The organism is Actinoallomurus soli, assembly GCF_024055715.1.
GTDB lineage: Bacteria > Actinomycetota > Actinomycetes > Streptosporangiales > Streptosporangiaceae > Actinoallomurus > Actinoallomurus soli.
Genome location: NZ_JAMXMV010000010.1, coordinates 1 through 54,447, shown reverse-complemented (window position 1 = coordinate 54,447; position 54,447 = coordinate 1). Strand labels below are relative to the sequence as shown.

Below are 54,447 nucleotides of genomic sequence, written 5' to 3'. Positions count from 1 at the left end.
CGGGCGGGGTGGTGATCTCCGCGGCGGCGAAGTGCCCGACGAGGGCCCCGCGCAGCGCCCGGTGCAGGCCGAACAGCGACATGAGGTTCACGGTGGCCAGCGTCTGGGCGGGCGCGTGGTCGAGGTAGTGGCCGTAGCGGGAGTCCAACCCGGCGCCGTCCAGGAGGTCCGCGAACAGTTTCGCGTGCATCCGCTCGCCACGCCCGCCGCCGAACTCGTCGAACTCGACGGCGACCAGCGCCGCCTTGCTCTCGCCCTGCAGGCGCGGAATCACCCACGCGTGCGGGTCGGCCTCTTTCAGGTGGTAGATCGAGCGATGCGCCAGGTACTCGCGCATCTCCCACCACTGTCCCGTGTCGAGCAGGTGGTGCGAGACGCCGTACGCGCCGGGATCCTCGACGAGGAGCTCTCCCAGCGCGGCCGCCGTGTCGGTGCCACCGGGCGACTCCGCGCGCAGCGCCGGCAGGAAGCGGTCCTCCAGCCGCCCGCGCAGCCGCAGCAGGTCCGGATCCCACTCCCAGCACGGGTCCACCCCGTCGAACCCGCGATAGTGCAGCTCGTAGCAGACGTACAGGGCCAGATGCAGGTCCTCGCCGAGAGCCGCCGCGTCGCGGACCTCCCGCGGAGCCGACTCGGGCGGCGAGCCGCGGGCGAGCGCCGTGATCACGGCCTCCGACAAGGGGCCCCGAGGCTCGGGCAGCGTGGGATTCGCGATCATGACGACTCCGTCAGGTCTTCGTCCTGCCGGTGGCGGCCGGACCGGCCGGACCGGTTGGAAAGGCCGGCGGGGGCCTCGGTGGCGGCGATCGTCTGCTCGGCGAGCAGGTCCACCACGGCCTCCGGACCGTGCGCGGCGGCGGCGCGCTGGCGGGAGGCACCGCCGCCGTGACGCGACAGCCAGGCCAGGACGGCGTGTACGCGGGCCAGGTCTCCCGACGCCTCCAGCGCCGGGCGGATGCGGTCGAGCATCTCCCGCAGCAACCGTGCCGCCGGCACCGCGCGCTCCTCGATCGGATGCACCCCGGGGCCGTCCAGGCCGTAGCGTGCCGCCGACCACGTCGCGGCCGCGCAGAGCTGGGAACCGACGGCGGGCGCCTCCCGGCCCCGCGCGAGGTCGGTCAGGGCCGTACGGACCAGGGCACGGACGAGGGCCGCCTGCAGGATCGCCTCGTCCACGGTGGCGGCGGCGTCCCCCGCCCGTACCTCGACGGTCGGCAGCCGGGGCGACGGCCGGGCGAGCCAGAAGGACATGCGCTCGTCGATGAGAGCGCCGGCCTCGACCAGCAGGGCGACCTGGTGGTCGTAGGCCGAGGCCGAGGGGAACGACGGCGGCACCCCGGATCCGGGGAAGCGCGCCTGCTCCAGCATCCGCCAGCTCGCGTACCCCGAGTCCCGGCCGTGATCGAACGGCGAGTTCGCCGCCAACGCGACCAGCGTCGGCAGCCAGGGGCGCAGGTGGTTCACCACCGCGACCGCCGTCTCCCGGTCGGCGACGCCGGTGTGGACGTGACAGCCGCACGTCTGGTAGTCGGCCACCACGCCGGCGTACCGGTCGGCGATCTGCGCGAACCGTTCTCCCGGAGTGACCGGGACGGAGGGGCCGGGCAGCACCGCGGTTCCCGAGGAGATCAGGCGCGCGTCCTCGCCGCTCGCGGCGGCGGCGAGCCGGCGCCGTCCGTCGCACAGGTGATCGCGCAGGGCGTCCAGCGTGGTGCAGATTCCGGTCGCGGCCTCCACCTGCGCGGTGAGCAGCTCCTCGTACAGCCCCCCGCCGGGAGTGGGCGCGACCCGGGGCTTCGGGACCCGCGCGAGCACGGCCGCCGCCCGTGGCACGGTCCGCCGCGTCTCCGCGTCCACGAGGAGGAACTCCTCCTCCACGCCCACGGTCACCCCGTCGTCGAGGCCGTGAACCGGCCCGTCCCCCATGCCGAAGCCATTCCCGGCGGGGCGCCGGCCTAACGGCTCGGGCTCAGTCCGTGGCGGCGGCCAGGGCGGCGCGGAGGTCGGCCGCCGCCGCGCGGTCGCCGCGCACGCGGATCGCGTCGTCGCCCCGGCGTCCCCACAGCCAGAGGTAGACGGGGACCGGGTCGCCGATCACCACGGCGTCCGCGTCGTCCGGGAGCTCGGAGATCACCTCGGCAGAGGTGGGGGAGATCGTCACCCGCCACACCCGCGATCCGGCGGCGACCCCGACGGTACGGACGGAGGCGGGCCGCCCTCGGTCACGGCGGCCGAACCGCCGGACGAGGTAGAGCGACAGGACCTCGTCGGCGCCGTCGGCGGCGAACTCCGCGTCGACCGGGCCGATCGGGCCGTACGCCGCCTCGACGTCGACCCGGTGCACGGTCGTCTCGTGGGCCATCCGCCGCCACCAGAACCCGATGGTCCGGTCGCCGGGGGACCACGTGTCGCAGGGCTCGTCCACGGGCCGGCGGCTCAGCTCGTCGTGCAGCTCGGCGGCGCAGGCGCGGAACCAGCGGATCACGTCGCCGTCGGACGGCCTCCGGTCCCAGTCGTCGGGCCGGCTCTGCGCGTGCACCCAGTCGATCACCGCGAGGTAGACGCTGCCGAGGTGCCGGACCAGGTCGCCGACGTTCATGCCGGGGCAGGTGGGAACGGGCGCGCCGAGGTCGCGGTCGGCGGCGAACGCGGCGATGTGCGCGCTCTCGGCCCGCAGCCGGGTGAGGAAGTCGGAGGGCTCCATCGGAACAAGCGTGGCCGGTCGCGCCGACTCAGTCAAAGACCGTGACAACCGATCGGCCCGGAGGCGGGGTTGTTGGGGGTGTACGGAAACGAAGGGATCTTCCATGACCGACCGCAGACGCCGCCGGACCACCATGACCCTCGCGGGGGCCGGCGCGGCCGTCGCCGTGCTCGCCGGTGTATGGGCGGGTGGTGCCGCCTTCGCCGGGGGTTCCGGGCACGGGGTGCGGAACGCCGCCGACTCCTCGCGGGTGCCGCCGACCGCGGCGCCGGTGCCCCGGCCGACCGCGTCGGCGACGCCCTCCGCCCGGCCGTCCGCGCCCGGCGAACCGCGGCCCGTTCCGACGGCGCCGCATCCGCGGCCGACGTGCGTGAGCAGCGCGCGGCCGGCCCCGCGCCCCGCGGAACCGTCCACGGCCCGGCCGGTGCCCCGTCCGACGACCACCGCGAAGCCCTGCGAGACGGCCCCTCCCCAGCCCTGTCCGACGGCCACCCCGAGGCCCCGCCCGACGGTCACCGCGAAGCCGCGTCCGTCGGGCAGCCCGAGGCCGCGCCCGACGGGCGCCCCGACCGCCCGGACGGCGCACCGGCCGGCGGCGACGCCCGTGCCGCTGCCCCCCTCCTGCGCCCGAGCGCAGTGAGGCAGGCGGGACACTGTCCATCCTGAGCCGAGAGGAGGCCCGCGGAGTGAGTGGGGACGAGCTCACGTTCGACGAGTTCGTCATCGCCTCCGCGGGTCGCCTGCTGCGCACCGCGGTGTTCCTCGTCTACGACCGCCATCTCGCCGAGGACCTCCTCCAGACCACGTACGAGCGGGTCGCCCGGCGATGGACGCGGATCCTGCGCGGCGGGCACCAGCCGGAGGCGTACGCGCGCAAGGTCCTCGTCAACCTGGCCATCGACCACCACAAGCGCCGCAAGAGACGACCCGACCTGCCGGTCGGCGGAACGTCCGACGTGGAGCGCCTGACCGGGGCGCGCGAGACGTACGCCGCGGCGGGAACCCCGCTCGACGACGTCCTCGCGACTCTGCCGGTCAAGCAGCGGGCGGTCGTGGTCCTGCGCTTCTGGTGCGATCTCAGCGAGCATGAGATCGCCGAGGCGCTCGGCATCTCCCGGGGAACCGTGAAGAGCCACACGTCGCGGGCGATGGCGGCGCTGCGGCGGCAGCTGGCCGAGGAAGGAGCGGCTCATGAGCGATGACCTCGACGCCCTGCTCCGCGACCACTACCGGCGCGCGGCCGAGGGAGTCCAGCCGGACCGCGAGCTGATCGACCGGCTCCGGAACACCACGCGGCCGGCGCGAGCCGTCGCCGGGTGGCCGCGGGTGCTCCTCGCGGCGGCGGCGGTCGCGGCGATCGCCCTGCTCGCCTGGGGGCTGCTCCGGCCGGATCACGCCGCCGAGCCGAGCCGGCGCAGCGTGCCGATCGCGCCCCTCCCCGCGACGACCGAGCCGCCGTCGCACCACCTGCCGACACCGACACCGACACCGACACCGACGCGGACGAAGGCGCATCCGGTATCGAGGCCTCCGAGGCGGGGACCGCGGCCCACGCCGGCCCGGCCGACGCCGAGGCCCACGCTCACCGTGAACGGGACGCCGCGACCGGCGCCGACGGCGACGCCGTCGTCGATTCCGCGGCCGTCAAGGCGGTGATCTGGCATCATCTTCAAATGATCACTGTCCTCGTGGTGACCGCCGTGGCCGTCGTCGTGGCCGCGGTGGGCGTCGCCGCGGGATCGAGAAGGGGGCGACCGATGCCGAGACAGGTGCCGCCGATCGCGCTGGCCGGTGAGCTGCAGGACCGGGTGCGGGCCCTGCTGGCCGAGAACCGGGACGTCCAGGCCGTCAAGGAGGTCCGGCAGGCGACGGGGCTCGGGCTCGTCCAGGCCAAGCAGCTCGTCGACGCGGTTCAGGACGGCCGCCTGGCCGAGCCGGGCCCGTACGCCCAGGGCGCCGAGAGCCTCGCCGACCGGGCCCGGCGGATGCGTGACGGCGGGGACGTCCCCGGGGCCGTCGCGCTGGTTCAGGCGGAGACGGGGATGACCCGGGAGGACGCGGAGCGGTTCGTCGCGGCTCTCGGCTAGGGCCGTCTCCCACCCGGGACGCGCCCTAACGGCAGGGGACGTGCAGCCGGACCGTCGTTCCGGCCGGGCCGGTGCGCAACTGGACGAGAGCGCACAGCATCCGCACACCCCACAGCCCGAAACCCGACAGTGACCCGGGATCGGGCGGGACGAAACCGGGGACGGGGTCGGGCTGCCAGTGGCCCGCGTCGGTCACCTGGACGATCAGGTCGTCGTCCTCCCGCCACATCTGGCAGCCGATCGGCGACCGGCCGTGCCGGATGGCGTTGGTGGCCACCTCCGTCGTCGCGACCAGCAGATCGTTCACCCGGGGGCGGGACATGCCGTGATGGCGGGCGTGCCCGGCGAGGAAGGAGCGCAACGCGCTCAGGTCGTCATCGTCGATCGGCAGGCGCACGGCGCCGGGCGGCGGGGGCGGCAGGGGATCGCGGTCGACGCTCGCGCAGACGGCCGCCGGGTCGAGGTAGGCGTCGTTGCAGCGCGGACAGGCGCCCTCGACGATCTCGGGATGGGTGCGCAGCGCCCCGTCCAGCAGGCCGGGGTGGGTGGTGCGCCGGTCGTACAGGCACAGCACCGAGGCGCTGATGTCGGCGAACGCCTCGTTGATGATGGACTCGTACCGCGTCCACTCGGAGATCTGCGCGGGCGTGCCGGTCTCCCAGCCCGGCTCGGCGACCACCCTGATCCGGGCGGTGGCGTTCTCGGCGATGAAGGAGCTGTAGTTGGCGATGGTGCGCGTCGGCTGGACGTACCAGGACGCCGAGTCGGCGAACTCGACGGCGTCGGAGTCGGTGCCCAGGGCCTGTCGCAGGCAGGACAGGTTCGGGGCCGTGCCGACGGTCAGCACGGCCTCACCCGCGCCCAGACCCTCCTGGAGGAAGGGCACGACCGTGTCCAGGATGTCCTTCTCGTTGTCGTACATCAGGACCTGGTGGATGAGTCGCGTCATCGGGCCTCACCGTCGCCGATCTCCAGCCAGGGCAGCAGCCGGCTGCTGACCAGCTCGACGACGTCCGCCAGTTCATTGGAGGGATTGTCGAGGACCACCCGCGCGTCGAGGTGCATCGCCGCGCCGGCCATCATGCTGAGCGCGCCGAGGTCGATGAAGCGCAGGCCGGCGAGGTCCAGGTGGACCTCGCCGCCCCGATCGACGACCTTCCGCAGCGACTCGGCGAACACGGCGTGCCGCGCGCCGTCCAGCTCGCCGCTGAGCCGGAGACCACGGGGGTGGAAGGTCGGGGTGATGCTCAGCACCCCGTCGTCGAAGTAGGGATCGGCGCCAACGAGCACCTCATGCCTCTCCTTCAGCGCGATGAGCTCCTCGGTCGTGCAGGACCGGGCGTCGACCTGGCAGATCGCCATCGCCATCGTGCTCGGAGAGATCGCCGCCTCCACCCGTGCCTCGCACTCCAGGACGCCGTCGCGCCCGCTTCCCCGCCGGAACGCCGACGTCATGTCGACGGTGACCCGGACGCCGCGGAACCGCTCCGTCTCCGCCCGGTCGAGGACCTCCCGCAGTGTCGTCGTCATGCGCGCCGGGTCGAACACCCCACGGGTCAGGCAGGTCTCCTCCTGCGGCAGGATCGCCAGCTGCCCGCTGCGCAGGTACGTCTCGGGCTCCAGCCGGTAGCGCGACCGCAGATCGGGCAGCTCGGCGCGGCCGTCGTCGGCGATGTAGATGACCTTGTCGGCGCCGGCCAGCCCGTCGCGCAGGAAGGCGCCGATGACGTGGTCGTGCTCCTCCCGGCCGTGGTAGGAGAGCCAGGCGTGGTCTCCGGGAAGCAGCTCTCCGACGGATCTTCGGGTGAACCAGGACTCCATGGGCCTCCTCCCGCATCGACGTCGGCAGGTGGCCTCTACCATACGGCGAACGACACAGCGTGACGACGGTTTCACGCCGACCGCTGTCGTTGAAACTTTCAGTGAAAGTCGCGGTCGATGCGTCCCGGCTGGTCGGGCCGCGGTCGGGATCACCGTACGGCTTCGGGGAGCCGTACGGCCCAGGCGGCCAGGACCGCGTCGAGACGTGCGATGTCGGCCTCCACCGCGGCCGGCCCCGGCGTCGGGGCGGTCGCGCCGAGGACGACGAGCATGACGAGCAGGGGCCGCAGGTGCACCTCGACCGCGAGCGCGTGCCGTGGCGAGCCCATCGCCGGCGGCGGCAGCGCCGTCACGCCGGTCAGGGGCGGCACCCGGTCGAGGAACGCCTTGAGCGGCCCGGTTAGCTCCCCTCGTCGGCCGATCATGTAGGGGGAATCCCTGGCCGGTGGCGAGGTCAGGCGGGTCGCTCCGCGCGTGTGGTGCGCTCGCGGAGCCGTACGACCCCCTCCTCGAGAAGGCCGAGGAACGCCGTCAGCGCGGGCGGGGCCGTCACGCCCGCGGGCGTCGCGGCGTACACCCGGCGCACCGGAGCGTCATCGGGATGCAGCGGCACCAGGACGATGTCCGGCCGGGCCGTGCCCGCGGCGAGCGACGGGATGAGCGTCACGCCCAGGCCCGCCGCGACGAGGCCCTGCTTGGCGATCCACTCGCCGACGACATACGTGATCCGCGGCCGGAACCCCGGCTGCGGCGCCGCGCTCATCAACGTCTCCTCGGGGCGGGAACGGCCCGCGATCCAGTCCTCGTCCGCCAACTCGGCGAGCCGTACCTCCTCGCGCCGGGCCAGGCGATGGTCCGGGTGCACGGCCACGAACATCGGATCGTCGAGCAGGTGACGCAGGCGCAGGCCCTCGAACTCCCCGGAATCGTCCGCCGCCACGATGGCCAGGTCCAGTTCCCCCGCGCCGAGCCGCGCCAGGAGCCGGCGGGTCAGGCCCTCGACCAGCGACACCGAGACCCTGGGGTGCGCGGCGCGGAACGCCGCCATCGCCTGCGGCACGAGCGCGGCGTCGGCGGTGGCGAACGCCCCCACCCGCAGCCGGCCGGCCGCCAGGTCCCGCAGGGCGCGCAGATCGCCCCGGGCGGTCCGGAGCCGGTCGGTGATCGCCGAGGCGTGCGGCAGCAGGCACCGGCCCTCCTCCGTGAGGCGGACCCCGCGGGGCAGACGATCGAACAGGGCCGCGCCGACCTGGCCCTCCAGCGTGGAGATCTGCCGGGAGACCGCCGACTGGGTATAGCCGAGCGCCTCCGCCGCGCCGGTGAACGACCCCCGGCGGGCGACCTCCTGGAAGACCTCGAGCAGAGCGGTGTCCATCCGTTCATGCTAGGTCCGCATGGGAACCATGCGAAACATTCGCTGGTGGAATGCCTGTCCGGCTCCTACCGTCTTTCCCGTGATCGCCTTCCTCGGACTCGGGCGCATGGGAGCGCCCCTCGCCCGGCGGCTGCTGGCCGCCGGGCACGACCTGACCGTCTGGAACCGCACCGCCGAACGCGCCGCGCCGCTGGGCGCGGCCGGAGCCGCCGTCGCCGCGACGCCCGCCGAGGCCGTCCGCGCCGCCGACATCGTGATCACGATGCTGGCGGACGCCTCGGCACTCGACGCGGTGGCCGCGCAGATCGCCCCGGCGATGCGGCCCGGCTCCTGCCTGATCGACATGTCCACCGTCGGGCCCGCACCGGTGCGGGCCCTGGCCGAGCGTGTGCCCGCCGTGGTCGACGCGCCGGTGATGGGCGGCGTCGACCGCGCCGCCGACGGCAGCCTGACCGTGCTCGCGGGCGGCGACGTCGACCGGGTCGCCGACGTCCTCGCCGTCTTCGGCACCGTCGTACGGTGCGGCGCGCTCGGAGCGGGCGCCGCGCGGAAGGTCCTGCTGATCAACGCCGCGGTCGGAGCCGTGACGCTGGCCGCGGACCTGACCCGGCTCGGCGTCCGGCTGGGCGTCCCCGACCCGCTCGACCTCCTCGCCGACGGACCTCTCGCCGGGGCCGTCGCCCGGCTCCGCGCCGAGGGGGCCGACTTCCCGCTGCGGCTCGCCGCCAAGGACGTCGGGCTGGCGCTGGACGTCGCGGCGTCCCCGCTGCTCGAGGCCGTACGGGACAGGCTGCTGCACGCCTCCGACCAGGAGGCCGACCTGAGAGAGGTACTGACGTGACGACCTTCGACAACCCCGCCACCGTCCCGGCGCCGCCGGCGGGGCGGTACTCCCACGTGGCCCGGATCGAGCTCGGCGACCGGACGATGCTCGTCCTGTCCGGCCAGGTGGCGATCGACGCCGAGGGCAGGCTCGTCGGTGAGAACGACATGAGAGCCCAGTCCGCGTTCGTGCTGGACACGATCGAGAAGATCCTGGCGGCGCACGGCGCGACGCTCGGCGACGTGGTGAACATCCGGACGTTCCTCACCGACCTGGACCGGATCGGCGAGTACGCGGAGGTGCGGGGGCCGCGGTTCGGCGGCGCGCCTCCGACCAGCACGACCGTCGAGGTCTCCCGGCTGTTCGTTCCCGGGGCGCTGCTCGAGGTCGAGGTGACCGCGATCGTCTGAGGCGCCGAGGCTCCGGGGCGTGGTCGTTGCGTGGATCCGCCCCGGCCTCCGTCTTTGCCAAGGCTTTACTGTCTTGTCCTTGACTGCCGCAGTCAGGGGCATCTGCCTGGCACTCGGCTGTCAGCGGACTTTACTTTTTTGGCAGTTGTTGCTGAAAATGCCACGAAATTAGGGTCTTTTGGTGTCCTTGGGGTGAATGTAAAGATTCGACCGTCGTATCCCCCCGCCGCTCCAAGGAGAGCACATGCGACGACGCGTCACCGGGACCCTCGTGGGTGGGCTGATCCTCGCCCTGGTTCCCTTCCTGTCCGGCCCCGCCTCCGCAAGCCCGACCGCCGCCACGAGCGCGGCCGCGCCCGCGGCCTCGGCGGTCCAGCACCCGTTCCACCACGCCTGCTCGACGCCGCGAGCCGGCCGCGCCAGCTGCAACGCCCTCGTCCGCGACGACGTCGCCACCAGCGAGGCCACCGTCCGCGCCGCGGCCGCGGCCCCGTCCGGCCTGTCGCCGGCCAACCTGCAGAGCGCCTACAAGCTGTCGACCAGCGGCGGCTCCGGCCAGACCGTCGCCATCGTCGACGCCTACAACGCCCCCACCGCGGAGGCCGACCTGGGCGTCTACCGCAGCCAGTACGGGCTCCCGGCCTGCACCACCGCCAACGGCTGCTTCAAGAAGGTCGACCAGAACGGCGGCACGTCCTACCCGAAGACGGACGGCGGCTGGGCGCAGGAGATCTCCCTCGACCTCGACATGGTCTCCGCGGTCTGCCCCAACTGCAAGATCGTGCTCATCGAGGCGAGCTCCGCGTCGTTCGCCAACCTCGGCACCGCCGAGAACACCGCGGCCCGCCTCGCCAACGTCATCAGCAACAGCTACGGCGGCTCCGACGCGTCGGACTCCAGCTACGGCTCCTACTACAACCACCCCGGCAAGGCGATCACCGTCAGCTCCGGTGACAGCGGCTACGGCGTCGAGTACCCGGCGTCCTCGCACTACGTCACCGCCGTCGGCGGCACCTCGCTGAGGACCGCGAGCAACAGCCGCGGCTGGACCGAGACCGCCTGGAGCGGCGCGGGCAGCGGCTGCTCGTCCTACAACACCGCCCTGTCCGGCCAGTCGAGCTTCGGAACCGGCTGCTCCCGCCGCGCCGTCGCCGACGTCTCCGCGGTCGCCGACCCGAGCACCGGCGTCGCCGTCTACGACAGCACCTCCTACCAGGGCCAGAGCGGCTGGATGGTCTTCGGCGGCACCAGCGTCGCCGCGCCGATCATCGCCGGCGTGTACGGCCTGGCCGGCAACGCCGCGAGCATCGACAACAACTACCCCTACACCCACTCCGGCTCGCTGTTCGACGTGACCTCGGGCAGCAACGGGAGCTGCAGCACGTCGCAGTGGTGCAACGCCCGCACCGGCTGGGACGGCCCCACCGGCCTGGGCACCCCGAACGGCACCGGCGCCTTCTGACGGTGAACTGAGAGACGGGCCCGGCGCGTACGGCGCCGGGCCCGTTCCGTCACGTCCGGGAGCGGACCGTACCGCCGCCACACCCGAAGCGATCCGGTGTATCGCCGTGTACGGGATGTCCGTAAGCCCGGCCCGGCAACGGATACCGGCGAGTAGGATGATCTTCGTGAGCCGACCAGAGTCGATCGGCGACCGATGAGGGGGTGGCGGCCGTGACCGACGCGGACAACACGGCGACCGATCGGGCGGACGAGGGCGACGAGCAGGCCCCACCGGGCATCGACGTACGGACGCCCAGCCCCGCCCGGATCTACGACGTCTTCCTCGGCGGCAAGGACAACTACGCCGCCGACCGGGCCGCGGCACAGATCGCCGTCGAGGCCGGACCCGACATCCCCCGCGCCGCGCGGGAGAACCGCGCGTTCCTCGGCCGAGCCGTGCGCTTCGCCGTCGAGAGCGGCATCCGGCAGTTCATCGATCTCGGCACCGGCCTGCCCACCCAGGGCAACGTCCACGAGGTCGCCCAGTCCCTCGACCCGGACGCCCGCGTCGTCTACGTGGACAACGACCCGATCGTGCTCGCCCACGCGCGGGCGCTCCTGCCGCCGTCCCGGACCACGACCGTCATCCAGGCCGACTTCCGCGAACCCGCGGCCATCCTCGACCATCCGAGGACACGGTCCCTGATCGACCTGGAGCAGCCGGTCGCCGTGCTCATGCTGGCGGTGCTGCACTTCGCCGACGACGAGCAGGTCCGCGCGAGCATCGCGGCCTTCCGCGAGGCGATGGCACCCGGCAGCCTCCTGATCGTCTCGCACAGCACCACCGAGGGGCACCCGGAGACCGGCGACGAGGCCGCCGGCGCATGGCGGAACGCCAGCGCCCGCCTGCAGAGCCGCACCCAGAAGGAGGTCGAGGCACTGTTCGACGGCTTCGACCTGCTCGACCCGGGCGTCGTCTGGGTCCCGCAGTGGCGCCCCGACCCCGGCGCCGACGAGGGCACCCGCTGGATGTACGCCGGCGTCGCCCGCCGCCCGTAGGCCCGTCACCGGGCCGGGCGCGGTCACCAGGGGACGGTCTTGCCGAAGCGGTCGAGGTACCGCAGGCCGGGAGTCCCCTGCTGGGAGAGGATGACGTCGACCAGGGGAGGGATGGCCTCCTCGATGGTGTACGGCGCGTCCGCCCCGCCCAGGTCCGTGCGGATCCATCCGGGCGCCATGACCAGCATCGTGCGGGACGGCTCGGGCTGCCGGGCCGCGAAGCTGCGCATGAACATGTTCAGCGCCGCCTTGCTGCCGCGGTAGACCTCCCGCTTCCCGGTCTCGTTGTTGGCGATGCTGCCCTGGCCGGACGACATCGCGCCGATGATGCCGGTGGCCGGGACCAGGTCCTGCAGCGACTCGATGACGCGCATCGGGCTCAGTGCGTTCGTGACCATGACGCGCGTGAACTCCTCGGTCGACACGTCACCGATCCTGACGTGCTGGTCGGCCGTGGTGGTTCCCGCGTTGACGAACAGGATGTCGAGCGTCCTGCCCGCCAGGCGGTCGCGCAGGGTCGCGATCTGCGCCGGCTCGTTGATGTCGAGGGTCTCGATCTCCACCCGGCCGCCGGCGGCCTCGGCCAGATCGTGGAGCCTGGTGCGCGGTGTGCCGGACCGGACCGTGCCGATGACGTTCCAGCCCCTCGTGAGGAACTCCTCCGCCATGGCGTGCCCCAGCCCGCGTCCGGCCCCCACGATCAGGATCGTGGGGGCGTTCTGGGATGAATCAGAAGTAGACATGGCTGCGACGTTAGGATTTAGAGCGTGCTCGAAGTCAAGCGGCAGCCGTCATCCGCGCCCGCCGGCCCGAAGCGGGGCCTCGGCCCCGTGCCCGCAGAGGGCGTGACCATCGCCGAGGCCGCCCGCCGTACCGGGGTCAGCGTGCACACCCTCCGGTACTACGAGCGCGCCGGCCTGGTCGTCGGCCCCGTCGACCGCACGAGCGGCGGCCGTCGCCGCTACCACGAGATCGACCTGAAGTGGATCGTGATCTGCACGAAGCTGCGGGCCACCGGCATGCCGATCCGGGGCATCCGCCGGTACGCCGAACTCGTCGCGGCCGGTCCGGGGAACGAGGCGGAACGGCTGGCCCTCCTGGAGGCCCATCGCGCCGATGTGCTCACCAGGCTGGCGGAGACCCAGGAGAACCTGAAGCTCATCGACCACAAGATCGACACCTACCGGGGCAGCCTCGCCGCCGGCGACGCCGACCGCCTCTGGGCCCCCATCGGCCCGCCCCCCTCAGAATCCCCGGCCACACACTGAGAACGGGCCTGCGGCTGAGAATATAAGAAATCCTCCGAATCCAAGGATTCGGAGGATTTCCCACTGTGGGGCCGGTGGGATTCGAACCCACACTGATACGGACCTAAACCGCAGGCCTCCTGCCGATTGGGCTACGGCCCCTTGGTCTTCTTGTTCTTCATTCTACCGGCAAACGTCGGTGTCTGTGTATGGCAGTTCGGACAGAGGAAACGGAGGTTCTCCTTGCGGTTGTCAGAGTAGTCCCCGTTGATGTGGTCGACATGAAGGATCAGTGGCTTGCCGTTCCATGTCGCTGGCAAGTCGCACTCGCCGCAGCGATAGGCGACGCCGCTCTCGATTAAGGTCCGCCGCAGTATTTCTGGTCGCTGTCGCCGCGCCTCGCTCGAACGGATGACAAAGACCTGGTCGGGTGTCAGTCGTTTTCCTGACGGCTTGCCTCTGTTGGAGGCCCGCCCGAGAAAATGCGATGTATCGATGTTGGACTGCTTGAGTCTGCGGCTGATGTGGGAGTGCGATCCTCCAGAGAATGGGATTCCGAGGTAGCGCAGGACCCCGGCGATGCTGTCGGAGGCGGCGACGGCTTCGGCGAGCAGCTCCGGAGTGTACTTGTAGCTGTACTTTCTGTTGACCATGGCGTGACCGTAGCGCCAGGGTCGGACAGTCCCGGGGCTGGTGGGTCAGACGCCGAGTTCCTTCAGTAGGCGTTCGACGTGGCCGGTGGCCTTCACGTTGTAGAAGGCCTTTTCGATCTTGCCGTCGGCGTCGACGATGAAGGTCGAGCGGATGACGCCGACCATGGTCTTGCCGTACAGCTTCTTCTCGCCGTACGCGCCGTACGCCTGGAGGACCTTGGTGTCGGGGTCGGACAGCAGCGGGAAGGTCAGCTCGTCCCGGTCGCGGAACTTCGCGAGCTTGCCGGGCTCGTCGGGGGAGATGCCGAGCACGTCGACGCCCGCCTCCTCCAGCGCCGGGAGCGCGTCGCGGAAGCCGACCGCCTCCTTGGTGCAGCCGGGCGTCATGGCCGCGGGGTAGAAGTAGACGATCACGCGGCGGCCGCGGTGGGACGACAGCGACACCGGCGTGCCGTCGGCGTCGGGAAGCGTGAACTCCGGGGCCACGTCTCCGGGCTGCAGTCGCTGCTCCGTCACTTGATCACCTTTCCCGTCAGGCTGAGTCCCACCGTACCCGTGTCGCAGCATACGACGCCGGATCGGGGTACAGATCGCCCAGGGAGCGATGTCGGGCGGTGTCACCTGACAGACTTGTCCAGGGATCATGCCGCCGATTCCGATCACCACCGCAGGAAGGAAACCTCATGGCCGACAGAGCCCGCGATCCAGCGGCGATTGAGCGGGACATCGAGCAGACGCGCGAGGAGCTGGCGCGCAGCATCGACGAGCTCGCCGACCGGCTGAGCCCGAAGCACGCCGCGCAGCGTGGCATGGAGAAGGTCAAGGAGGAGGCCGGGCTCGTCGCCGAGGACCTCGGCGCCCTCATGCGGCGGGAGAAGCAGGACCGGCCGCGGAGCCCGCTGACCGGGCCGGTGCTGATCGGGGCCGGTCTCGTGGTGACCACGCTCGCGCTCCGGATGATGCTGCGCCGGCGCCGCCGCTGACCGCGCGGGCGAAGCGTCCAGGCTCCCGAACGGGGGAACCTGGACGCTTCGTCGTTCTCAGCGAAGGGGGACGGCGGTGCTCGCGGTGCCGCCCGTCTGGGCGTCGAAGGCGACGGCGAGGGTGCCCGCGGCGCCGGGGACGGTCACGGTACGGGTCCCCGCGCCGGTGAAGGCGACCTTGGCCTGGCCGAGGATCCTTCCGTTCCAGACGTAGGCGTACGCGGTGCCGGGGCCGGTGGCGCGGAGCCGTACGGTGACGGATCCGCCGCCGACGGCGGGCCGCCCGACGACGCGGGCGCTGTCGGAGCGGGGTGCGGCGGTCCCGGCCGCGAGGGGGACGCCGGTCCTGGCGGCCTGCAGGATCGATTGCGGGGAGTTGACGGACAGCGCCGCGGTCTTGGAGATCACCGGGGGCGGCGCGGTGGTGGGCCTGCCGGACGGCGGGGTGTAGCCGGGGAGGGTCGCCAGGCCCCAGCGGTAGGGATCGCCCTGGACTCCGCCCCATGTCGACCAGCCGATGCGGGTCTGGCCGGTCTTGTCGGTGGTGTCGGAGTCGTAGACGAAGATGTCGAGGCCGAGGCGGCTCGGGTCGACGGCGGCGGGCAGGTCGGCGAGCGGGATCTTCGTCTCGACGGTGTAGCCGGTGTAGGGCTTGTCGACGACCGAGGCGACCCGCATGCCGGGCGCGGTGTCCGCGCCGGGTCCCTGGTGGTTGTCGGCGTCGCGTTCGAAGCAGGGCGCGCCGCTCGTGGTGGTGGGCATGATGCCGGTCTTGAAGGTGGTCGAGGTGTTCTCGGCGTCGCCGCGCGGGTCGAGGGCGATCTCGACCGAGTCGGTGCGCCAGTGCCGCTTGCAGTCGGCGGTGTCGAGGACGCTGCCCTGCTTGTCGTCGGTGACGTGGACGAGGACGTAGAGGGCGTCGTCGTACCAGGTGACCTTTCCGGTGGCGGAGCAGTCGGCGGCCGACGCGCAGGCGGTGCCCTCCCAGAGCCGGGACAGGTTGAGAATCGGGCCGGGGTACTCGGCGGCGGACTCCTTGCCGTCGACCGTGGGCTCCTTGGCCGCGTGCGGGATCGTGGTGGCCGGGACGAGTTCGAGCGCGGCCTTGGCGACGTCGGGAGTGCCGGTGGACGTGGTGGTGATGGTGTAGTCGTAGTCGCCGCCGGTGCCGCCCTGGTCGGCGGTGGGCAGTGAGGTGTCGGTGTCGCGCACGGTGAAGGCGACCGAGCCCTTCGCGCCGGCGGCGAGGGTGTACCGCTTGGACGCGGCGTCGGCGGTGAAGCCCTGGGGGAGGTTCAGGGCGACCGTGCCGTTCTGCGCCTGCTTCGTGGTGTTGGTGAGGTCGACGCGGACCTGGCGGGACCCACCGGAGGCGAGGGTGAGGACCCGTTTGACCCGGTCGGTGAGCTGGGGGACGCCGGTGGCGGTGGCCCAGGCGTCGAAGTCGGAGACGCGGGGGAGCGGCTGCTGGCGGCCGGTGACGGCGGGTTCGACCTCGACGGCGCGGCCGGTGGTGCCGGTGCCGTGCGCGGTGGCCAGGGTGGCGCCGAGCCGTACGCGTCCCGGCTTTCCGGCGGCGGTGACGGTGAAGGTCGCGGTGCCGTGGCGCAGGGCGCCGGAGCCGGTGACGGTCCAGCCGGCGGGCGCGGTCAGGGCGACACGGCCGGGGACGGAGGCGTGCGCGGTGACGGTGAACGGCTCGCCGGGGGCGACGCCGAAGCGATTCACCGTCAGGTAGAACTCGGTGCCGAGGGGCAGGCCGCCCTTGGCGGGGTAGGTCGCGCCTTCGAGCGCGGCGAGGGGGTCGTGGTCTCCGCGGGTGAACGGCACCCGGCTGTCGACCTGGGTGAAGTAGTCACAGCCGATCTTGCTCGGGTCGCTCGGGGCGTCGGGGTTGTGCGCCCAGCCCTGGCTGGCGTAGAGACGTCCGGCCTCGGCCTCGATCTGCGCCCAGGTCTTGCCGTTCCCGGAGGCGCGGCCGCCCCAGACGCCGTAGACGTCGGCGCTGGGGTCGGTGGGCGTGAACGTCGTCTCGCAGGAGGGGCCGGTGCCGCTGGTGACGAGGTGCTCCTGGTGGAGCAGGCGGGCGGCGCGCCAGGGCCGCAGGTGCTCCTTGGTGAGCTGGTCGGGGAAGGCCTTGGGGTCGGCGGCGAGGTAGTACGCCTCGACGGCGAGGCGTCCGGCCTCCTGGTGGTTGCCGTGCTGGCTGGGGATGGGGGACGGCGTCATGGTCGTGATGACCTTGGGGCGGGTCTCCCGGACGAGGCGGACGACCTTGGCGAGCGTCGAGTCGTGGTCCCAGATCGAGCGGGTGAGCTCGTCGCTGACGGTGTAGTAGAAGTCGACCTTGTCGAGGTAGTGGACGTCGGTGATGCCGGCCTTGGCGACGGCGGCGCGTTCCTCGCCCTCGCGGAGCAGGCCGAGGGCCGGGCCGTCCTCGGGGCCGACCGCGTTGCCGCCGCCCTCGCCCCGGGTGATGGTGAGCACGCCGGTCTTCACGTGGGCCTTCTCGTTCCACTGGCCGTACGTGGAGAGGTTGGAGGACTCGTCGTCCGGGTGCGCGCCGACGAACAGGACGTCCAGCCGGCCCGGCCGGGGCGGGTCCGCCGCGGCGGTCTGGGCGGGCGGCGCGAGGCCGAGCAGGCCCGCGGCGAGCGTCACGGAAAGGGCGAGGCTCTTGCGCATGGGGGTCAACTCCTCAACGCTGTTCGGTTCGTCCGCTGTGCTCCGGTCCTCAGGCTGGAGGGTAAGCGCCATGGCATGGCGGGTCCAGATCATGTTGGCGCGCGGCGGGTGGGTCAGAATCCGATGGCCTCGCGGAGCAGCAGGACGGTGCCGCGCCCGGGGTGGGGTTCCGCGTTGAGGACGAGGAGGCGGTTGAGGGCGCTGGGCACCCCGTAGGCCTTCATGGCGCGTTCGTTCTCCAGCGGGACGCAGTGGTCCTCGAGGCGGCGCAGCGCGGTGCTCAGGTCGGGCACCACCTTCTGCGCCCCGACGATCCAGATCACGCGGGACGCGGCGCCCGAGTAGCCGGCCAGCTGGCTTCCGCTGGCCGAGGCGGCCACGAGGGAGCCGGTCTCGGTGACCGCGGCGACGCTGCCCACGATGACGTCGGGGCAGGCGATCATTCGCCAGATCTCGCCCAGTTGGGTGGCGCGGTCCATGGTCGTGCTGCGTGCCTTGACCGAGTCGTACCGCCCGCTGCGGTTGAGGTCCTCGTCGATGCCGGACAGGCGGAGGGTCTCACTGGCCCCGGTGAACACGCTGGCGCCCTCGGGAATCAGCTCTTTGACGCGGGCGCGCGCGGCGGCGGCGTCATCGAGGATCTCGACGGCGAAGTTTTTCTCCCGCAACGCTGCGGCGACCCGCTCCAGGGTCTCCGCGGGCGCGGGGTCGGTGAACGATGCTGCTGGAACCGAAGTCGTCATGGTGTCTCCCGGCTGGTCGTGTCAGTCTCACCGGTACGACGACACAGCCCCTCGGAGTGTCAGGCGACGCGGCGGACGGGCTGAGGCGGCACGCGCCCCGGTGCCCGGCGTCCGCCACCACGGGCGCGTCTCCCGCGTCAGTCCTTGAGGGCGCCGGAGAGCATTCCCGCGATGAAGTGGCGCTGGAGGAAGACGTAGACGAGGACGACGGGCGCGGCGACGATCAGCGCGGCGGCCATGAGCATCTGGTACTCGGTCTGGTGCTCGCCCTGGAAGATCGACAGGCCGAGCGGGGCGGTGCGCAGGTCCTCGTTGGAGTTCATGATCACCAGGGCGAGCAGGAACTCGTTCCAGGTCCACATCGCGATGAGCACGATCATGGTGAGGATGGCGGGGCGGCCGACCGGCAGCAGCACCCGCCACAGCGTCGTCCAGCTGGAGGCGCCGTCCATCCGGGACGCCTCGATCAGCGCGCGCGGCGCGGACCGGAAGTACGCGCGCATCCAGAAGATCCCGAACGACACCGACTGGGCGATCTGCGGCAGCATGAGGCCGGGCAGGGTGTTGTCGAGGCCGACGGAGCGCAGGTCGAAGTACAGCGGCACGACGATGGCCTCGGTCGGCACCATCAGCCCGGCGAGGAACACGTAGAACAGCACGGTGGCGCCGCGGAACTCCATCGTGCCCAGGGCGTATCCGGCCAGGACCGACAGCGCCGACGCCGCGATGACGACCACGGTGACGACGATGAGGCTGTTGGTGAGATAGCGGGCGAAGTGCCCCTTCCGCCAGGCGCCGGTGAACGCGGCGGCGGACGGGTGCGGCAGGCCGAGCGCCTGGGAGGCCACCGCCAGCAGCGGGAACACGGCGATCACCGCGAACACGACCAGCACGGCGTACGTCGTGGCGCGCTCGGTCCGCGAGGTCGCCGGCGTCACGAGCGGCCCTCCACGAGGCGGCCGACCCCGGCGGTCACGGCGAACACCACGACCGCGATCATGATGCCGATCGCGCAGGCCAGGCCCACCTCCCCGGTGTTGAACGTCCGGTTGTAGACCTCGTACGCCGGGACGCGCGTGGCGTCGCCGGGGCCGCCGCCGGTGGTCAGGTAGATCAGGTCGAAGTTCCGCAGCGCGGCGATGATGGTGAGCGTCAGCGCGACGGACAGCTCCCGCCGCAGCCCGGGCAGGGTGACCGCGAAGAACTCGCGGACGGCCCCGGCGCCGTCGACGCGCGCCGCCTCGTACAACTCGCGGGGGATCTTCTGCACGCCGGCGAGGAACAGCACCATGGCCAGCCCGATCTCGGCCCAGGTGCCGATCAGCCCGACGGACGGCAGCGCCCAGGTGAAGTCGCCGAGCCAGCCGCGGGCGAGCCCGCCGAGCCCGACGAGGCGGAGCGTGCCGTTGACCGGCCCGTGCTCGGAGTAGATCCACTGCCAGGCCACCGCGACGGCGACCATGGCGACCACCTGCGGCAGGAACAGCACGGTGCGGAAGAACGTCAGCCCCCGCGGCCGGGACCGGGACATGACGGCGACGAGGAGGAACGCGATGCAGCAGGGCAGGACGGCGTAGAAGAACACGAGCACGGCGGCGTGCCAGAACGTCCCGCGCAGGTGCGGGTCGCTGATCGCCTGCGTGTAGTTGCCGAGGCCGGCCCAGGTGCCGACGGAGAGCCCGTCCCAGTGGAACAGCGAGAGGTACGCGCCGTGCAGCAGCGGCCAGAGCAGGAACGCCGCGTAGACCAGCAGGGCGGGGAGCACGTAGAGGTAGGCGACCCGGCGGGGCTCGCCCGGCGGCCGGGCGCCCGCCGGGCGGCCCTGCGTACGGTCGGCGGCGGGTCTGGTCCGGGTGGCCGGGGGCTTCACCGCTTGGCCAGGAAGGCGGCGTAGTCGCGCTGGGCGTCCTGCATGCCCTGCCGCGCGGTCCTCCTCCCCGCGATGATCTCCTGCAGGACGCCGCCGAGCGTGTCGAGGAAGGTCGTCGTGGAGTAGTCGAGGTAGGGGACGAGGATGTCCTTGTCGCTGGCGGTCTTCCACGCGGCGGCCAGGTCGCGGCCGACGGCGGAGGTGGGTTGTGCGCTCGGCGGGGGCAGCGCGGCCAGGCCGCCGGTCTGGGTGACGACGTCCATGGCCTGCGGGCCGGTCATGAAGTTCAGGTACGCGGCGGCGACGTCGGGGTGCTTGGACCTGGCGGTGATCGCGAGGGGCAGGCCGGGGCCGCCGAGCGTGGCGGCGGGCGCCCCGCCGGCCTGGGCGGGCGGCGGGAGGATGTAGCGGACCTTGTCCCCCATCTTCTTCTGCAGGTCCGCGGCGAACCACGGCCCGCCGATGAGGAACACGCCGTCGCCCTTGGCGAACGGCGCGGGGGAGTCGTTGTACTTGGCGGCGTTGACGCCGGCGGGGAAGTAGCCCTTCTTCGCCCAGTCGGCGAGCTTCTGCGCGGCCTGCACGACCGAGGGGTCGGTCCACGCGCCGCCCCGGCCGAACACGAGGTCGCGCAGCTTGTCCTTGCCCGTTGTCTGGCCGAGCAGGACGCCGAACTCGTGGATGCCGGGGAACTTCTCCAGGTTGGCGAGGTAGATCGGCGTCTCGCCCCTGCCCTTGGCGGTCGCGAGGTCCTGCTCGAACTCCGCCCAGGTCGCGGGCGGCTTCAGGCCGAGCTTGGCGAGCTTGTCGGTGTTGTAGTAGATCCCGACGGCCTCGCCGGTCATCGCGACGCCGTAGAGACTGCCGGAGCCGATCGCCTTCCCGCCGGCGCTGACGCTGTTGAGCTGGGTGAGCCCGGCCGGGAAGCGCTTACGGAACCCGTACGCCTGCTCGTACGGGTCCAGGGGCATGAGCGCGCCGGCCTTCACGAGGGCGGCCATGATGCCGTACCCCTGGTTCGCCTCGACGACGTCGGGCGGGTTGCCGCCGGACAGCGCGAGCCGCAGCGTCTTCTCCAGGTCGCTGAAGGACCGCGACACCCGCTTGATCGTCACGTTCGGGTACTTCGCGTGGAACGCCGCGTTCAGCCGCTGCATCTGCTCGTTCTGGCCGCCGAGGACCTCCTGGTCCCAGACGGTCAGCGTGACCGGGCCGGCCTTGGCGACGTCCGTGCCGACGGCGCCGGGCGCGGGCGTCTTCGGCTTGCCGCCGCCCGATCCGGGGGCACAGGCGGCGGACACGGCGACCAGCGCCGCTGTCAGGACCACGAACGGTTTCCGCATGGCGGGGGCTCCTTCGTCAACCGACCGGCGGCGCCTTACACCAAGATCTTCTCGGCGTAAGCCGCGTCCGTTACGGCCACGCCTGCCGTACGGTCGGCTCCGCCCGCGTCGCCGTGTCGACCGAGGCGTCGGGGATGTACGGGACGATGAAGGCGTAGTCCCGCAGGATCTCGTCCGGGACCTCGCCGGACTCGCCGAACGCCGCGATCTCTCCCCAGCAGGGCGAGCCGAGCGACCCGCTGAAGTGACGGACGGACAGCCCGGCGCAGAGGTTGGCGAACCGCAGCCGCTCGTTCAGGCCCCAGCCGGCGAGCGTGCCGTAGACGAAGCCGGCGGCGAACACGTCACCGGCGCCGGTCGGGTCCAGGGCCTTGACCGGCAGCGCGGCCGCCTCGGCCCGCTCGCCCGTGGTCGTGTCGACCGCGATCGCGCCGTCCCCGCCGCGCTTGACCACCACGACGGGGACGCGTTCGGCGAGGACGTCGAGGGCCTGCTCGGGGGAGCTCGTCCGGGTGTAGGCCATGGCCTCCACCGCGTTGGGCAGGAACACGTCGACCAGGTCGAGGCGGTCGAGCACGTCGACGGACCAGGTCTCGGTCGGGTCCCAGCCGACGTCGGCGACCACGTTGGCGCCCTTCTCGCGCATCGTCGCCGCCCACTCCGGCACGGGGTGGGCGAGGTCGAGGAAGCAGGTCCTGGCCTTGGGCGGGGTGCCTACGAGGGCCTCGGGCAGCACCGGCATGGGCCGGTGGTAGGTCACCATGCTCCGGTCGGCGTCATAGGCCAGCGACACGGTGACCGGCGTGGGCCAGCCGGGCAGCCGCCGGGAGCGGGCGAGCCCGACGCCCTCCTGCTCCGACAGCGTCCGCCACAGGTAGGCGCCGAACATGTCGTCGCCGAACGCGGCGGCCAGGCCGACGTTGAGCCCCAGCCGGCTCATCGCGACCGCGATGTTGGCGATGCCGCCGGGCGCCGAGCCCAGGCCGTCGGTGATCAGCTCGGTGCCGGGCGGTGGCAGGCTCGGCAGGCCGGTGAAGATCATGTCCATGAAGACGGTGCCGGCCAGGAACACGTCGAGCCCTCCGCCGTCGCCGTGCAGGAACTCGGCGGCGGTCTCGCGCTCGACGCAGGGGTCCTTCAACCGCGGCTCCGGCGGCCGGCCCGGCGGTGCGATCATCGGTTTGACTTGGTCCACGGCGCCTCCCCTCCGGAGGGGCATCCCAACACTGTCGTACGACATTACGCGCTGCTGGACCGTTCCCGGAGGGGTTGGGAGAATTCCCTACCTCACATCGGGGAAATCAGAGGAAGGTCCTTCCCTCACCACGGTAGGTCGGGACCGTCGCGGTGACGCGCTCGCCGTCGATCAGGTGGAGGCCGTCGAAGCGCTCGCACAGCTCCCCGGCCTTCGCGTGCCGGAACCACACCCGGTCGCCGATCCGCAGTCCGTCGGCGGCGGCGCCGAGCAGCGGGGTCTGCACCTCGCCGGCGCCCTCCCGCGCGTCGAAGCGCAGCCCCGACGGCAGGTACGGCTGCGGCAGCCGGCTGCGGTCCGCGACCCCCGAGGCGAGGTACCCGCCGCCGAGCACGGTCACCACGCCGGGCGCGGGGCGCCGTACGACGGGCAGGGCGAACAGCGCGGCCGGGTCGCCGGAGAAGTTCGTGTAGTGGTCGAACAGCACCGACTGGTACAGGCCCGAGCCCGCGGCGACCTCGGTCACGGCCTTCTCGGCCGCCGTCTTCTCGACGCTGCCGGTACCGCCGCCGTTGACGAACTCCAGGTCGGCGACCTCCCGGACCGCCTGAACGATCAGCCCCCGGCGGCGCGCCAGCTCGACGCGGGACCGGGCCTGGATGAGGCGCACCGCGCGGGAGAACACCGGCTTGCCGGGCGGGTCGTCCCCGACCCCCGCGATCTGCGACTCGTACGCCATCAGCCCGACCAGCCGCACTCCCGGACGCCGGCCGATCTCGCGGGCCAGCCCGGCGGCCTGCTCCGGCGTACGGACGGGTGACCGGAGCGCGCCGACGCGGATGCGGCCGCCCGCCGCGCGCCAGGCCGCGTCGATGTCCAGGCAGACCCGGACGGGACGGGCGCCGCCGGTGGCCTTCTCGATCAGGTCGAGGTGCTCCACGCAGTCCACCATCACGGTGACGGTGGCCGCCGCGTGCTCGTCGCCGGCCAGCCGCGCGAGGGCCTGCCGGTCGGCGGTCGGATAGGCGACGAGGATGTCGTCGCTCACCCTCTCCTCGGCCAGCCACAGCGCCTCGGGGAGCGTGAACGCCATGACGCCGGCGAACCCGTCCATCCCCAGCACCTCGTCCAGCAGGGCCCGGCAGCGCACCGACTTGCTGGCCACCCGGATCGGCTTGCCGTGCGCACGCCGGGTCAGGTTCGCCGCGTTGGAGCGGAACGCCGCCAGGTCGACGATCGCGAACGGTGGTTCCAGGTGAGATGTGGCGAGGTCATACCGTTTGCGCAGCGTCATGCCCGCAGCGTGCCACAGACCGGCCGAATATGAAAAGAGTTCACGTCCGGGGATGCGCGGCGAAGAAGTCCCAGAGCCGCCCGCTCGCGCCGGACGGCCACGCGTGCCCGCCGCCCGTGACGGTGCACAGGACGACCTCGACGCCGCCGTCACCCCGTCCGGTGGAGCGGCAGCCCCGCCCGCCGTCCGCCCGGAGCGAGGACAGGCCGTCGGCCCGCCGCCAGAAGTCCACCGCCCGGCCGACCGGCGGGAACGGCCGGGAGTCGTTGAAATCCCGGTGCCCGCCGCCGTCATAGGGGACGTTGTGGTCCGCGGTGCCGTGCCAGATCATCACCGACACCGGCCGGGCCGGATGACACGCCATGGCGAGCGCACCGGCCACCACCCCGATCGCGGCGACCTTCCCCGCGGACTCGCAGGCGAACCGGTAGGCCATGCCCGCCCCGTTGGAGAACCCCGTGACGTAGACCCGCTTCGGATCGGCCAGTCCGGTACCGGTCAGGTGGTCGATGAGCCTGTTCAGGAAGCCGACGTCGTCGATGTGCGCCAGCCGGGCCGGCGCGCAGCAGTCCCCGGCGTTCCAGGTGAAGGCGAACCCGTCCGGATAGACCGCGAGGAACCCGTGCCGGTCGGCGAGACCGTCGAACCCGGTCTTCTTCTCGAACCCGAACATGGTGTCGGCCCCGCCGTGCAGCGCGATGACGACGGGAAGCGGCCGTACGGGCCGCCCCGACCGGAAACTCCGCGCGGCCAGGGCCGGCGGCACGTGGACGAGGTACTCCCGGTGCCCGGGCGTGCCCACATCGATCTTCATCCGATGCGTCCCCGACGCCGTCGGCACACCACCGACCGACGCCGGCGCGCCGTGCCGCGCGTGCGACGGCCGGGACGACCCGTGCTCTCCGGAGCCCGACGTCTTACATCCACCGAGGAGGAGAAGACCGATGACCGCGAGCACCGTGACCCGTCGCATCTCACCGGTCTAACCCACCCGCACCCCCGAGAACTACTCACTAGTAGCGCAGACTTCGTCACCGAGGTGCCCCTCTTTTGCATCGACCCGCGAGGCGGCGGCCCGGCGCGTGCCTGAAAACGCCGTTCCGGCGGATTCTCGCCGGTGACCGGTGCGTGGCATCGGCCGAGGTCCGCTCAGGCCGTAGGCTCGGAGCGGCATCAGGGGCGGGGCCGCACCCCCGCCTGCCGCACCGTACGCTCCGAACGTCTCGAAGGTCTGCCATGTCCGAATACGTGTTGACGCTTTCCTGCCCCGACCGGCCGGGCATCGTGGCCGCCGTCTCGGGGGCGCTCGCCGAGCGTGAGTGCAACATCGTGGAGAGCCAGCAGTTCGGCGACCGGAGCACCGGACGCTTCTTCCTGCGCATCCAGTTCGAGGCGCCGGAGGGGCTGGACGACGCGCTGCGCGAGGCGTTCGGCGCGCTGGCCGGGGAGTTCGCCCTGGACTGGCACCTGTACGACCGGGCCGTCCGCTCCCGCGTGCTCATCCTCGTCTCCAAGTTCGGGCACTGCCTGAACGACCTGCTGTACCGCCAGCGCTCCGGGCTGCTCGACGTGGACATCGTCGCGGTCGCCTCGAACCACCCGGACATGCGGCCGCTGACCCAGTCGTACGGCATCGACTACCACCACCTGCCCGTCACCGCCGAGACCCGCGCGGCGCAGGAGGGGGAGATCCTCTCCCTGGTCGAGCACTACCAGGCGGACCTCATCGTGCTGGCCCGGTACATGCAGGTGCTGTCCGACGAGTTCTGCGAGAAGCTGCCGGGCCGAGTGATCAACATTCACCACTCCTTCCTGCCGAGCTTCAAGGGCGCCCGGCCGTACCACCAGGCGCACCAGCGCGGTGTGAAGCTCATCGGCGCGACCGCGCACTACGTGACCCCGCGGCTCGACGAGGGGCCGATCATCGAGCAGGAGGTCGCGCGCGTGGACCACACGCAGGGGCCGGAGGAGCTGATGGCGGTGGGGCGGGACATGGAGTGCCTGGCCCTGGCCCGCGCGGTGCGCTGGCACGCCGAGCACCGGATCCTGCTGAACGCCGAACGGACCGTGATCTTCCGCTGAGCCGTACGGCGCGGCGTAGTGTGGTGTGCCATGCCCTCCGCGCACGTCACCCGTGACCTTCAGGACGATCTCCGGCGGCTCCGCCGCGACCTGCACCGGGAGCCCGAGGTGGGCCTGGAGCTGCCGCGTACCCAGGAGAAGGTGCTGGCCGCCCTGGACGGTCTTCCGCTCGAGATCCGGCTCGGGCGGTCCGTGTCCTCGGTGACCGCCGTGCTCCGCGGCTCGTCGCCCGGCCCCGCCGTGCTCCTGCGCGCCGACATGGACGCGCTTCCGCTGACCGAGGGGACCGGCCTGGAGTACGCCAGCCGGTTCGAGGACCGGATGCACGCCTGCGGCCATGATCTGCACACCGCGATGCTGGTCGGGGCGGCGCGGATCCTCGCGGCGTCGGAGTTCGCGGGCAGCGTGATCTTCATGTTCCAGCCCGGTGAGGAGGGCTTCGCCGGAGCGCGCTACATGATCGAGGAGGGCGTGCTCGACGCGGCGGGAACCCGGCCCGTCGCCGCGTACGGGCTGCACGTCGCCTCGTCGATGCTGCCGGGCGGCTTCTTCATGACCCGGCGCGGCACGCTGATGGCCGCCGCCGAGGAGATCCACGTCACCGTGCGCGGAGCCGGCGGCCACGGCTCCCAGCCGTTCCGCGCCAAGGACCCGATCCCGGCGGCGTGCGAGATGGTGACGGCGCTGCAGACGTTCGCCACCCGGTCGTTCGACGCCTTCGACCCGGTGGTCATCACGGTCGGCAGCTTCCACGCGGGCACCGCCGCCAACGTCATCCCCGCCGAGGCGCGGTTCGCCCTGACGATCCGCTGCTTCTCCCGTGAGGCCCACGCCCGGGTCCTCGACGGCGTCGACCGGGTCCTGCGCGGCATCGCCGCCGCCCACGACCTCCACGTCGAGGTGGACCGGGCCATGGGCTATCCGGCGACGGTCAACACCGCCGCCGAGGCGGAGTTCGCCGCCTCCGTGGTCGGTGACCTGTACGGCGCGGAGCGGTTCGTGTGGGGGCCGAATCCCCTGACCGCGGGGGAGGACTTCTCGTACGTGCTGGAGGAGGTGCCCGGGGCGTTCGTGTTCCTCGGCGCCTGCCCGCCCGACCGCGACCCCGCGACCGCGCCGTTCAACCACGCGCCGGACGCGGTCTTCGACGACGGGGTGCTGGCGGACGGGGCCGCCCTGCTCGCCGAACTCGCCCTCCGCCGGCTGGCCTCCGCCTGAGGCCGGCCCCGCCGCCCCGCCGCGCGGCCCTGGCGCGCGGCGCTCCTGAGCGGACCGTTCGGCGGGCCGGACGTGTCACCGTCGCGCAGTCGTCCCAGGCGGACCGTTCGGTCCCCGGTGCCGCGCGGCGGCCCCTATCATGATCCAGCGGTGTGCTGACAGTTCGTCCAATGGGGAGCGGTGTCGTGCGGAGGCTGGCCCTGACCGCTGCGGTGACCGCGGCGCTGCTCGCCGGTTGCGGCAACGCCGCGCGGACCGCGAACAACCCCCAGACCGCCACCCCGTCGCCGACGCCGCGGGCCCGGCAGGTCACGGTCGGTCAGACCGTCACGCTCAGCGGCGCGGACGACTCCGGAGGCGCGGGAAGACTCCGCCTCGCCGTCAAGGTCAAGCAGGTGCTTCCCACCGCGACCGGCCATGGCGCGTTCCAGAAGCCGCGCAAGGGCGAGCGCTTCGTCGCCGTGCGCTTCGTGCTGAAGAACGTCGGTGACACCGCGTACGACGACAGCCCCACCTACGGCGCGAACGTCGTGGACACGGCGGGGCGGACGTACGACCCGACGGTGGCCGCGGTGACGGCGGGCCCCGGCTTTCCCAAGGTCGTCAAGCTCCGGCAGGGGCAGACCGCGTCGGGCTACATGGTCTTCGCCGTGCCGAAGAAGGCGAAGGTCGTCGCCGTGACCTACGCCCTCAACGCCGGTTTCGCCGCCGACCGCGCCGAGTGGCGCGTGCCCTGACACCCGGCCCGGCGGGCGGCCCGCTCAGCACTCGATGACGTTGACGGCGAGGCCGCCGCGTGACGTCTCCTTGTACTTGTCCAACATGTCGCGGCCGGTGTCGCGCATCGTCTTGAGCGCCCGGTCGAGGGGGACGAAGTGGCGGCCGTCGCCGCGCAGCGCGATCCGGGCCGCACTGATCGCCTTGATCGAGGCGACGGCGTTCCGCTCGATGCAGGGAACCTGCACCAGGCCGCCGACCGGGTCGCAGGTGAGGCCGAGGTTGTGCTCGATGCCGATCTCCGCGGCGTTCTCCACCTGCTCGGGCGTGCCGCCGAGGACCTCGGTGAGCCCGGCAGCCGCCATCGCGCAGGCCGAGCCGACCTCGCCCTGGCAGCCGACCTCCGCGCCGGAGATCGAGGCGTTCTCCTTGATGATCACGCCCATCGCCCCGGCGGTCAGCAGGAACCGTACGATCCCGTCGTCGGAGGCACCCGGCACGAACCGGTCGTAGTAGTGCAGGACGGCGGGGACGATGCCGGCCGCGCCGTTGGTCGGCGCGGTGACGATCCGGCCGCCCGCGGCGTTCTCCTCGTTCACGGCGAGGGCGAACAGCGTGACCCAGTCCATCGCGTGCAACGGGTCGGTGGCGGCCTCGGTCACGAGCTTGCGGTGCAGGTGCGGGGCGCGGCGGCGTACCTTGAGCCCGCCGGGCAGCAGGCCCTCGCGGGAGCAGCCGCGGTCCACGCTCTCCCGCATGACCGCCCAGAGCCGGAGCAGGAGCTCGCGGATCTCCTCGGGGCCACGCCCGAAGGCCTGTTCGTTCTCCAGCATCAGCGCGGAGATCGACAGGCCGGTCTCCCGCGTCCGGTCGAGGAGTTCGGCGCCGGTCGCGAAGGGATGCGGAACGATCGTGTCGTCGGGCTTGATCCGGTCGGCCCCGGTGGCGTCCTCGTCGACGACGAAGCCGCCGCCGACCGAGTAGTAGACCTTCTCCCGCAGCTCGGCTCCCTCGGCGTCGCGGGCGGTGAACCGCATGCCGTTGGGGTGGCGCGGGAGCGACTCCTTGCGCTCGAACACGAGGTGCTCGCCGACGACGAACGGCACCTCCTGCTCGCCGAACACGCGCAGGACGCCGTGCTCACGTACCCGGGCGACCCGCTCGTCGGCCGTCTCGACGTCAACGAGCTCGGGCTTGTCGCCCTCAAGGCCGAGGATCACCGCCTTGTCGCTACCGTGCCCCTTGCCGGTCAGGCCCAGCGATCCGTACAGGATCACGTGCACGGAGGCGGTCTTCTCCAGGAGGCCGTCGTGCCGCAGGCCGCGGGCGAACCGGTGGGCCGCCGCCATCGGCCCGCCCGTGTGCGAGCTGGACGGGCCGATGCCGATCTTGAACAGGTCGAAGACGCTGATCGCCATGGTGGGTCAGTCGGCCTGGCGGGCGGTGATGGCCTGCTGGTAGAGGCGTCCGGCGCGGTAGCTGGAGCGGACCAGGGGTCCGGACATGACTCCGGCGAAGCCGATGGCTTCGGCTTCGGCCTGCAGTTCGATGAATTCTTCGGGTTTGACCCAGCGTTCGACGGGGTGGTGGCGGGGGGAGGGGCGCAGGTACTGGGTGATGGTGAGCAGTTCGGTCCCGGCCTGGTGCAGGTCGTGCATGGCTTCGGTGATCTCTTCGCGGGTTTCGCCCATGCCGAGGATGAGGTTGGACTTGGTGACGAGTCCGGCTTGGCGGGCGGCGGTGAGGACGGCGAGGGAGCGTTCGTAGCGGAAGCCGGGGCGGATGCGTTTGAAGATGCGGGGGACGGTTTCGAGGTTGTGGGCGAGGACTTCGGGGTGTGCGGAGAAGACCTCGGCCAGGAGGTGGGGGACGTTGTTGAAGTCGGGGATGAGGAGTTCGACGCCGCAGCCGGGGATGGCGGTGTGGATTTGCCGGACGGTTTCGGCGTAGAGCCAGGCGCCGCCGTCGGGCAGGTCGTCGCGGGCGACGCCGGTGACGGTGGCGTAGCGCAGGCCCATGGTGGCGACGGAGTCGGCGACGCGGCGGGGTTCGTCGGGGTCGTAGGCGGCGGGTTTGCCGGTGTCGATCTGGCAGAAGTCGCAGCGGCGGGTGCATTGGTCGCCGCCGATGAGGAAGGTGGCTTCGCGGTCTTCCCAGCATTCGTAGATGTTGGGGCAGCCGGCTTCCTGGCAGACGGTGTGCAGGCCTTCGGTGCGGACCAGGTCGGTGAGTTCGCGGTATTGCGGGCCCATCGACAGCCGGGTCTTGATCCAGGGCGGTTTGCGCTCGATCGGTGTCGCGGCGTTCCTGGCCTCGACACGCAGCAGCTTCCGGCCCTCAGGAGCGATCGTCATCGTCTCTCATCCGTCACAGGCTGGGGTAGAGCGGGTGCTTGTCCGCCAGGTCGCGGACCCGGGCGGACAGCGCCGCGGAGTCGAACGACGGTTGCAGCGCCAGCGCGATGATGTCGGCGACCTCGGCGAAGTCGTCGGCCCCGAATCCGCGCGTGGCGAGGGCGGGCGTGCCGATCCGCAGACCGGAGGTCACCATGGGCGGCCGCGGGTCGTTCGGCACGGCGTTGCGGTTGACCGTGATGCCGATGTCGTGCAGGCGGTCCTCGGCGTCCCGTCCCGTGATCTCCGAGTCGACCAGGTCGACCAGGACGAGGTGGACGTCGGTGCCGCCGGTCAGCACCTTGACCCCGGCCTTGGCGGCGTCCTCGCGCAGCAGCCGGTCCGCGAGGATCTTGGCGCCCTCGATCGTCCGGGCCTGCCGCTCGGCGAACTCCTCCGTGGCGGCGATCTTCAGGGCCACCGCCTTGGCGGCGATGACGTGCTCCAGCGGCCCGCCCTGCGTGCCGGGGAACACCGCCGAGTTGATCTTCTTGGCGTACTCCTCGCGGCAGAGGATGAGACCGCCGCGCGGGCCGCACAGCGTCTTGTGCGTCGTGGACGTCACGACGTCGGCGTACGGCACCGGGGAGGGGTGCAGGCCCGCGGCGACCAGGCCCGCGAAGTGGGCCATGTCCACCATCAGCAGCGCGCCGGTCTCGTCGGCGACCCGCCGGAACGCCGCGAAGTCGAGCTGCCGCGGGTACGCGGACCAGCCGGCGATGATCATCTTCGGCCGGTACTCGTGGGCCAGCCGGGCGACCTCGTCCATGTCCACGAGACCGTCGGGGCCCACGTGGTAGGCCGCGACGTTGAACATCTTGCCGGAGTAGTTGATCCGCATGCCGTGGGTGAGGTGCCCGCCGTGCGCGAGATCCAGGCCGAGGATCGTGTCCCCCGGCTCCAGCAGCGCGAAGTACACCGCGATGTTCGCCTGCGCCCCCGAGTGCGGCTGCACGTTCGCGTGCTCGGCGCCGAAGAGGGCCTTGGCGCGGTCGATCGCCAGCTGCTCGGTGACGTCGACGTACTCACATCCGCCGTAGTAGCGCCGCCCCGGGTAGCCCTCGGCGTATTTGTTCGTCATCACCGAGCCCTGCGCCTGCAGGACGCCGACGGGCGCGAAGTTCTCCGAGGCGATCATCTCCAAGGTCGACTGCTGGCGCCGCAGCTCGTCCGCTATCGCGGCCGCGACGTCCGGGTCGATCTCGGACAAGGGCAGATTCGAGAGGTTCATCACGCCTCCTCGATCAGTTTCGAGTAGGCCTGCGCGTCGAGCAGGTCGGCCGGGTCGTCATCCGTACGTACCCGGAACAGCCACCCCTCCCCGTACGGGTCGGAGTTGATCGCGGCGGGGTCCTCCTCCACGGCGCTGTTCACCGCGACGACCTCACCGGTGACGGGCGAATAGACGTCGCTCACCGACTTGGTCGACTCGGCCTCGCCACACGGCTCGCCGGCCTCAACGGACGCGCCCTCCTGGGGCAGCGACACGTACACGATGTCACCCAGCGCGTCGGCCGCGTGGGCCGTGATGCCGACGGTCACGACGCCGTCCGACGGCTCGGTGACCCACTCGTGCTCCTGGGTGTAGTACAGCGTCTCGGGAACGGTGCTCACGAAGTCCTCCTGTAGAACGGCAGCGCGACCTTGTCGACCGGCTCGTGTTTACCGCGGATGTCCACCGCGAGGTCGGTGTCGTCGGCGTGACCCGCGTCGATGTAGGCCATGGCGATGGGCCTGCCCAGCGTCGGGGACGGCGCGCCACTGGTCACGACCCCGCAGGGCGTGCCGTCCGGCGTCACCACGTCGTACCCGTGGCGCGGGACGCGACGCCCCCGCCCGACGAGGCCCACGAGCGTGCGGCCCGGCGGCGTGTCGGCGAGGGCGGCCAGCGCGGCGCGGCCGACGAAGTCACCGGCCTTGTCGAGCTTGACGGTACGGCCGAGGCCGGCGTCGTACGGCGTCGTCTCGGCGGTCAGCTCGTTGCCGTACAGCGGCATGCCCGCCTCCAGCCGCAGCGTGTCCCGCGCGGACAGCCCGGCGGGCCGCAGGTCTTCGCCGCCGGCCTCCGTGACGGCGTTCCAGACGGCGACGGCGTCACCGGCCCCGACGAACAGCTCGAAGCCGTCCTCGCCGGTGTAACCGGTGCGGGCGATCAGCGCGTCGATCCCGGCGACCTTGCCCGGCAGGATCGCGTAGTACTTCAGGTCGGCGAGCGCGGCGTCGGTGAGCTTCGCCAGGACGGCCTGGGCCTTGGGACCCTGCACGGCGATCAGCGCGTACGCGGCGGACCGGTCGTCGACGGCGGCCTTCTCGAACCCCGCCGAGCGTTCGGTCAGCTCGGCGCGCACCGTCGCGGCGTTGGCGGCGTTCGCGACGACCATGTAGGTCTCCGGGGCGAGCCGGTACACGATCAGGTCGTCCAGCACGCCCCCGGCCGAGTTCACGATCATCGTGTAGCGCGCCCTGCCGACACCGAGCACGGACAGGTGCCCGATGAGCGCGTGGTCGAGGGCCGCCCCGGCCTGCGGGCCGGTCACGAAGATCTCTCCCATGTGGGACAGGTCGAACAGGCCCGCGCTGGTGCGGACGGCCTGGTGCTCGGCGCTCTCGCTGCCGTAACGCAGCGGCATGAGGTACCCGGCGAACTCGGTGATCATGGCGCCGAGCTCGGCGTGGACCTCGTGGAGTGGCGTTCTCTTGGCGTCCGGCGTGGACATCGGGGCAGGCTCCTATCACGCGGGCGGCCGGGAATCCCATCCTCCCATTGGCACGCGGAATCCGGTGGCGGTGCCCTCCCCCTCTGTCATCGGTGCCTGAGAGCTTCACCCCCAGGTCGGGGGCTTGCACCTTCGGCGGGAGCGTCGCTCCGCTTTCCAGAGGTCGCCTGGTCCGCACGGTTCGTGTGGCCTGAGAGGTTCCGGGGAGGGGTTGCTCCTTCGGCGTACCTCGCTGGCGGCGAGGTCGCTCTCCCGCGCGGGATCATCGGCATGGTCAGGCTAGCAGCACCCGGGCCGCCGATCGACGGCGCGTGAGTGCCGGGACGGCCCTCACGCGCGGGTTTTCGGCATACGCTTGACCGGTCGAGATCTCGGAGGCCTTCGGTGAGCGTGTGCGCGGCACGGCGAACGGAGCGGCCTGACCGCGGCGCCCGGTGGGCGCCCGCGGTGCGACGGGTGAGGAGCGTGTGCGGGCAATGAGCGTGCTTTTCGTGGTGGGCATCGTCGTCTTCTTCCTCGGGCTGCTCGCCTCGATCGCCCTGCACGAACTGGGCCACATGTCCTTCGCCAAGCTCTTCGGCGTCCGCGTGCCGCAGTTCATGGTCGGCTTCGGGCCCACCCTGTGGTCGCGGCGCAAGGGCGAGACCGAGTACGGCGTCAAGTGGATCCCCCTCGGCGGCTACATCCGGATGATCGGGATGCTGCCGCCGCGCCGGGGCGACGCGCCCGGAACGGTCCGCCAGTCGTCCACCGGCCCGTTCCAGGGGCTGATCGAGTCGGCGCGCGGCGCCGCCCTGGAAGAGGTCGGACCGGGCGACGAGGACCGCGTCTTCTACCGCAAGAAGTGGTGGCAGAAGGTCATCATCATGTTCGCCGGGCCGTTCATGAACCTCCTGCTGGCGTTCGTGTTCATCAGCGTGGTCGTCATGGGGATCGGCGTCTCGACCCTGCAGCCGGTGATCGCCTCGGTGACCAAGTGCACCATCCCGGCCGCGCAGGCGGGCCGTGACTGCCGGCCCGGCGACCCGGCGACCCCCGCCGTACGGGCGGGGCTGCGCCCCGGCGACCGGATCGTCTCCTACGAGGGCCACCGGATCCACGCGTACACGGAGCTGCAGAAGCTCATCCGGGGGTCCGGCGGGCGCACGGTCCCGGTCGTCGTCCGCCGTGGCGGCCAGGACGTCCCGCTGAGCGTTTCGGTCGTCACCAACCAGATGCCGTCGCTCACCGACCCGGACAAGACCGAGAACGTCGGATTCCTCGGGATCAGCCCGATGAGCGCGCGGGAGCGTCAGGGGCCGGGCGTGGTCGTCAGCACCATGGGCGACCTCACCAAGCACACCTTCTCCTCGCTGATCGACATGCCGAAGAAGATGGTCGGCGTCTGGAACGCCGCCTTCAGCGACCAGAAGCGCGACCCGAACGGCCCGATCGGCGTCGTCGGCGCCAGCCGGATCGGCGGGGAGATCGCCGCTTCGAAGGAGCCGGGGCTCGACAAGCTCGCGTTCTTCCTGATGATGCTCGGCACGGTCAACTTCGCGGTCGGCATGTTCAACCTCGTGCCGCTGCTGCCGCTGGACGGCGGCCACATCGCCGGTGCGCTGTGGGAGGCGGTGAAGAAGGGCATCGCCCGGATGACCCGCAGGCCCGACCCCGGCCACGTCGACGTCGCCAAGGCGCTGCCGCTCACGTACGCGATGGCCGCGGTGATCATCACGATGGGCGCTCTGCTGATCTACGCGGATCTGGTCAATCCGGTACGCCTGAACGGCTGACGATCTCTGCCGGCCCGCGAGCCGGCAGTGACCCCCGACGCCCAGCGTTATCACAGACCGGAATGGGTCATGATGAGGACGTATGACGTCGGGGGCCAAGGTGGAGGGACTGTTCACCGAGCGTGTCGTCCAGAGCGGACGGCTGCCATTGTTCTGCTTCTTCGTGGCGTTCATCGTCACGTTCGTCGTCGTGCGCATCAACGTGCGGCTGATCCGCGCCAAGGTGCGCTGGTGGTTCAAGAACGTCGAGGTCGGTGAGCTGCACATCCACCACGTGGTGTTCGGCGTCGTGCTGATGCTGATCGGCGGGGTGGCGGGGTTCTGCATCCCGGACGCCTACACGGACTGGTACGCCCTCGCGGCCTCGGTGTTCGGGGTGGGGGCCGCGCTCGTCCTCGACGAGTTCGCGCTCATCCTGCACCTGCGCGACGTCTACTGGATGGAGGAGGGGCGCGCCTCCGTCGACGCGGTGTTCATCGCGGTAGCGATCACCGGCCTGATCCTGGTCGGCGTCCGCCCGCTCTGGCTCAGCGACGTCCACGACCTGCGCCCGGACGCGACCGTCTCCCTCGGGGTCTTCCTCGTCGTCCTCGCCAACATCCTCGTCAACCTGGCCCTGGCCATCGTCACCCTCTTCAAGGGCAAGATCTGGACCGGGCTGCTCGGGCTGTTCCTGCCGGTCGTGCTCGTCTTCAGCGCGTTCCGGCTGGCCCGGCCGGGCTCGCCGTGGGCCCGCTGGAGATACCGGCCGGGCACGCGGAAGTTCCGGCGGGCGCTCCGCCGCGAGCAGCGCATCCGCCGCCCGCTGATCCGGGCGAAGATCTGGGTGCAGGAGTTCATCGCGGGCCGCCACGACCTGATCGTCCACGAGCGGACCGTCGGGCCCCGGCGCCGCCTCGACCGCCGCAGGCGGCCCTAGAGGCTCAGGAGAGGGCGGCGACGGCGCGCACGCTCTCGAAGGTGTCGGCCTCGGCGGCGGTCTTGTCCGGGCGGTACCGGAGGACCCGCGCGAACCGCAGCGCCAGCCCGCCGGGATAGCGCGGGCTGCGCTGGACGCCGTCGAAGGCGATCTCGACGACGAGCTCGGGCCGTACGTACACGGTGTGGTCGTCGCGGTGCGTCTCCAGCGCGAGCAGGCGCTCGGTCTGCCAGGCGAGCATCTCGTCGGTCAGGCCCTTGAACGTCTTGCCCAGCATCACGAACCCGCCGGTCTCCGGGTCGCGGGCCCCGAGGTGCAGGTTGGACAGCCTGCCCCGGCGGCGGCCGTTGCCCCACTCGACGGCCAGGACGACCAGGTCGAGCGTGTGACGGGGCTTGACCTTGATCCACCCGGCGCCGCGCCGGCCGGCGGTGTAGGGCGTGTCCAGGGACTTGACCAGCACGCCCTCGTGACCGTGCGCGAGGGCGTCGTCGAAGAACGCGCGGGCCTCGTCGACCGAGGCGGTGACGGCCCGTGGCATGCGCAGGGCCTCGGGGACGACCCGGGCCAGCGCCTCGTTGCGCTCGGCGCCCGGCAGGTCGATCAGGTCCTCGCCGTCGAGGTGCAGCACGTCGAACAGGAACATCGACAGCGGCACGTCCTGCCCGCTGCCCGGTCGTACGCCGTGGCTGGCGACGCGGGCGGAGGTGACCTGGAAGGGGTGGGGCCGGCCGTCGTCGCGCAGCGCGATCAGCTCCCCGTCGAGGACGGCCGTGTCGACGGGCAGCGCGCCCAGCGCGGTGACGATCTCCGGCAGCCGGCCGGTGATCTCGTCGAGGGTGCGGGTGAACAGGCGCACCTCGCCTCCGGACACGTGCGCCTGGAGCCGGATGCCGTCGAGTTTCCACTCGACGGCCGCGGGGCTCACCTTCTCCAGCGCCGCCTCGACGGACGGAGCGCTCGCGGCGAGCATCGGCTTGACCGGGCGCCCGACCTCCAGCCCGAACGCGCGCACGCCGTCACGGCCTTCGGTCAGCGCCGCGGTGGCCACCGCGCCGAGCGAACCGCGGAACATCACGGCGCGGCGCACCTCGGCCGCCGGCACGTCCGCCGCGACGGCGATGGCGTCGGCCATCACGCCGTCGAGGGCGCCCTGGCGGAGGTCCCCGGAGAGCAGGCGGAGGAGGAAACTCTGCTCGGCGGTGGTCGCCCGGGCGAACAATTCCCCCACCAGTTGTCGCCGAACGGTGACGGAACCCTTACCGGAGACGGCGCCGATCGCGGTGAACGCGGCGTCCACCTCGTCGACGGTGAGGGCCGTCTCCGCCGCCGCGGGCGGCAGGTCGCGCAGGGCCGCCCAGCCGACGCCGATCTGGCGTTGTGGCAGCTCACCGGAGAGGTACGCCACCGCGATCGCCGTCTCCTCCGGCTCGGCGTCCCGCAGGCAGGCGGCCAGCAGCTCGATCTTGGCGCGCCGCCCGGACGTCGCGGCGACGGCCCGTGAGGTCTCGGTGATCTCGCTCAACAGCACATTCCATTCTGACGCCGGCGACCGACAATCGGGTGAACCCGTCCCGGAGGAGCGGCGGCCGGGCCCCGGCGGCCGGAGGAGGCGAGGAGCGGCATGGTGTCACGCGTGCCAGGCGCGTACGAGTCTGGTTTGGGGGCGGATCCGCCGGTTACGGTCGCATCGAGCCGGTACCCCGGGACACCCGGGGAACACGAGTGGGGAGAAGGATTGGGACTGCCGCGGCTGCCGGAACCGTTCCACCGGGTCTACTCGCCCCCGGAGGCGCCGAGGGCCAAGAGCCGCCGGCCCCGTGCGCAGGGCGTCGTGGTCGCCGCCTTCGTCGTGGTGGCGCTGGGCCTCGCCGCGGCGGCCGTCTTCGTGTTCGGCCGCGGGGGAGCCCGGCCGGAGAGCGCACCGCCGCGGTCCCGTCCCGCCCCGACCGGTTCCCGCGAGGCCGACACGCCGCCGGGGACGGCACGACCGGCCGTTCTCGCCGCGCTGCCGCAGGCGTGCTCGATCCTGCCCGCCGACACGGTACGGCGGCTGGTGCCGACGGCCGCCCCGAAGATCGACAAGATGGGCGCGGAGACGGCGGGCGTCTGCAAGTACTCGATGACCGACGGGAGCCGCTACCGCGCCGTCCAGGTCGACGCGCGGGCGTTCCTGCCCAAGTACATGCACGATCAGGCCACGGGCATGACCGTCTGGTCGTACGAGGCGCAGTGGCGGCAGGCGGAGAAGGACCGGACGGCCGACACGAGCACGCTGCGCCGGATCGGCGGCCTCGGCGACGCGGCGTTCGAGCGGTACTGGATCGACCGGGACGTCAGGATCGCGGTCGGAGAGGCCACCGTGCGGTACCGCAACGTCATCCTGCGGGTGCAGTACACCGAGGAGCGGCCGGCCGCCGGGGACCGGTCCGCCAGTGAGCGGCGCAGCCTGGCCGACGCGATCGCGGCCGCCCGTGCGGGGCTTGCGTCGCTGCGGTGATCTGCGCATATTCAGGGCGTTCTTCCGGTAACCGGAATTCGGCGGTGATGTGTCATCTCCTGTCGCCGGAAAGAGTCCTCGCGGCGGCCCTGGTGAGCCGGTCGGTGATTACCGGAGGCGGCTTCATCCGGCTCCACGCATAAGCGTTACATTTCGGGAATTCCGCTGCGCCGGGTGCGGCATCATCCCAGGTCACCGGGAGGGTGGTCCTAGAGATGGGCCCGTCCACCTGCCGTGTGGAGAAACCTGCGTAATGGGGGCTATGTCGACCGATGCACCACTGATTGGGAATGGCGGCGCGGGGGATGTCACTAAGTGTCCGTTCCGCACCGTAATCATTTCATCAAGAGCGGAGAGAATTAGATCGCGGTGTCGGTGATGGGGGAATGAGGGGAGCGGTGGCGATGCCGGCAGCCAGGGAGCGGTCCAGGCTGCCGCTGACTTCAAGGGGGTACTTATGAGGGTCCGTAACCTGACCCTGACAACCGCTTCAGCGGCCGCACTGACGATCGGGCTGGCTTCACCCGCTCTGGCGGCGGCCGTCCACAGTGACGCGAGCGCGGGGCTGCACCACCGGGCGCAGCACGTTGCCGTCTACCCGGGCGCCCACCAGGCGTTGCGTCCCGCCGGTGTGCACGCCCCGGGCCTGGTCCGCGGCGGGGACGGTGACGACGACGGCGATGGTGGCGGTGACGACGGCCTCGACCCGTGTGTCGCGGGCGGCTGCTTTGGCGGTAACAACAACAACGGCGGCGGCGGCATCGCGCCCTGGGCGGCCTTCGGTGACGACGATGGCGGCTGTGGTGGCGGCGGCTGTGGTGGCGGCGGCAACGGAGTCGCCGGTGGAAGTGTCATCGGCGGCGCCCCGGGCGGCGGAGGAGGCTTCGGGCAGCACCGGGAGACCGTGAAGAAGATCCGCGCCCGTGCCATGGGCGCGCCCGGCCGCCCGGCCGGTGTCGGCATGGTCCCTTCCGGCCCCGTACGGACCGGCTTCGGCGGTGCTCAGGGATCCAGCGTGCCGCTGGGCCTCGCCGGGCTCACCCTGCTGCTGGGCGGTACGACGCTTCTCGCTCGCCGGCGGATCGGGACCGGTGTCCGTTCGTAACCGATCAGCACGATCACGCGGCGGCCGTCTCCAGGGCGGGGCGGCCGCCGGGTTGATCGCGGCCGGCGCGGCGGTCCTGTGGTTCGGCGCGTGCCGGCACCACGGGCCGCCACGGCCGGATCCGCGCGCGGCCCGGCCGGGCGCGGCGGCCGCCCCCTCGGCGGGGGCGGCCCTCGGCGGCTCCATTCCGCTGCGGGTCGACATCCCGCGTGTCGGGATCCACTCGCGCCTGCTCCGTCTCGGCCTCGAACACGACGGCTCGCTCGCGGTACCGCCCTTGTCCCGCGCCCAGCTGGCGGGGTGGTACGACAAGAGCCCCACACCGGGGGAGCGTGGTCCGGCCGTGCTCGTCGGCCACGTCGACACGAAGAAGGGCCCGGCCGTGTTCTACGGGCTCGCCCGGCTGCACCCCGGCGACAAGGTCGAGGTCACCCGCGCGGACGACACGGTCGCGATCTTCGCCGTCGACTCGGTCGAGCGGGCGTCCAAGAAACACTTCCCGACGCAGCGCGTCTACGGCCCCCTGAAGTTCGCCGGGCTCCGGCTGATCACCTGCGGAGGCGACTTCGACGGCCACAGCTACAAGGACAACACGATCGTCTTCGCGCATCTGACCGGCCGCCGTCCCGTCCGGCCGGACGGCAGCGGATCTCCCGGACCGGCCGACGGCGCCGGCTCGGTTTCCCGAAGTCCGTGACGTTCTCCCGTGGACGGAGGATGCTTGGCGTAGTGAGTTCCGGTCGCCACCAATCGGGAGGTCGGCGGATGCGAATCTCGGAAGTCCTTCGCGCCAAGGGCGCTGACGTCGCGACCATCGCCCCGGACGCGAGCGTGCGGCATCTCCTGCGACTGCTCGCGGACCGCAACATCGGCGCGGTCGTGGTGTCCGCGGACGGCTCGACGATCGACGGCATCGTCTCGGAGCGTGACATCGTCCGGCGGCTGGGAGAGCGGGGCGCGGCCCTGCTGGACGCGCCGGTGTCGGAGATCATGACGACGCACGTGCGCACCTGCGCGCCCGGCGACGCCGTGGACGGGCTGCGCGTCACGATGACGGAGCACCGCATCCGTCACCTCCCGGTCGTCCGCGACGGCCGTCTCGTGGGGATCGTCAGCATCGGTGACGTGGTCAAGAGCACGATCGCCGAGCTCGAGACCGAGCGGGAGCAGCTCGTCGACTACATCAAACGCTGAGACCACCGGCCTCTCAGCCCCCCGGCCGCCGAGACGGCGGAGGCCGAGAGGACGGCCGCCGGGGACGGCCCAGGCCGTCACCGGCCGGGGCGGCGGGTGGGGAGCCGGACGGGGCGGGCACGATGAACGACGTGAACGTTCAGCCCCTGACCCTGCATGCCATGGACGGCGTCCGCATCGACGCCGGTCACCTCCCCGGACCGGACGGCCTGTGCCTGGTCCTCGCGCACGGGTTCACCGGCGGGTGGCGGCAGCCGACGACGCGGCGGATCGCCAGGGTGCTCGGCGAGACCGGTGGCGTCATCGCGATCGACTTCCGCGGCCACGGGCGGTCCGGCGGCCGGTCCACGGTCGGTGACCGGGAGATCCTCGACGTCGATGCGGCCGTCCGGCACGCCCGCCACCTCGGGTATCGGCACGTCGGGCTCGTCGGCTTCTCGATGGGCGGCGCCGTCGTCGTCCGGCACACGGCCCTGCTCGGCGGCGTCGACGCGGTCGCCGCGGTGAGCGCGCCGGCCCGCTGGTACTACCGCGACACCAAGCCGATGCGCCGCGTGCACTGGGCGATCGAGCGCCGGTCGGGCCGCCTGGCCGCACGCCTCGTCAAGAGGACGCGGATCGCGGGTGGTTCGTGGGCGACGGTGCCCGCCGCGCCGCACGAGGTCGCGGAGCGCATCGCGCCGACGCCGCTCCTCGTCGTCCACGGCGACCGGGACCCCTTCCTGCCGGTCGAGCACGCCGAACAGCTCTACGCCGCGGCCCGCGACCCGCGCGAGCTGTGGATCGAGCCCGGGTACGGGCACGCCGAGAGCGCCGCGACCCCCGAGCTGATCCGGCGGATCGGACAATGGACCGCATCTCAAGCGACAGCCGTCCACTAAGGTGCGCACGTGCGGGTGGTGGTGACGGGAGCGGCCGGGTTCGTCGGCGGCCATGTGGCGGAGGCGTTCGCCGGGGCGGGCCATGAGGTGCTCGCCGTCGACGCGCTCTGCCGGTCCGCCGCGCCGGACGCCGCTCGGGCAACGTGGGCGGCGCTCGCCGACCGGGCCGGCGTCACCCTCGTCGAGACCGACCTGGCGGCCGACGACCTGACCAAGCTCGCCGACGCGGACGCGGTCGTCCACCTGGCCGGCCGGCCCGGGGTGCGCAGCTCCTGGGGCGCCGGCGAGGCGGCCACCGAGCGCGACAACGTCACCGCCACACGGCGGCTGCTCGCCGCCTGCCTGGGCGCTCCGCCCGGCCGCCGCCCGCGCGTGATCGTCGCGTCGAGCTCCTCGGTGTACGGCTCCGCCGGGGCCCGCCCGCACCGGGAGGACGATCCACCGCGTCCCGCGAGCCCGTACGCGCGGAGCAAGGTCGCCGTCGAGCGCCTCGCCGCCCAGGCGGTGGAGGAGGGGCTGCCGGCGGTGACCCTGCGCTACTTCTCGGTTTACGGCCCGCGCCAGCGCCCCGACATGGCCTTCCACCGGTTCGTCGAGGCGGCCCGGCGCGACCGGCCGCTGCCGGTCTTCGGGGACGGCCGCCAGTCGCGCGCCTTCACCCACGTCGCCGACGTCACGGCCGCGACCCTCGCCGCGGCCGGCGCCGACCTGCCGCCGGGCACCGTGCTCAACGTCGGCCATCCCGAGCCGGCCACGGTCCGGGACGCGATCGACCTGCTCGCCGGCCTGCTGGGCGTACGGCCGCGAGTGCGCGCGTACGCTCCGGCGGCCGGCGACGCGACCCGTACGTGGGCGGACACCGCGAGGGCCGAGCGTCTCCTCGGCTGGTCCGCCCGGATCGGGCTGGCCGAGGGCCTGGCCGACCAGGTCCGGTGGCACCGCGAGCGTACGGAGCGGCCGCGATGAGCCCCGGAGGCCGGCGGGCGTACGCGCCGCGGCGCCGCGAACGCACGGAGCGGGCGGGATGACCTCCGCGACACCGGCGGCCGTGCGCGCCGCCTACTTCGCCTTCGACCGTTTCCCATCGAGCAAGGGGTCGGCCGTGCACATCGGGCACATGGCGGCCGAGCTGTTCGCCCGGTTCGGCGGCGGGCTGCTCGGCGTGCTCGGCGGCGGACCGCTGCCGCGCTACCAGCGGGAGGCCGGCGGCATCGAGATCGCGCGCTTCGGCGCGCAGATCCCCAACTTCCTGGACCGCGCCGAGGCGTACTCCCGCTGGGTGGCCGCGCACGTCGAGCCGCACCGGGAGACCCTGCGGATCTGCCACGTCCGCGATCCGTGGAGCGCGCTGCCCGTGGTCACCCTCCCCGGCCGGCGCCACCGTGTGGTGTACGAGGTCAACGGGCTGCCGTCCGTCGAGCTCGCGCACACCCGCCCGTCGGTCATCCCCGCCACTCTGGCGAAGATCGCGGACCTGGAGCGGCTCTGCCTGGAGGGCGCCGACGCGGTCGTGGTGCCCTCACGGGTCATCGCCGGGGCGCTGGCCCGCCGGGGCGTCCCCGAGGCGAACATCCACCTGGTGCCGAACGGCGCCGACGTGCCCGCGGCCGCGCCCCGCCCGCACGACGCGCCGGACCGCTACCTCGTCTACGTCGGGGCGCTGCAGCCGTGGCAGGGCGTCGACGTGCTGCTGCGGGCGTTCGCCCGGCTCGCGGACCTGACCGACCTGCGGCTCGTCATCTGCTCGTCGGTGCCGGAACGCCGGGCCCGCCCGCTGCGGCGCCTCGCCGAGCGCGTCGGTGTCGCGGACCGGCTGCTCTGGCGGTTCACGCTCCCGCACCCGGAGGTGGCGGGCTGGCTGGCGGGCGCCGCGATCTCGGTCGCGCCGCTGACCGCCTGCGCCCGCAACCTCGACCAGGGCTGCGCGCCGCTGAAGATCCTGGAGTCGATGGCCGCGGGAGTCCCGGTGGTCGCCTCCGACCTGCCCGCCGTCCGGGAGATCATGACGGACGGGGAGCACGGCCGGCTGGTGGCCCCGGACCGGCCCGCCGAGCTGGCGCGCGTGCTCCGCGTCCTGCTGGAGTACCCCGACGCCGCCCGAGCGATGGGCGAACGCGGACGGCATCGGATCCGGGAGGACTTCACCTGGGCGGCGTCCCGTTCCCGGCTGTCGCAGGTGTACGACTCTCTTGAGCCTCCCGCCTGACGCCTCCTGTCGTGCGCCGCTGACCCGAACGGTGGAGGCGGAGAGTGCCATTTGAGGCTTATCTCGGGCGATAACCGATTGATATTGTCCGGCCATGTTCTGGCGGAAGACACGGGCGGCGATCGAGCGATTCCACCCGGTGCACCAGGGACTCGTCTGGCAGCGCACCGCGTCCGTCACGCTCCCGCCGGCGGAGTGGGACGCCGTGGTGGCCAGCCTCGCCCGGCACGCCGAGACGGTGAAGCGGCGCAAGTGGCGCCTGCCGGACCGGACGGTCGCCGTACTGGTCCCGCTGATCAGGGTGCTGTGCGAGGACGTCGCGCCGGGCGATGCCATCGGCATCACCGCCGACCTGCGCGGCCCCCAGGTGCCGGAGAAGGCCGGGCCGAGCCGGCAGCTCCCGGTCCGCAAGCCGATCCGCAGCATCACCGAGTGGTTCGCGCTGGACCCCTGGCTCGCGGTGCGGGCCGAGCTGCGGGACGGCAGCGTCCTGGAGCTGACCGTCACCGACCGGGTCCGCTACCGCAAGATCCACAAGGTGAACCCGCGCGGCAAGCACAAGCACAAGACCAAGAGCAAGGCCGTCCAGCGGATCACGGCCCGCCGCACACTTCAGCCCGGCCAGGACGTACGGCGGCCGGACACCCCGCCGCCGCGGACCCTCGCCGTACGGGTCAAGCCCGGCAAGCGGACGGTGATCAGCGCGACGACGAAGCTCGGCCCGGCGCCCACCGAGCAGGACCAGCTGCAGTGGGTCCTGGCGGTGGCGACCGAGCCGTTCCGGTGGACGCCGCCCGCGGCGGAGAGGAGGACCGCGTGAACCCCTGCGCCGTGACGACCGGCTTCTTCGTGCTCGGCCGGTGCGGCCGGCCGTCGGTCACCGTGTGCCGCTGCGGCCGGCCCGTCTGCGCCCGGCACGTCGACCCTCAGGGGCTGTGCCCCGAGTGCGCCGCCGCGCAGGCCTACGCGGACCCCTTCCACCCCGGATGGGCGCGCGGCTACCGCCGCCGCTACTACGAACAGAGCTCCGGCATGTACAACGACGCGGTCTGGTACTCATGGTTCGACTCCTACGACCGGGGCCAGTTCGACGGGGGAGACGGCTTCGACCTGGGTGGATACGACGGCGACGGCTTCGACGGCGACGACGGGAACGACTGGGTCGACAGTTGATGCGCGTCCTGTGGATCACCGAGCACTATCCGCCGAGCCGCGGCGGAATGGCGGAGTCGTGCGACCGCATCGTCCGCGGCCTGCGCGCGGCGGGCGTCGAGATCGACGTCGCGCACCTGAGCCACCGGCCGCGGCCCTGGAAGGTGGACCGCGAGGCCGGCGGCCGGCTGCTCGTCGTCCCGCTGGAGGACAATCCCGAGCACGCGCTGCGCCGCCTGTGGACCGAGCTGGCAGGTGAGGAGTACACCCACGTCGTCGCGTTCGGCGGCACGTACGGCATGCTCGGCGCGCCGGTGCTGGCGGCCTGGCTCGGCACCCCGCTGATCACGCTGCTGCGCGGCAACGACTTCGACACCGGGGTCTTCTCGCTGCGCCGCCGCGAGGCGCTGCTGACGGCGCTGCGCGCCTCAGCCCGCGTCTGCGTCGTCGCCCGGTCGCACGGCCCGCTGGTGTCCGCGCTCGTCCCCGGTGCCACCGTGACCTGGGTGGCCAACGGCATCGACACCGCGAACTGGGAGGTGCTGCCCTCCGAGCGGGCCCGCGCGCGGGAGTGGCGGGCGGCCCACGTCGGGCCCGGGCGGCGCGTGCTCGGCCTGATCGGGCAGCTCAAGAACAAGAAGGGCGTCGGTTTCCTGCTCGACGCGCTGGCCGCCTCCGGGCACGCGCAGGCGTTCCACCTGCTCCTCGTCGGTGAGGTCGAGGAGGGCATGGAGGCGCGGCTGGCCGGCGTGCCGCACACGCGGATGCCGTTCCTGGACCGGTACGAGCTGCCGGGCGTGTACGCGTCCTGCGATCTGGTCGCGCTGCCCTCGTTCTACGACGGGCTGCCGAACGTCTCGCTGGAGGCGGCCGCGCTCGGGCTGCCACTGCTCGCCTCCGACGCCGGGGGCCTGGCCGACCTGGCCGACGAGGAGATCGGCTTCACGTTCCGCGCGGGCGACCCGCACGGCTGCCGCGCCGCCGTCGACCGCGCGGCCCGCGCGACGGATGAGGAGCTGGCCAAGCGGGGCGAGGCGGCGCGCGAGCGCGTGCGCCGGGACTTCACCCCGGAGGCGGAGACGGCCGGCTACCTGGCCGTACTGACGGAGACCGAGGGGACACCGGCGTGAACCGTACGATGCGGGGCCCTGCGGCGCTGACGGCGACGGCGCTGCTGCTCGCCGGCTGCTCCGGCGGCGGGAGCGGCGGGAGCGGCGAGCGCGAGACCGCCCCGCCGGCGCCGACCACCGCGTCCGCCGCACCGGCCTACCTGCGCGTCACCACCGCGGCGGGCGGCCCGCTCCTGACCGTCGACACCGCCGGCGTCACGACCCGGATCACCAGCAGGCTCGGAGGCGCACCGGTCACCATCACCGGCACGGACGGCCGGTACGCCGAGGGCGGCCGGGTGGTGGCCGTGGTCAGGTCCGCCGCCGACGGCGTCAAGCTGAAGGACATCGGCGGACGTACGCTGTGGCGCGCCAAGGTGGCGGCCGACCGGGTGCGGATCCGGCGCGGCGAGTCCGACACGCGGTACGAGTTCCGGCGCGAGGCGGACGGCCGGATCAAGGTGAAGCAGGGGGAGACGGAGGTCGGCGACGTCCGGCCGGAGGAACAGGGCGCGAAGGTCGAGACCGCGGCCGGCGCGACGGTCGCCCGCTCCGGCGCCGCGCCGAGCACCGGCCTGGCGGTCCTGCTGTGCCGCGAGGTGCCGCCGGACCTGCGGGCCGTCCTGGCCGCCGCGCTGGCGGCCCAGAGTTGATCGTCTGCTACGCGCAGGGCGGGGGGCTCGGGCACCTCACCCGCATCCGGGCCTACCTGCACACGCGTGGAGTGGCCGGCGAGCCGGTGACGATCCTGACCGGTTCGCCGTTCGCCGGTGACCCGCGGGTCGTGGCCGGCCACCGGGTGCTGTCCGCGCCCGCCGGGCTGGACCGGGACGGGCTCGCGTGCTGGGTCGGGGCGACCCTGGCCGGCCTGCGGCCGCGCGAGTTCGTCGTCGACGCGTTCCCCGCCGGGCTGTCCGGCGAGCTGAGCGCCGCCGTCGTCCCGGCGGGCACCCGGGTCGTCCACCTCGCCCGCCTGCTGCGCTGGGACGCCTACCGGCCGCTGCTCGCCGCCGACCCTCTCGAGTTCGCCGAGACCCGGCTGGTCGAGCCGGTCGGCGGGGCGCACCGCGCCTACCTGGAGGCGGTGTCGTCCGCCGTCGCGCCGCTGACGCTGGCCGACCCGCCCGAGCCGGAGCCCGCCGTCGCCGTCCCGCCCGGCGGATGGCTGATCGTGCACTCCGGGCCGCCCGCCGAGGTGGCGGAGCTCGTCTCGTACGCGCTGGACGTCGCGGCGATCGAGGGCGCGCGACCGGGGTTCACGCTGGTGTCGCCGAGCCGCCCGGACAGCCTGCCGCCGGGGGTCGCGCACCATGACGTCTACCCGGCGTGGCCGCTGTTCGCCCGGGTGGACCGGGTCGTCACCGCGGCGGGCTGTAACGCGGTCCGCCAGCTCGCACGCTGGCCGGAGCGGCACCGGATGCTGCCGTTCCCGCGCCGCTTCGACGACCAGTACGCCCGCGCCGCCCGCGCCCGCGCCTCGACCGGCGCGTGAGTCCCGGCGCGTGAGCTCCCCGCCCGCGCCCATCCGGCGGGTGTCCTCGCGCGGGTCAGCCCGACGCACGCGGCATTCCGTCCGCGTCTCGACCGGCGCAAGGCCTCGCGCGGCAGCCCGACGCGCGCGGCATCGCGTCCGCGTCTCGACCGGCGGGTGGCCTCGAAGCGGCTCAGCCGAAGGCGATGTGCGCGCCGGAGATGTGCAGCGCGACGCCCTTCTTCGTGACCGACAGGCTCTGGAACGTCAGGCCGAGCGGCAGTCCGCCGACCGGCACCGTGAAGTCGAGGTCCTCGTCCAGGTCGGAGAGGGGGAACCCCTCGGCCGACAGCGGGTGGACGCGGATCCGGTCCGGGCCGACCTTGGTCACCTGCCAGACCACCGTCCCGGACCCGATGCCGAGGTCGACGTCCCCCTTCACCTTGTCGGGGCCGTCGGCCGTGAACCGTACGCCGGGCTGGTCGGCGGCCTTGGCCAGCTCGCCGAAGCCGATGGTCGCGGTGCCGTCCACCCTGCCGAGGGTGCCCTTGGCGAATCCGGAGTCGACGCGCACGTCGCGCACGTCCCCCTGGACGAGGCTGAGGGTGACCGGCCCCTCCCGTACGTTGCGTGCGGTCATGCGGGCGTGCGGGAAGTGACGGTTCAGGACCTGGGTCACGAAGGGGAAGCCGTCGATCGTGACGTCGGGCCGGGCGCCGAACCCCTGCTTCTGGACCTCCCCGGCGATGCGGCTCTCGGCGTACGCGGCGGCGAACCGGTCGAGGCCCACCAGGAGACCCAGCAGCACGAGAAGAATGATCAATACGATGATCAATGGCCGCGGGCGGCGTCGTTTCCGGCGCAGGCCGCCCGGGCGGCGCGGCGGGAGGCCGTCCGGGCGGGTCCATTCGCTTTCGTCCGCGCTCATTAGACCGTGGTGGGGGTCGCCATGGCCCTCAGCAAATTCCACGACGGGGAAGTAGTCAATGGTTTGACGTCGAAGTGATGGTGAAGTCATGGGCGTTTCATGACTTCCGATCTACACTGCCGAGATATGGCGGCCGAGGGCTTTGTCTCGTCGATGGCCCCGCCGGCTCTCGTCGTGCGGACCAAGGAGGCCGTCCGCAGACTGCAGCCCGGGGGCCAGTACTCCGTCGGCCGTGATCCGGCGGCCGACGTCCCGATCATCGATCCCCGCGTGTCCTGGCGGCACGCCGTCCTCCGCACCGACGACAAGGGCTGGCTCCTGGAGGACTTAGGCAGTACGAACGGTACGTTCGCCGGCTCGCGGCGGGTCCGGCGCGCCGGCATCGAGGGCGAGATCGTCTTCCGGCTGGGCAACGCCGACAGCGGCCCGCAGGTGGCCTGTTCGGTTCCGCCGGCGCTCGACTCGCGCATCGGCGTGGACCGCGCGCCGACCTCCGTCATTCACGTCCCGTCCCGCCCGCTGCGGATCGGCCGCGCTCCGGACAATGACATCGTCCTCTCCGATTTGATCGTTTCCCGCCATCACGCCGAGTTGCGGAAAAGGGCCGACGGCCGACACGAGATCGTTGATCTCGGCGGCCACAATGGGACATTCGTCAACGGAAAAAGGATCACCTCGGCGCCGCTCACCGAAAGTGACATCGTCGGGATCGGGCGGGCCACTTTTCGGCTCGTCGGCGACGAACTCCGGGAGTTCATCGACACCGGCGACGTGTCGCTGGTCGCCCACGACCTGACCGTACGGACCGCCAAGGGGAAGGTCCTGCTCGACCACGTCGGCTTCCCCATCCCCGAGCGCTGCCTGGTGGGAGTGATCGGCCCCAGCGGCGCCGGCAAGTCGACCCTGCTGGGCGCGGTGACCGGAACCCGCCCGGCGACCGAGGGCGGTGTCCGATACGACAACCGTGACCTGTACCGCCACTACGCGGAGCTGCGGCACCGGATCGGCCTCGTCCCGCAGGAGGACATCCTGCACACTCAGCTGGCCACCCGCCGGGCCCTGCGGTACGCGGCGGAGCTGAGGTTCCCCGGCGACACGGTCGCGGCGGAGCGGAACCGCCGCGTCGACGAGGTGATCGAGGAGCTCGGCCTGACCCCGCACGCGGAGACGCGGATCGACGCGCTGTCCGGCGGCCAGCGCAAGCGGGTGAGCGTCGCGCTGGAGCTGCTGACCAAGCCGTCGCTGCTGTTCCTCGACGAGCCCACGTCCGGCCTGGATCCAGGGCTGGACAAGTCGGTCATGGAGATGATGCGCGACCTGGCCCACGACGGCCGGACGATCGTCGTGGTCACGCACAGCGTCGCGAACCTGGACACCTGCGATCGCCTGCTCGTCCTCGTCCCCGGCGGCCGGGTGGCCTACTACGGCCCGCCGGCGGAGGGCCTGGGCTTCTTCGGCAAGGCGAGCTGGGCCGAGGTCTTCCAGGCGTTCGACCGGGAGCCCGACCGCGACTGGGCCGCCGAGTTCCGGATGGCGCCGCTGTACACCCGCTACGTCCTGTCGGGCCTGGACGGCGACGCCGAGGTGCACCGCCCGGAGCCGCCGCAGCCGGCCCCGCCGCCCCGGCGGCAGGGCAGGATCTCCCAGCTCGGCACGCTCTGCCGCCGCTACACCGCGGTCATCGGCTCGGACCGCAGCTACCTGGCCGTGCTGGCGGTGCTGCCGCTGGTCGTCGGGCTGCTCATCCGGGCGATGCCGGCGCCGCACGGGCTGACCGATCCCGGTGAGAACGACGACGCGGCGTCGGTGCTCCTGACCCTCGTCATCGGCGCGTGCTTCGTCGGGGCCGCCAACTCCGTGCGCGAACTCGTCAAGGAACGCCCGATCTACCGGCGGGAGCGGGCGGCGGGGCTGTCCGCCGGGATCTACCTGCTGTCGAAGATCCTCATCCTCGGCCTGATCACCGGGGTGCAGGCGGTGCTGCTCGTCCTCATCGGCCTGGCGTTCCGCCCGATGCCGGCGCACGGCGCGTTCACCTCGCCGTACCCGGAGCTCATCCTGGCGATGGCGGGGCTGGCGGTCGTGTCGATGGCGATGGGCCTGCTGGTGTCGGCGGCGGTCAGCACGTCGGAGAAGACGATGCCGCTGCTGGTGCTGCTGTCCCTGGCCCAGGTGATCCTCTGCGGCGCCCTCATGCCGCTGCAGGGCAAGGCCGGCCTGGAGCAGGTCGCCTGGATCACGCCGTCGCGCTGGGGCCTGGGCGCGGCGGCGTCCACGGTCGACCTCGCGCACCTGGCGCACAAGCCGATCGTGGACCGGCTCTGGCACCCCGACGCGACCACCTGGGGCACCGACATGGGGGTGCTGGCCGGTCTCGGGCTGGTGTTCGTCATCGTCGCCTGGTGGCGCCTCGAACGCCTGCGCCCGGGCCGCCGGACCCGCCTCTGACCGGGGGCGAAGGCCGGGGGAGCGGCCCCGCCGCGGGCTGTGACGGCAGACCCTGACGTCCGGCTCGCCGGGGGTAGGTTGGGAACGTGAGACGCGGCGGCCACGTGCGCCAAGTCTTTGCGTCATGGCGGCCCGGTCAGGCCATGGTGGCCGTGCCGGTCGCGCTCATCGTGCTGATCAGCGTGGTGGACATCCTGTCTCCGACCAGTGTTCACCTGGGGCCGCTTCTGGTCGTGGCGCCCGCGCTCACGGCGTCGTTCGGCGGTCCCGTGATGACGGGGGCGATCGGCGCGCTGGCGGTGGTGGCGCAGGTGCTGATCGCCTTCCTGCACGGCGGCATCGGCACCATGAACCATCAGGTGCAGATCATCACGTTGCTGGTGGTCTCGGCGTTCGTGGTGGCGTTCTGCTACCTGCGCGAGCGCCACGAGCGGCAGCTCAGCGAGGTCCGGTCGGTGTCGGAGGTCGCGCAGCACGTCATCCTGCGTCCGCTGCCGCACCGGATCGGGTCGTTGCGGATCGCGTCGATGTACCTCGCCGCCGCCGCCGAGGCCCGGATCGGCGGTGATCTGTACGCCGCAGCGCGTACGGTCGGCGGCACCCGCCTGATCATCGGTGACGTGCGGGGGAAGGGCCTGGCCTCGGTCAGCGACGCGGCGGTGCTCCTGTGCGCCTTCCGTGAGGCATCGCACCGTCACTCCAGCCTCCCGGACCTCGCGGACCACCTCGAGGCCAGCGTCTGCCGGAACCTGGCCGAACTGTCCGAGACGAACTTCGATGCCGCGGAGTGCTTCGTCACCGCGGCGATCGTCGAGATCCCCGACACGGAATCGGTCGTCCGCGTGGTCAACTGCGGTCATCCACCGCCGCTGCTGCTGCGCGGAGACCGGGTCCTGACCCTGGGGCCGGAGCAGCCGGGGGCGCCGCTGGGGCTGGGCGAACTCGGCGTCGACGCCCACCTGCCCGCGACGTTCGCCTTCGAACCCGGCGACATCCTGCTCCTCTACACCGACGGCATCATCGAGGGCCGTGACCGGACGGGGACGTTCTACCCTCTCGCCGAGCGCCTCTGCCGGTGGGCGGGCGGGGATCCCGCCGCCATCGTCGCGCGGATCGAGAAGGACCTTCTCGATCATGTTGGAGGTCATCTGGAGGACGACGCGGCCGCGATCGCGATCGAGCGCCGGCCGGCCGGCCCCGCCGCCGGCTGACTCACAGAGCCGGCCGGGGCGCGTAGTGGGCCGCGCGCACGGCCCGCAGCCACGCCTCGACGGGGGCCTCGTCGGGGCGGTCCGGCAGCGGGGTGCGGATCCGTTCGAAGTCGGCCTCGGCCCCGGCGAGCAGCCGGCGGGCGGCCTCCAGGTCGCCGGCGGCGACGCGGTCGCCGAAGCGGTGGTACCAGTCCGGGTCGTCGAGGCGGACGCGCAGCCGCCCGGTGGCGTAGAGCTCCCGGCCCTGGTGGACGAGCCGGGCCAGGTGCCGGGCGTGTTTGGCCGTGCGACGGCGGTCGCCGGCGGCGAAGGCGCCCTCCCCGCGGTTCTCCAGCTTGCGGAACTGCCGGTCCGCGTAGCCGAGGTAGGCGTGCCGGACCCGCTTCGCCGACAGGAACGCGGCACGGATGCCGATCAGCTCGTCGCCGAACGCGGTCCGTGTCTCGTACAGGTCGTCGGGCAGCCAGACCAGCTCCATGACGGTCGGGTTGCCGCCGAGCGCGAGGGCGCACCACTTTCGGGCCTCGTGCAGCGTCCGGTCGGGCGCGGTGGTGACGACCGACTCGCGCGGCGTGCGCAGCCCGAGCAGGGTGTCGGTCGGCGCCGCGAAGACGCCGAGCCGGTCGATGTCGGAGCCGGCGGTGGCCAGGCCGTACGCGGTCGAGCCGACGACGCCCGCCAGCAGGATCTCGGTCATGGGCGGTCCCGGGGGTAGGTCAACGGCCGAGACCCTAATCGCCGTCCTTCGCGATGTCTCTTGATTTATCATCCGTCCTATAGAACGCCGTCCCGTCCAGCAGAACAGGGCAGAACAGAAAGGCGCCGGCGAATGGATCAAGCGGAGATCGAACGGGCGATCGGCGCGAGCCGGGTCGTTCCGGTGCTCAGGACGCCGGACGCCGACGGAGCCGTACGGGCGGCCGAGACGCTGCTGGCCGCCGGGCTCACCGTCATCGAGCTGACCGCGACCACCCCCGGCTGGGCCGACGCCCTGGCCGGCCTGCGCCGGGCCCACCCGGCGGCGGTCCTCGGCGCCGGCACGGTCACGACGGCCGAAGACGCCCGCCGCGCCCTCGATACGGGCGCCGACTTCCTGGTCAGCCCCTACCCGGCCGAGGCCGTCCGCGCGGTCGCCGCCGAGACCGGGGCGGTGTTCCTCGAAGGCGGATTCACGCCCGGTGAGGTCGCGGCCGCCGCCGGGCGCGGCATCGCCAAGCTGTTCCCTGCGCACGTCGGCGGCCCGGCGTACCTCCGCTCGGTCCTCGCGGTGCTGCCGGGCGCGCGGATCGTGCCCACCGGCGGGATCGCGCTGACCGACGTCCCGGCCTACCTGGAGGCGGGCGCGTACGCCGTCGGCGTCGGCTCGGACCTGGTCAGGTCGCCCGACCCGGCCAAGGCCGTCCGCGAACTGCTCGGGGCGGCGAAGTGACCGGCGGCGCCCCCGACGTCGTGGTCATCGGCGAGCCGCTCGTCGAGTTCTCGGCGGCCGACCCGCTGACCAGCGCGGAGACCTTCCGGCTCTCCTTCTCCGGCGACGCGCTCAACGCGGCCGTCGCCGCCGCGGCCGCCGGGGCCCACGTCGCCCTCGTGACGCGTACCGGCGAGGACGAGTTCGGCGACCGGCTCGTCGCCTTCGCCGCCCGGCACGGCGTCGACACCCGCTGGATGTGGCGCGGGCCTGGGCACACCGGGGCGTACGTCGTCGGCGCCGACCCCCTGGGCACCCGCGCGTTCGCCTACCTGCGCGCGGGCAGCGCCGCGTCCCGGCTCGGCCCGGCCGACGTCGACCGCGCGCCGGTCGCCGCGGCCGGGGCCGTGCTGCTGAGCGGCATCACCGCCGCGCTGTCGGACTCCTGCGCCGCCGCCGTGGCGCACGCGGCCGAGGGGGCCCGCGGGAAGGTCGTGTACGACCCCAACTTCCGGGGTCGGCTCACCACGCCGGGCGAGGCCCGCGCGGTCCTGGCGAAGGTCGCGCCCCGGGCCGCGCTGGTCCTGCCGTCCTGCCCCGCAGACACGTCCGCCCTGCTGGACACCACCGACCCGGAAGCCGCCGCCACCGTGTGCCTCGACCTGGGCGCGGCCGCCGTCGCGGTCACCTGCGGGGCCGACGGCGTCCACCTCGTGAGCGGAGCGGACCGGCGGTGGCTGCCCGCCGTACCGGCCACGGAGATCGTCGACGCGACCGGCGCGGGAGACGCCTTCGCCGGCGCGCTCACCGCGCGGCTCGCGCGCGGGGCGTCTCTCGTGGAGGCCGTACGCGGCGGCGCGGCGGCGGCCTCGATCTGTCTCGGCGGGCAGGGCGGCACCGGCCGGGTCGCCACGGCCGAGGAGATCGAGCGCCTGCTCACGACCGGCTGACCCCTCCCGCGAAGCGGGCCGACGAGATCGGCGGGGCACGCGGTCGGGCCGGCGTGGCACGCGGTCAGGCGGGTGCGGGCGCGGGTGCGCGGTCAGGCCGGCGGGATCGGCGGGTGCGCGGTCAGGCGGGCCCGGGCCCGGGCCCGGGTGCGCGGTCGGGCGCGCGGTCAGGCGTGCGTCGGTGCGGGCCCGGGCTCGGGTGCGCGGTCGGGCGCGCGGTCAGGCGTGCGTCGGTGCGGGCCCGGGCTCGGGTGCGCGGTCGGGCGCGCGGTCAGGCGTGCGTCGGTGCGGGCCCGGGCTCGGGTGCGCGGTCGGGCGCGCGGTCAGG

56 protein-coding genes, 1 tRNA gene and 2 riboswitches (1 of these 59 only partly in view) are annotated in these 54,447 nt (G+C 72.7%); of the genes, 30 read left to right on the top strand and 27 right to left on the bottom strand.

The window, feature by feature from the left end; translation table 11 throughout:
- The 3 genes in view from NDW01_RS24120 to NDW01_RS24110 are tightly spaced (at most 43 nt apart) and all read right to left on the bottom strand, a layout consistent with a single transcriptional unit that may run on beyond the window.
- Positions 1-718: the 5' portion of an iron-containing redox enzyme family protein gene (locus tag NDW01_RS24120; RefSeq protein ID WP_252823700.1), read on the bottom strand. It extends 269 nt beyond the left edge of the window; only the first 718 of its 987 coding nucleotides appear in the window; its start codon is at positions 716-718; its stop codon lies off the left edge, out of view.
- Positions 715-1,926: a carboxylate-amine ligase gene (locus NDW01_RS24115; RefSeq protein ID WP_252823697.1), complete on the bottom strand. Its 1,212-nt coding sequence runs from the start codon at positions 1,924-1,926 to the stop codon at positions 715-717. Before NDW01_RS24115 ends, NDW01_RS24120 begins: the two co-directional genes overlap by 4 nt.
- Before the next feature lie 43 nt (positions 1,927-1,969).
- Positions 1,970-2,704, bottom strand: coding sequence for a maleylpyruvate isomerase family mycothiol-dependent enzyme (locus tag NDW01_RS24110; protein WP_252823695.1), 735 nt, complete (start codon positions 2,702-2,704; stop codon positions 1,970-1,972).
- A gap of 686 nt (positions 2,705-3,390) precedes the next feature.
- Between NDW01_RS24110 and NDW01_RS24105 the strand changes: the two genes are divergently transcribed.
- From NDW01_RS24105 to NDW01_RS24095, 3 genes are read left to right on the top strand one after another with little or no spacing between them, the layout of a single operon-like run.
- On the top strand, positions 3,391-3,906 hold the full coding sequence (locus NDW01_RS24105) for a SigE family RNA polymerase sigma factor (RefSeq protein ID WP_252823693.1): 516 nt from the start codon (positions 3,391-3,393) through the stop codon (positions 3,904-3,906).
- A complete protein-coding gene (locus NDW01_RS24100) occupies positions 3,896-4,360 on the top strand; it encodes a hypothetical protein (protein WP_252823691.1) in 465 nt (154 codons plus the stop codon). The genes NDW01_RS24105 and NDW01_RS24100 overlap by 11 nt, the downstream gene beginning before the upstream one ends.
- A 17-nt stretch (positions 4,361-4,377) precedes the next feature.
- Positions 4,378-4,791 (top strand): ribosomal protein L7/L12, encoded by a 414-nt coding sequence (locus NDW01_RS24095; protein WP_252823689.1) that lies wholly within the window; start codon positions 4,378-4,380, stop codon positions 4,789-4,791.
- A 25-nt stretch (positions 4,792-4,816) separates the two neighbouring features.
- Here the strand turns inward: NDW01_RS24095 and NDW01_RS24090 are convergent, their stop codons facing one another.
- The 4 genes from NDW01_RS24090 to NDW01_RS24075 all read right to left on the bottom strand — a co-directional run bounded on the left by NDW01_RS24090 (position 4,817) and on the right by NDW01_RS24075 (position 7,987).
- Positions 4,817-5,740 carry a sensor histidine kinase gene (locus tag NDW01_RS24090; RefSeq protein WP_252823686.1) on the bottom strand — a complete coding sequence of 308 codons (924 nt, stop codon included), beginning with the start codon at positions 5,738-5,740 and terminating at the stop codon, positions 4,817-4,819.
- Complete coding sequence (locus NDW01_RS24085) at positions 5,737-6,612, bottom strand: MEDS domain-containing protein (RefSeq protein ID WP_252823684.1); 876 nt, start codon at positions 6,610-6,612, stop codon at positions 5,737-5,739. The genes NDW01_RS24090 and NDW01_RS24085 overlap by 4 nt, the downstream gene beginning before the upstream one ends.
- A gap of 149 nt (positions 6,613-6,761) precedes the next feature.
- Positions 6,762-7,037, bottom strand: a complete 276-nt coding sequence (locus NDW01_RS24080) for an NADPH-dependent FMN reductase family protein (protein WP_308211771.1) — start codon at positions 7,035-7,037, stop codon at positions 6,762-6,764.
- Between the two features lie 29 nt (positions 7,038-7,066).
- Positions 7,067-7,987: a LysR family transcriptional regulator gene (locus NDW01_RS24075; RefSeq protein WP_252823682.1), complete on the bottom strand. Its 921-nt coding sequence runs from the start codon at positions 7,985-7,987 to the stop codon at positions 7,067-7,069.
- A 79-nt stretch (positions 7,988-8,066) separates the two neighbouring features.
- On the opposite strand from NDW01_RS24075, the gene NDW01_RS24070 reads away from it, so the two are divergent.
- The 4 genes from NDW01_RS24070 to NDW01_RS24055 all read left to right on the top strand — a co-directional run bounded on the left by NDW01_RS24070 (position 8,067) and on the right by NDW01_RS24055 (position 11,722).
- Positions 8,067-8,828 (top strand): NAD(P)-dependent oxidoreductase, encoded by a 762-nt coding sequence (locus NDW01_RS24070; protein WP_252823680.1) that lies wholly within the window; start codon positions 8,067-8,069, stop codon positions 8,826-8,828.
- Positions 8,825-9,220, top strand: a complete 396-nt coding sequence (locus NDW01_RS24065) for a RidA family protein (RefSeq protein WP_252778982.1) — start codon at positions 8,825-8,827, stop codon at positions 9,218-9,220. The genes NDW01_RS24070 and NDW01_RS24065 overlap by 4 nt, the downstream gene beginning before the upstream one ends.
- Positions 9,221-9,464: 244 nt before the next feature.
- Positions 9,465-10,682, top strand: coding sequence for a S53 family peptidase (locus tag NDW01_RS24060; protein WP_252823676.1), 1,218 nt, complete (start codon positions 9,465-9,467; stop codon positions 10,680-10,682).
- A gap of 212 nt (positions 10,683-10,894) precedes the next feature.
- On the top strand, positions 10,895-11,722 hold the full coding sequence (locus NDW01_RS24055) for an SAM-dependent methyltransferase (RefSeq protein ID WP_252823674.1): 828 nt from the start codon (positions 10,895-10,897) through the stop codon (positions 11,720-11,722).
- A gap of 23 nt (positions 11,723-11,745) precedes the next feature.
- Here NDW01_RS24055 and NDW01_RS24050 read toward each other — a convergent pair whose 3' ends face one another.
- Positions 11,746-12,465, bottom strand: coding sequence for an SDR family oxidoreductase (locus tag NDW01_RS24050; protein ID WP_252823672.1), 720 nt, complete (start codon positions 12,463-12,465; stop codon positions 11,746-11,748).
- A gap of 24 nt (positions 12,466-12,489) precedes the next feature.
- On the opposite strand from NDW01_RS24050, the gene NDW01_RS24045 reads away from it, so the two are divergent.
- Positions 12,490-12,990, top strand: coding sequence for a MerR family transcriptional regulator (locus NDW01_RS24045; protein WP_252823670.1), 501 nt, complete (start codon positions 12,490-12,492; stop codon positions 12,988-12,990).
- 66 nt (positions 12,991-13,056) lie between these two features.
- On the opposite strand, the gene NDW01_RS24040 is transcribed toward NDW01_RS24045, so the two are convergent.
- The 3 genes from NDW01_RS24040 to bcp form a co-directional block, all read right to left on the bottom strand.
- A tRNA-Leu gene (locus NDW01_RS24040) sits at positions 13,057-13,131 on the bottom strand.
- Positions 13,122-13,622, bottom strand: coding sequence for an HNH endonuclease signature motif containing protein (locus NDW01_RS24035; protein WP_252823668.1), 501 nt, complete (start codon positions 13,620-13,622; stop codon positions 13,122-13,124). The genes NDW01_RS24040 and NDW01_RS24035 overlap by 10 nt, the downstream gene beginning before the upstream one ends.
- 45 nt (positions 13,623-13,667) lie before the next feature.
- The gene (bcp, locus tag NDW01_RS24030) at positions 13,668-14,138 is read right to left on the bottom strand and encodes a thioredoxin-dependent thiol peroxidase (RefSeq protein ID WP_252823666.1); all 471 of its coding nucleotides are present in this window, start codon (positions 14,136-14,138) and stop codon (positions 13,668-13,670) included.
- A gap of 167 nt (positions 14,139-14,305) precedes the next feature.
- On the opposite strand from bcp, the gene NDW01_RS24025 reads away from it, so the two are divergent.
- Positions 14,306-14,605: a DUF3618 domain-containing protein gene (locus NDW01_RS24025; RefSeq protein WP_252778989.1), complete on the top strand. Its 300-nt coding sequence runs from the start codon at positions 14,306-14,308 to the stop codon at positions 14,603-14,605.
- Positions 14,606-14,662: 57 nt separating this feature from the next.
- On the opposite strand, the gene NDW01_RS24020 is transcribed toward NDW01_RS24025, so the two are convergent.
- From NDW01_RS24020 to NDW01_RS23985, 8 genes are all read right to left on the bottom strand, one after another.
- Positions 14,663-17,290, bottom strand: a complete 2,628-nt coding sequence (locus tag NDW01_RS24020; RefSeq protein ID WP_252823663.1) for a sugar-binding protein — start codon at positions 17,288-17,290, stop codon at positions 14,663-14,665.
- A gap of 113 nt (positions 17,291-17,403) precedes the next feature.
- Positions 17,404-18,033, bottom strand: coding sequence for an LUD domain-containing protein (locus NDW01_RS24015; protein ID WP_252823660.1), 630 nt, complete (start codon positions 18,031-18,033; stop codon positions 17,404-17,406).
- Between the two features lie 137 nt (positions 18,034-18,170).
- Entirely contained in the window at positions 18,171-18,971 is an 801-nt protein-coding gene (locus tag NDW01_RS24010) for a carbohydrate ABC transporter permease (protein ID WP_252823658.1), read from the bottom strand.
- Positions 18,968-19,903 (bottom strand): carbohydrate ABC transporter permease, encoded by a 936-nt coding sequence (locus tag NDW01_RS43915; protein ID WP_252823655.1) that lies wholly within the window; start codon positions 19,901-19,903, stop codon positions 18,968-18,970. Before NDW01_RS43915 ends, NDW01_RS24010 begins: the two co-directional genes overlap by 4 nt.
- Positions 19,900-21,246: an ABC transporter substrate-binding protein gene (locus NDW01_RS24000; RefSeq protein ID WP_252823653.1), complete on the bottom strand. Its 1,347-nt coding sequence runs from the start codon at positions 21,244-21,246 to the stop codon at positions 19,900-19,902. Before NDW01_RS24000 ends, NDW01_RS43915 begins: the two co-directional genes overlap by 4 nt.
- A gap of 70 nt (positions 21,247-21,316) precedes the next feature.
- Positions 21,317-22,441, bottom strand: coding sequence for a carbohydrate kinase family protein (locus NDW01_RS23995; RefSeq protein ID WP_252823651.1), 1,125 nt, complete (start codon positions 22,439-22,441; stop codon positions 21,317-21,319).
- 106 nt (positions 22,442-22,547) lie between these two features.
- Complete coding sequence (locus tag NDW01_RS23990; protein ID WP_252823649.1) at positions 22,548-23,735, bottom strand: amino acid deaminase/aldolase; 1,188 nt, start codon at positions 23,733-23,735, stop codon at positions 22,548-22,550.
- 40 nt (positions 23,736-23,775) lie between these two features.
- Entirely contained in the window at positions 23,776-24,549 is a 774-nt protein-coding gene (locus tag NDW01_RS23985; protein WP_252823646.1) for an alpha/beta hydrolase family esterase, read from the bottom strand.
- A 422-nt stretch (positions 24,550-24,971) separates the two neighbouring features.
- On the opposite strand from NDW01_RS23985, the gene purU reads away from it, so the two are divergent.
- From purU to NDW01_RS23970, 3 genes are all read left to right on the top strand, one after another.
- On the top strand, positions 24,972-25,817 hold the full coding sequence (purU, locus tag NDW01_RS23980) for a formyltetrahydrofolate deformylase (protein ID WP_252823644.1): 846 nt from the start codon (positions 24,972-24,974) through the stop codon (positions 25,815-25,817).
- A 30-nt stretch (positions 25,818-25,847) separates the two neighbouring features.
- Complete coding sequence (locus tag NDW01_RS23975; RefSeq protein ID WP_252823641.1) at positions 25,848-27,035, top strand: M20 metallopeptidase family protein; 1,188 nt, start codon at positions 25,848-25,850, stop codon at positions 27,033-27,035.
- Positions 27,036-27,205: 170 nt separating this feature from the next.
- On the top strand, positions 27,206-27,772 hold the full coding sequence (locus NDW01_RS23970) for a DUF4352 domain-containing protein (protein ID WP_252823639.1): 567 nt from the start codon (positions 27,206-27,208) through the stop codon (positions 27,770-27,772).
- 24 nt (positions 27,773-27,796) lie between these two features.
- Here NDW01_RS23970 and NDW01_RS23965 read toward each other — a convergent pair whose 3' ends face one another.
- The 5 genes from NDW01_RS23965 to gcvT are packed head-to-tail and all read right to left on the bottom strand — an operon-like array spanning position 27,797 to position 32,862.
- Complete coding sequence (locus NDW01_RS23965; RefSeq protein WP_252823636.1) at positions 27,797-29,170, bottom strand: L-serine ammonia-lyase; 1,374 nt, start codon at positions 29,168-29,170, stop codon at positions 27,797-27,799.
- Positions 29,171-29,176: 6 nt separating this feature from the next.
- Positions 29,177-30,106: a lipoyl synthase gene (gene lipA / locus NDW01_RS23960; protein ID WP_252823634.1), complete on the bottom strand. Its 930-nt coding sequence runs from the start codon at positions 30,104-30,106 to the stop codon at positions 29,177-29,179.
- A gap of 13 nt (positions 30,107-30,119) precedes the next feature.
- A complete protein-coding gene (locus NDW01_RS23955) occupies positions 30,120-31,376 on the bottom strand; it encodes a serine hydroxymethyltransferase (RefSeq protein WP_252823632.1) in 1,257 nt (418 codons plus the stop codon).
- The gene (gene gcvH / locus NDW01_RS23950) at positions 31,376-31,759 is read right to left on the bottom strand and encodes a glycine cleavage system protein GcvH (RefSeq protein ID WP_252823630.1); all 384 of its coding nucleotides are present in this window, start codon (positions 31,757-31,759) and stop codon (positions 31,376-31,378) included. Before gcvH ends, NDW01_RS23955 begins: the two co-directional genes overlap by 1 nt.
- Entirely contained in the window at positions 31,756-32,862 is a 1,107-nt protein-coding gene (gene gcvT, locus NDW01_RS23945; RefSeq protein WP_252823628.1) for a glycine cleavage system aminomethyltransferase GcvT, read from the bottom strand. The genes gcvH and gcvT overlap by 4 nt, the downstream gene beginning before the upstream one ends.
- Before the next feature lie 73 nt (positions 32,863-32,935).
- Positions 32,936-33,028, bottom strand: a riboswitch (glycine riboswitch).
- Position 33,029: 1 nt separating this feature from the next.
- A riboswitch (glycine riboswitch) is annotated at positions 33,030-33,127 on the bottom strand.
- A 211-nt stretch (positions 33,128-33,338) separates the two neighbouring features.
- On the opposite strand from gcvT, the gene NDW01_RS23940 reads away from it, so the two are divergent.
- Both NDW01_RS23940 and NDW01_RS23935 read left to right on the top strand, forming a co-directional pair.
- A complete protein-coding gene (locus tag NDW01_RS23940; RefSeq protein ID WP_252823626.1) occupies positions 33,339-34,637 on the top strand; it encodes a M50 family metallopeptidase in 1,299 nt (432 codons plus the stop codon).
- An 82-nt stretch (positions 34,638-34,719) separates the two neighbouring features.
- Positions 34,720-35,556, top strand: coding sequence for a hypothetical protein (locus NDW01_RS23935; RefSeq protein ID WP_252823621.1), 837 nt, complete (start codon positions 34,720-34,722; stop codon positions 35,554-35,556).
- 4 nt (positions 35,557-35,560) lie between these two features.
- On the opposite strand, the gene NDW01_RS23930 is transcribed toward NDW01_RS23935, so the two are convergent.
- Positions 35,561-37,087, bottom strand: coding sequence for an ATP-dependent DNA ligase (locus NDW01_RS23930; protein ID WP_252823619.1), 1,527 nt, complete (start codon positions 37,085-37,087; stop codon positions 35,561-35,563).
- Between the two features lie 207 nt (positions 37,088-37,294).
- On the opposite strand from NDW01_RS23930, the gene NDW01_RS23925 reads away from it, so the two are divergent.
- The 12 genes from NDW01_RS23925 (at position 37,295) to NDW01_RS23870 (ending at position 47,195) form a co-directional block, all read left to right on the top strand.
- Positions 37,295-38,056 (top strand): hypothetical protein, encoded by a 762-nt coding sequence (locus tag NDW01_RS23925; protein WP_252823616.1) that lies wholly within the window; start codon positions 37,295-37,297, stop codon positions 38,054-38,056.
- 457 nt (positions 38,057-38,513) lie between these two features.
- Entirely contained in the window at positions 38,514-39,161 is a 648-nt protein-coding gene (locus NDW01_RS23920; protein WP_252824463.1) for a hypothetical protein, read from the top strand.
- A complete protein-coding gene (locus tag NDW01_RS23915; protein WP_252823614.1) occupies positions 39,148-39,858 on the top strand; it encodes a class F sortase in 711 nt (236 codons plus the stop codon). The genes NDW01_RS23920 and NDW01_RS23915 overlap by 14 nt, the downstream gene beginning before the upstream one ends.
- Positions 39,859-39,926: 68 nt before the next feature.
- Positions 39,927-40,355, top strand: coding sequence for a CBS domain-containing protein (locus NDW01_RS23910; protein ID WP_252779023.1), 429 nt, complete (start codon positions 39,927-39,929; stop codon positions 40,353-40,355).
- 122 nt (positions 40,356-40,477) lie between these two features.
- Complete coding sequence (locus NDW01_RS23905; RefSeq protein ID WP_252823612.1) at positions 40,478-41,236, top strand: alpha/beta hydrolase; 759 nt, start codon at positions 40,478-40,480, stop codon at positions 41,234-41,236.
- A 9-nt stretch (positions 41,237-41,245) separates the two neighbouring features.
- Entirely contained in the window at positions 41,246-42,202 is a 957-nt protein-coding gene (locus NDW01_RS23900; protein WP_252823610.1) for an NAD-dependent epimerase/dehydratase family protein, read from the top strand.
- Between the two features lie 58 nt (positions 42,203-42,260).
- On the top strand, positions 42,261-43,442 hold the full coding sequence (locus tag NDW01_RS23895; RefSeq protein WP_252823608.1) for a glycosyltransferase: 1,182 nt from the start codon (positions 42,261-42,263) through the stop codon (positions 43,440-43,442).
- Positions 43,443-43,536: 94 nt separating this feature from the next.
- Positions 43,537-44,262, top strand: coding sequence for a hypothetical protein (locus tag NDW01_RS23890; protein ID WP_252823606.1), 726 nt, complete (start codon positions 43,537-43,539; stop codon positions 44,260-44,262).
- Positions 44,259-44,615, top strand: a complete 357-nt coding sequence (locus NDW01_RS23885) for a hypothetical protein (protein ID WP_252823604.1) — start codon at positions 44,259-44,261, stop codon at positions 44,613-44,615. The genes NDW01_RS23890 and NDW01_RS23885 overlap by 4 nt, the downstream gene beginning before the upstream one ends.
- The gene (locus tag NDW01_RS23880) at positions 44,615-45,724 is read left to right on the top strand and encodes a glycosyltransferase family 4 protein (RefSeq protein WP_252823602.1); all 1,110 of its coding nucleotides are present in this window, start codon (positions 44,615-44,617) and stop codon (positions 45,722-45,724) included. Before NDW01_RS23885 ends, NDW01_RS23880 begins: the two co-directional genes overlap by 1 nt.
- Entirely contained in the window at positions 45,721-46,356 is a 636-nt protein-coding gene (locus NDW01_RS23875; protein ID WP_252823600.1) for a hypothetical protein, read from the top strand. The genes NDW01_RS23880 and NDW01_RS23875 overlap by 4 nt, the downstream gene beginning before the upstream one ends.
- Positions 46,353-47,195, top strand: coding sequence for a hypothetical protein (locus NDW01_RS23870; RefSeq protein ID WP_252823588.1), 843 nt, complete (start codon positions 46,353-46,355; stop codon positions 47,193-47,195). Before NDW01_RS23875 ends, NDW01_RS23870 begins: the two co-directional genes overlap by 4 nt.
- A 172-nt stretch (positions 47,196-47,367) precedes the next feature.
- Here the strand turns inward: NDW01_RS23870 and NDW01_RS23865 are convergent, their stop codons facing one another.
- Positions 47,368-47,982, bottom strand: coding sequence for an LmeA family phospholipid-binding protein (locus NDW01_RS23865; RefSeq protein WP_252823586.1), 615 nt, complete (start codon positions 47,980-47,982; stop codon positions 47,368-47,370).
- A gap of 246 nt (positions 47,983-48,228) precedes the next feature.
- On the opposite strand from NDW01_RS23865, the gene NDW01_RS23860 reads away from it, so the two are divergent.
- Both NDW01_RS23860 and NDW01_RS23855 read left to right on the top strand, forming a co-directional pair.
- The gene (locus NDW01_RS23860) at positions 48,229-50,550 is read left to right on the top strand and encodes an FHA domain-containing protein (protein ID WP_252823584.1); all 2,322 of its coding nucleotides are present in this window, start codon (positions 48,229-48,231) and stop codon (positions 50,548-50,550) included.
- 143 nt (positions 50,551-50,693) lie between these two features.
- The gene (locus NDW01_RS23855; protein ID WP_252823572.1) at positions 50,694-51,761 is read left to right on the top strand and encodes a PP2C family protein-serine/threonine phosphatase; all 1,068 of its coding nucleotides are present in this window, start codon (positions 50,694-50,696) and stop codon (positions 51,759-51,761) included.
- A 1-nt stretch (position 51,762) separates the two neighbouring features.
- Here NDW01_RS23855 and NDW01_RS23850 read toward each other — a convergent pair whose 3' ends face one another.
- Entirely contained in the window at positions 51,763-52,458 is a 696-nt protein-coding gene (locus tag NDW01_RS23850; protein ID WP_252823570.1) for a nucleotidyltransferase domain-containing protein, read from the bottom strand.
- A 132-nt stretch (positions 52,459-52,590) separates the two neighbouring features.
- On the opposite strand from NDW01_RS23850, the gene NDW01_RS23845 reads away from it, so the two are divergent.
- Both NDW01_RS23845 and NDW01_RS23840 read left to right on the top strand, forming a co-directional pair.
- Entirely contained in the window at positions 52,591-53,190 is a 600-nt protein-coding gene (locus NDW01_RS23845) for a bifunctional 4-hydroxy-2-oxoglutarate aldolase/2-dehydro-3-deoxy-phosphogluconate aldolase (RefSeq protein WP_252823568.1), read from the top strand.
- Positions 53,187-54,119, top strand: a complete 933-nt coding sequence (locus NDW01_RS23840) for a sugar kinase (protein ID WP_252823566.1) — start codon at positions 53,187-53,189, stop codon at positions 54,117-54,119. The genes NDW01_RS23845 and NDW01_RS23840 overlap by 4 nt, the downstream gene beginning before the upstream one ends.
- Positions 54,120-54,447 lie beyond the last annotated feature (328 nt).

Bases quoted from the DNA above. Each gene is read 5' to 3' on its own strand.
- NDW01_RS24115 (WP_252823697.1), bottom strand. From the start codon at position 1,926: ATGGGGGACGGGCCGGTTCACGGCCTCGACGACGGGGTGACCGTGGGC.
- NDW01_RS24110 (WP_252823695.1), bottom strand. From the start codon at position 2,704: ATGGAGCCCTCCGACTTCCTCACCCGGCTGCGGGCCGAGAGCGCGCAC.
- NDW01_RS24100 (WP_252823691.1), top strand. From the start codon at position 3,896: ATGAGCGATGACCTCGACGCCCTGCTCCGCGACCACTACCGGCGCGCG.
- NDW01_RS24095 (WP_252823689.1), top strand. From the start codon at position 4,378: ATGATCACTGTCCTCGTGGTGACCGCCGTGGCCGTCGTCGTGGCCGCG.
- NDW01_RS24090 (WP_252823686.1), bottom strand. From the start codon at position 5,740: ATGACGCGACTCATCCACCAGGTCCTGATGTACGACAACGAGAAGGAC.
- NDW01_RS24085 (WP_252823684.1), bottom strand. From the start codon at position 6,612: ATGGAGTCCTGGTTCACCCGAAGATCCGTCGGAGAGCTGCTTCCCGGA.
- NDW01_RS24080 (WP_308211771.1), bottom strand. From the start codon at position 7,037: ATGATCGGCCGACGAGGGGAGCTAACCGGGCCGCTCAAGGCGTTCCTC.
- NDW01_RS24075 (WP_252823682.1), bottom strand. From the start codon at position 7,987: ATGGACACCGCTCTGCTCGAGGTCTTCCAGGAGGTCGCCCGCCGGGGG.
- NDW01_RS24060 (WP_252823676.1), top strand. From the start codon at position 9,465: ATGCGACGACGCGTCACCGGGACCCTCGTGGGTGGGCTGATCCTCGCC.
- NDW01_RS24050 (WP_252823672.1), bottom strand. From the start codon at position 12,465: ATGTCTACTTCTGATTCATCCCAGAACGCCCCCACGATCCTGATCGTG.
- NDW01_RS24035 (WP_252823668.1), bottom strand. From the start codon at position 13,622: ATGGTCAACAGAAAGTACAGCTACAAGTACACTCCGGAGCTGCTCGCC.
- NDW01_RS24025 (WP_252778989.1), top strand. From the start codon at position 14,306: ATGGCCGACAGAGCCCGCGATCCAGCGGCGATTGAGCGGGACATCGAG.
- NDW01_RS24020 (WP_252823663.1), bottom strand. From the start codon at position 17,290: ATGCGCAAGAGCCTCGCCCTTTCCGTGACGCTCGCCGCGGGCCTGCTC.
- NDW01_RS24015 (WP_252823660.1), bottom strand. From the start codon at position 18,033: ATGACGACTTCGGTTCCAGCAGCATCGTTCACCGACCCCGCGCCCGCG.
- NDW01_RS24000 (WP_252823653.1), bottom strand. From the start codon at position 21,246: ATGCGGAAACCGTTCGTGGTCCTGACAGCGGCGCTGGTCGCCGTGTCC.
- NDW01_RS23990 (WP_252823649.1), bottom strand. From the start codon at position 23,735: ATGACGCTGCGCAAACGGTATGACCTCGCCACATCTCACCTGGAACCA.
- NDW01_RS23985 (WP_252823646.1), bottom strand. From the start codon at position 24,549: ATGAAGATCGATGTGGGCACGCCCGGGCACCGGGAGTACCTCGTCCAC.
- purU (WP_252823644.1), top strand. From the start codon at position 24,972: ATGTCCGAATACGTGTTGACGCTTTCCTGCCCCGACCGGCCGGGCATC.
- NDW01_RS23975 (WP_252823641.1), top strand. From the start codon at position 25,848: ATGCCCTCCGCGCACGTCACCCGTGACCTTCAGGACGATCTCCGGCGG.
- NDW01_RS23970 (WP_252823639.1), top strand. From the start codon at position 27,206: ATGGGGAGCGGTGTCGTGCGGAGGCTGGCCCTGACCGCTGCGGTGACC.
- NDW01_RS23965 (WP_252823636.1), bottom strand. From the start codon at position 29,170: ATGGCGATCAGCGTCTTCGACCTGTTCAAGATCGGCATCGGCCCGTCC.
- lipA (WP_252823634.1), bottom strand. From the start codon at position 30,106: ATGACGATCGCTCCTGAGGGCCGGAAGCTGCTGCGTGTCGAGGCCAGG.
- NDW01_RS23955 (WP_252823632.1), bottom strand. From the start codon at position 31,376: ATGAACCTCTCGAATCTGCCCTTGTCCGAGATCGACCCGGACGTCGCG.
- gcvT (WP_252823628.1), bottom strand. From the start codon at position 32,862: ATGTCCACGCCGGACGCCAAGAGAACGCCACTCCACGAGGTCCACGCC.
- NDW01_RS23940 (WP_252823626.1), top strand. From the start codon at position 33,339: ATGAGCGTGCTTTTCGTGGTGGGCATCGTCGTCTTCTTCCTCGGGCTG.
- NDW01_RS23935 (WP_252823621.1), top strand. From the start codon at position 34,720: ATGACGTCGGGGGCCAAGGTGGAGGGACTGTTCACCGAGCGTGTCGTC.
- NDW01_RS23920 (WP_252824463.1), top strand. From the start codon at position 38,514: ATGAGGGTCCGTAACCTGACCCTGACAACCGCTTCAGCGGCCGCACTG.
- NDW01_RS23910 (WP_252779023.1), top strand. From the start codon at position 39,927: ATGCGAATCTCGGAAGTCCTTCGCGCCAAGGGCGCTGACGTCGCGACC.
- NDW01_RS23905 (WP_252823612.1), top strand. From the start codon at position 40,478: ATGAACGACGTGAACGTTCAGCCCCTGACCCTGCATGCCATGGACGGC.
- NDW01_RS23895 (WP_252823608.1), top strand. From the start codon at position 42,261: ATGACCTCCGCGACACCGGCGGCCGTGCGCGCCGCCTACTTCGCCTTC.
- NDW01_RS23890 (WP_252823606.1), top strand. From the start codon at position 43,537: ATGTTCTGGCGGAAGACACGGGCGGCGATCGAGCGATTCCACCCGGTG.
- NDW01_RS23880 (WP_252823602.1), top strand. From the start codon at position 44,615: ATGCGCGTCCTGTGGATCACCGAGCACTATCCGCCGAGCCGCGGCGGA.
- NDW01_RS23860 (WP_252823584.1), top strand. From the start codon at position 48,229: ATGGCGGCCGAGGGCTTTGTCTCGTCGATGGCCCCGCCGGCTCTCGTC.
- NDW01_RS23855 (WP_252823572.1), top strand. From the start codon at position 50,694: ATGGTGGCCGTGCCGGTCGCGCTCATCGTGCTGATCAGCGTGGTGGAC.
- NDW01_RS23850 (WP_252823570.1), bottom strand. From the start codon at position 52,458: ATGACCGAGATCCTGCTGGCGGGCGTCGTCGGCTCGACCGCGTACGGC.
- NDW01_RS23845 (WP_252823568.1), top strand. From the start codon at position 52,591: ATGGATCAAGCGGAGATCGAACGGGCGATCGGCGCGAGCCGGGTCGTT.